This window comes from Micromonospora citrea, assembly GCF_049629545.1.
Taxonomy (GTDB): Bacteria; Actinomycetota; Actinomycetes; order Mycobacteriales; family Micromonosporaceae; genus Micromonospora; species Micromonospora citrea_A.
Genome location: NZ_JBNADX010000023.1, coordinates 57672 through 112146, shown reverse-complemented (window position 1 = coordinate 112146; position 54475 = coordinate 57672). Strand labels below are relative to the sequence as shown.

Here is a 54475-nt window from a genome sequence, read left to right as displayed (position 1 = left end):
TGGCCCGACTGCACAGGGCCGCGTGGATCGCGGTCCCCGTCGTGGCCCGCACCGTCTGCCCACCCGCGCCGCCGGTGGTCCCACCGTTCTGGGTCGCGAAGCCGGTGACGCCGCCGACCGCTGCCGATGCCTGCGGCGCCGCCAGGGCCACTACTGCGACCACGGCCCCGACGGCCGTCGTGGCAAGCGCCGCCTGGACTCCTCGTACGACTGGTCGTCTCATCTCGTCTCGCTTTCGTCTTGACTGCGGTGGTGGTGCTGCCGCGTACCGGTGTTCGGCGGACGTGGACGGTGCCGAGCTGTCGCCTGTCGCTGGGCAGGTCGTGGTACGAGGCGGCGGTGGTTGCTCTTCACGTGTGGATCGGGCCGGCGGTTCCGCTGCGGCCGTTCGACCTCGTCAGCCCGGCCGCGATGTCACCGTGACCGTGCTCCCGCCCGCTTGCGCGGGTCGGCTGCCGCCCACGGCGCGAAGTCGTCGGCTGGTGCAGGTGCCGCGAGGCATTCACACGTCGTGGTGGAGTGATCCGAGGCAGCCGAAGTCGCTGTGGATGCCCCGACGGTCGCCTCCGTCGGGACGTTCCACATCGAGCTGGAAAGCGCTTTCCACAGCGAGGATAGGGAGATGTCTATTGATGTGGCAAGGGGCTGTCCGGATTGCGGTACAAAGCTGCTCTGTGCCCCTCGCCGGCAGTAGCGGCGGCGCGGCAGGCGGTGGCGGCTCGCCACGTCATGTGAGCCGCGTGGCGGGAGGCCGGCTACAGCGTCGGGGCCGGTGATCCGGCGGACTGCTGTAGCCGCACCCGCCGCCGGTGTGGGGGAACCGGATCGGTGTGGAGGTGCCCCGGTCGCCCGCGCCGCAGGCCGAGCTCGCGGCTGCGGGAGCGTGATCGGGCGTTACGTCTTCTCCGGCGGAGTTTCCATTCGCCATACGACTATGCCTGCCGCTGGCCGACCTCTTCGACGCGCCCGACGTCAGCGTGGCGAGGGCGTGGGTGGCGGCGGGTCGATCGCCAGCCCCACCTCGGCGTACGGCCCGACGTTGCCCGAGCTGTCCCAGGCGCGTACCCGCACCAGGTATGTGCCGTAACCGCGGTACGGGACGTGCCCGCTCGTGCCGCCGACCCTGCTGATCAGCGTGCCATTGAGGTAGACCTCGTAGCCGACCAGGAACGTCTCGTCCGTCGCGGCGTCCCAGCGCACCGTCAGGTGGTCGTCAGAAAGGCCCCCGATCCGCAGGTTCGCCGGTGCGGTCGGCGGCGCCGAGTCCGGCAACTGCCCGAAGTGGATCGGCGCGAACGGGGAGATGTTACCGGCCGCGTCGACCGCGCGTACCCCGAATGTGGTGACCATCGGCGGCGGCGTCGGCATGCTGTAGCTCGTCGCCGTCGTGGTGGCGATCTGCGTGGTGCGGTGGAAGATCTGGTATTCCACCACGCCGATGTCGTCGGTCGACGGCTCCCAGGTCAGGGTGGTCATCGGGCCGGCGACGTAGCGGGCGTTGCCCGGGGTGGCGGGCGGGGTCACGTCGACCTGCGGCGGGCCGGAGCAGGGTGCGCCGTTGACCGTGCAGCCCTGTGGCTCGCCGGCGCCGTTCGCCACCCAGCCGAAGCTGGTCGAGGCGCCGGCGGCCAGCGTGCCGTTCCACGGCATGTTGGTGAAGACGAGTCGGCCGCCGTCGTGGGCCAGCTGGGCGTTCCAGTACGAGCCGAGCGTGGTGCCGGCCGGCAGGTCGAACGCGACCCGCCAGGAGGTCAGTGCGACGTCACTGTTGTTGCGCACGGTCATCGTGCCGACGTAGCCGCTGGACCATTCGCTCGTCTTGACGAAGGTCGCGGTCGCCGCGTGTGCGGGAGCGGGCAGGGCGACGATCGTTGCCAGGCCCAGGGCGACCGCGGTGGCGAGTCGGGCGGCCCGGCGCGGGAGAACGGCGCGGAGTCTCATGCCCTCGGATTGTAGAGACAATCATCGATCAATGGCATCGGTCGGGCGCAGGATGCGCGAGGGCCGGACGGGCGCGCCGATCACCAGGCGCAGGGCGCGTAGTCCTTGAGGAAGCAGCCGTACAGGTCCTCGCCCTGTTCGCCGCGGACGATCGGGTCGTACACCCGGGCCGCGCCGTCGACGAGGTCCAACGGCGCGTGGAAGCCCTCCTCCGCCAGCCGCATCTTCGTCGGGTGGGGCCGTTCGTCGGTGATCCAGCCGGTGTCGACGCTGGTCATCAGGATGCCGTCGGCCAGCATCTCCTGCGCGCTGGTGCGGGTCAGCATGTTCAGCGCCGCCTTGGCCATGTTGGTGTGCGGGTGCCCCGGCCCCTTGTAGCCGCGGGAGAACTGGCCCTCCATCGCCGAGACGTTCACCACGTACTTGCGACGGGCGCTCGCCGCGGCCATCGCCGGCCGCAGCCGGCTGACCAGGACGAACGGGGCCGTCACGTTGCACAGCTGCACTTCGAGCAGCTCGATCGGGTCCACCTCGTGCACCCGTTGCACCCAACTGTTGACCGGGTCGAGGTCCGGCACCAGGCCACCGGCGTCGATGGCGGTGGCCGCCGCGATCCGCTCCGGCGAGGCGGAGCCGCTGGTCAACGCCAGGGCGGTGAGCGCCTGTGGGGTGATCGCGGCCGACTGCGGCAGGGCGGCCGGCTCGCCCTCGCCGGCCGGCTTGGCGAACGTGATCATCTCTGGCAGGGGGCCGTCCGGCAGGGCCGCGGCCTCCGCGGCGACGAGCTGCGCGTACGCCCCGGGCGAGCGGCGGACGGTCTGCGCCGCGTTGTTGATCAGAATGTCCAGTGGCCCCTGTGCGCTGACCGAGTCGGCGAGGGCGATCACCTGGGCGGGGTCGCGCAGGTCGATCCCGACGATCCGCAGGCGGTGCAGCCAGTCCGCGCTGTCGGGCATCGCGGCGAAGCGGCGCACCGCGTCGTGCGGGAACCGCGTGGTCACCGTGGTGTGCGCGCCGTCGCGCAGCAGCCGCAGCGCGATGTACATGCCGATCTTCGCCCGGCCGCCGGTGAGCAACGCGCGCCGGCCGGTCAGGTCGGTGCGGGCGTCGCGGCGCTCCCGGTTGAGTGCGGCGCAGGGCGGGCACAGCTGGTGGTAGAAGGCGTCCACCTCGCGGTAGCGCTGCTTGCAGACGTAGCAGCCGCGCGGGTGGTGCAGGACGCCGGCCGTGGCGCCGACGGTGGGGGAGGCCAGCGGGATCCCCTGGGTCTCGTCGTCGATCCGCCCCGGAGCGCCGGTGGCGGTGGCGGCCGTCACCGCACGGTCGGCTGCCAGCAGGGCGTCGCGCCGCTCCTCGCGCCGCCGCTGCTTGATCACCTTGTAGAGCTTCGCGGTCGCCCGCTGCACCCGCACCACATCGGGGTGGTCGGACGGCAGGGCCTCCAGCGCCTCGAAGACGCTGAGGCAGGTCTCCAGCCGGCTCGGGTCGATACCGCTCTGGCCGCTTTGCGCAGTTGTGTCCGCCGTCATCCGTGCTGTCTCGTCCCGTTCCCTGTGCCGGATCTCCCCGGCCCGCCCCACGTCCGACCCGGAACTGTACGCACCGCACGGCCTCCGACGCATCCCGCACCTGTCCGCCGGCCCGACGGCCGTCGCGTCGACCCCACCCGGCGTACGCGACGTGCGCGTCGAGCCGCGACAGGAGCGCGTGGGGTGGGGTGGACCGGCAGCCGGCTCCGAAAGATATCGAAACTTCGGGGCGACCGAGTCCTCACGCCGTGGTCGACGGAGGGTGGTATCGGTCGTCGACCGGTGTGGGGCCGAGTCGTCGGATCAGCGGGGAGGGTGCGCGCCGAGTCAAGATCCTGTTACTGAAACATTTCCGAAAGTTGTTGACACCCGTCGACCTCCGGCCGATGCTTTCGGCATCGACAGGCTTCCACGACTGTCGATCCGGATCGCCTCATCGGGGTCCGGTTCTCCGGCCGTCGACCACCCGGCGACCGGCCCACCCCGCCGCGCGCAGCGACGTCGACGCAGGGGCGCCCGTCCCGGCCACCCACGGCCCCGTCACGTCGTATCGCGCTGCCCGACTCCCGTCCCGAGGAGGAAGCACGAACATGAACGACGCCCCCGCACCCCCGAAGGGCCGCCGACGTGGCCCCCTCAGACTGCTCGTCAGCGGCGCCTGTGCCGTCCTGCTGGTCGCCGCCACGATGCTGCTGCCCGGCGCCGCCCAGGCGGCCGTGACCTCGAACCAGACCGGCACCCACGACGGCTACTTCTACTCGTTCTGGACCGACAGCCCCGGGACGGTCTCCATGGACCTGGGCTCCGGCGGCAACTACGGCACCTCGTGGCGCAACACCGGCAACTTCGTCGCCGGCAAGGGCTGGAGCACCGGCGGTCGCCGCAGTGTGACCTACTCGGGCAGCTTCAACCCGTCCGGCAACGCGTACCTGACCCTCTACGGCTGGACGACGAGCCCGCTCGTGGAGTACTACATCGTCGACAACTGGGGCACCTACCGGCCCACCGGGACCTACAAGGGCACGGTCACCAGCGACGGCGGCACGTACGACATCTACGAGACGACCCGGTACAACGCCCCGTCCATCATCGGCACCGCGACGTTCAAGCAGTTCTGGAGCGTACGGCAGGCCAGGCGCACGGGCGGCACCATCACCAGCGGCAACCACTTCGACGCGTGGGCCCGCAACGGCATGAACATGGGCAGCCACAACTACATGATCATGGCGACCGAGGGATACCAGAGCAGCGGCAGCTCCAACATCACGCTCGGCGGCTCCTCCGGCGGCGGTGGCGGTGGCGGCGGAGGGGGTGGCGGCTGCACCGCGACGCTCTCCGCCGGCCAGCAGTGGAGCGACCGGTACAACCTCAACGTCTCCGTCTCCGGCGCCACCAACTGGACCGTGACGATGACCGTCCCGTCCCCCGCGAAGGTCCTCGCGACCTGGAACGTCAGCGCCAGCTACCCCAGCGCCCAGGTGCTGACCGCCAGACCCAACGGCAACGGCAACAACTGGGGCGTGACCATCCAGCACAACGGCAACTGGACCTGGCCCACGGTCTCCTGCAGCACGGGCTGACCCGCACCGGCTGCCATGGCGCGGCGCGCCGCGAACGGGCCCGGTCACCTCCGCGGTGACCGGGCCCGGTCGTGTCGGGCGAGGTCGAGGCGGTCCAGGTTCATGACCTTGACCCACGCCGCGATGAGGTCCCGGACGAACCTGCCCTGCCCGTCGCTGCTGGCGTAGACCTCCACGATGGCACGCAGCTGAGCGCAGGACCGTGATCTCCGGCGCGAAGGCTCCGGTTGGCCGGTGGGGCTGGTGCGGGTGCCATATCGTCGCCGTCATGAGCGCCGACGAGAAGCAGCGCCGCGTCTGGGACCGGCACGCCGCCGGCTACGACCGGCAGATGAACCTGCTCGAGCGCCGATTCCTGCGCGACACCCGGGCCTGGATCTGCCGCCAGGCCGCCGGCGACACCCTGGAGGTCGCGGTCGGCACCGGGCGGAACCTGCCGTACTACGCCGCCGACGTGCGCCTCACCGGGGTGGATCTGAGCCCCCGGATGCTGGAGATCGCCCGGCGCAAGGCCACCGAACTCGGCCGCGAGGCGGACCTTCGCCCGGGTACGGCACACCGCCTGGACTTCCCCGACGCCAGCTTCGACTCCGTCGTTTGCACGCTCTCGCTCTGCGCGATCCCCGACGACCAGCGGGCCGTCGCCGAGATGATCCGGGTGCTGCGCCCCGGCGGCCTGCTCCTGCTGGCCGACCACGTGGCCGGCGCCACCCGGCCGGTACGCGCCCTCCAGCGCCTGCTCGACCTGATCAGCGTCCCGGCCGCCGGCGAACACTTCCGGCGCCGCCCGATCACCCACGTGGCGGCGGCCGGTCTGCACATCGAGAAGCACGAGCGCTTCGCCCGGGGCGTGGTCGAGCGCCTCGCCGCCCGTAGACCCGCCTGACGACCGCGCCGACGGGTCGCCGCGTCGCCGGGGGAGTCCGGCTCAGCCGATGTCGGCGAGCGCCGTGGCGTCCGCCGGGCACGACCACACCGCCGTGCCGCCCGACAGGCGTGGCGTCGGCGGATGGGTGTGGCCCGGTCGGCAGCCGGGCCACACCGTGTCGCCCAACTCCAGCGCCTCCTCCTGCAGGAGGTCGGCGAGGGCGACGACCGCTTCCTCGACGGTCGTCACCATCGGCAGGGCGCCGACGGCGTACGGGTCGCCCCGGCCGGTGACGCGGTAGTCGACGAGGATGCTGTCCAGCGTGTCCAGCCGCACGCCGACCGGCTCGACCGCGGCGCCTCGCGACCCGAAGTCGGCCGAGATCCGCCGCAGGGCCGCCTCGTAGTGGTCGAGGGAGTGGAGCACCTCGTCGTCGCTGGTCATCCGATCCATTGTGCTTCGGCCCGACCGGGGTCTGCCGCCCGCCGGTCGCCTCCTGGGTGACCGGGGGCACCGGCCCGTGCCGGGCAGGGCCGCCGGACGACGACGGGAGGGTACCGCCCGGCGGGGACCTGTGATCCGGCGGCCGGGGACTGGTGATTTTGCCGATGCGCGATCGACGGTCGCCGCCGAACACTGACGCACATCGATACCACTCCACGCAGCAGGGAGTACCCGACGTGCGATCACCCACCACCACCCGCCCCCGCTCCGCCGTCCGTACCGTGGCCAGGCTGACCATGGCGGCCGTCCTGGCCGCCGGTGGCGTCCTGGCGACCTCGTCCGGCGTCCAGGCGGCGGACAACCCGTACGAGCGCGGCCCCGCCCCGACCAGCGCCATCCTGGAGGCCAGCCGCGGCCCCTTCGCCACCGCCTCGCAGAGCGTCTCGTCGTGGAGCGTCAGCGGCTTCGGCGGCGGCGTCATCTACTACCCGACCAGCACCAGTGAGGGCACCTTCGGCGCCATCGCCATCTCGCCGGGCTACACCGCCGCCTGGTCCAGCATCAGCTGGCTCGGCCCACGGATCGCCTCGCACGGGTTCGTGGTCATCGGCATCGAGACCAACACCCGTCTCGACCAGCCGGACAGCCGGGGGCGGCAGCTGCTCGCCGCGCTCGACTACCTGGTCGAGCGGAGTTCGGTCCGTGGCCGGATCGACGGCACCCGGCTCGCCGTCGCCGGTCACTCGATGGGTGGTGGCGGCAGCCTGGAGGCCGCCGCCGCTCGGCCGTCGTTGCAGGCCGCCGTGCCGCTCGCGCCGTGGAACCTGGACAAGACGTGGTCCGAGGTGCGGGTGCCGACGCTGATCATCGGCGGGGAGAGCGACAGCATCGCCCCGGTCTCCTCGCACTCGGAGCCGTTCTACAGCAGCATCCCGGCCTCGTCGGAGAAGGCGTACCTGGAGCTCAACGGCGCGAGCCACTTCTTCCCGCAGACGGTGAACACGCCGACGGCCAAGCAGATGGTGGCCTGGCTGAAGCGCTTCGTCGACAACGACACCCGCTACGAGCAGTTCCTCTGCCCGGGGCCGAGCGGCCTCGCCATCGAGGAGTACCGCAACACCTGCCCGAGCTACTGATCGCGACCGGGGCGGTCGCCACGTGCGGCCGCCCCGACCCGCGTCCACCGGCGGCACGACGACCCGGCCGGGCTTCCGTTGCGCGGCGGGCTCGCCATATGATGCACTGACAGTGCAAATTCATTGAGGAGGCGCGGGTGCCCGACCACACCGCCGACGGACTGCGCGACCTCGTCGCCGCGTTCCTGTCCCACCACGACCCCGGCGGTGAGCGCACCGGCTTCCTGCGCGCCCGGTTCGACGCCGGTCTGGCCTGGATCAACTTTCCGGTCGGACTCGGCGGGCTGGACGCGCCACGGCACCTTCAGTCGGTGGTCGACGAGGCCTTCGCCCGGGCCGCCGCGCCGGACAACCGGCCCCGGCGCAACAGCATCGGCCTCGGCATGGCGGCGCCGACCCTGCTCCGGCACGGCACCCCGGCGCAGCGGCAGCGGTTCCTGCGACCGCTGTGGACCGGCGAGGAGATCTGGTGCCAGCTGTTCAGCGAACCGGACGCCGGCTCCGACCTCGCCGGCCTGAGCACCCGCGCCGTGCGCGACGGCGACGACTGGGTGGTCACCGGGCAGAAGGTCTGGACGTCCATGGCGCACCGCGCGCGGTGGGCGATCCTGCTCGCCCGCACCGCCCCGGACGCCCCGAAGCACCGGGGCATCACCTACTTCGTCTGCGACATGACCGCCCCCGGCGTCGAGGTGCGACCGCTGCGCCAGCTCACCGGGGAGGCGGAGTTCAACGAGGTCTTCCTCACCGAGGTCCGGCTGCCGGACACCCTGCGCGTGGGCGCCGTCGACGACGGGTGGCGGGTCGCCCGCACCACCTTGATGAACGAACGGGTCGCGATCGGCGGGCGGCCGCTGCCCCGTGAGGGCGGCATGATCGGCGTGCTGGCCCGCGTCTGGCGCGAGCACCCCGAGCTGCGTACCGCCGGGCTGCACACCGAGGTCCTGCGGGCGTGGGTGGGCGCCGAGGCTGCCCGGCTGACCGCGCTGCGCCTGCGCCAGCAGCTCGCCGCCGGTGAACCGGGACCGGAGGGATCCGCGGTGAAGCTCTCCTTCGCCGACCTGGCCCAGCGGATCAGCGGGCTCGAGGTGGAACTGCTGGGGGAGCAGGGGCTGCGCCACGACGACTGGACGATGCGCCGGCCGGAGGAGCCCGACCTGCTCGGCCGCACCGCCACCTATCGCTACCTGCGCGCCCGGGGCAACTCGATCGAGGGCGGCACCTCCGAGATCCTGCGCACCGTCATCGCCGAGCGGGTGCTGGGCCTGCCGGCCGAGCCCCGGGCGGACCGATGACCAACCTGCTCTACGACGACGCGGAGGAGGCGCTGCGGGCCAGCGTACGGGCGCTGCTCACGGCCCACGCCCCGGTCAGCCGTACGCTCGCCCGCCTCGACGGCGACGAGCCGTACGACACGGGCCTGTGGGTGCGGCTGGCCGGCCGGCTCGGCGCGGCCGGTCTGGCGGTGCCCGAGGAGCACGGCGGCGCGGGCGCCGGCTTCCGCGAGGTGGCCGTGGTGCTGGAGGAGCTGGGCCGGGCGGTCGCGCCGGTGCCCTACCTCGGCAGCGCCGGGGTGGCGACCCGGGCCCTGCTGCGCTGCGGCGACACCGAGCTGCTCGGTCAGCTCGCCGCCGGGCGGCGTGCCGCCGCGCTGGCGGTCTCCGTCGCCGCCGGCCCCGACGCGCCGCCGCACGCGTTCGCGGTGGCCGACGGTCCGGTGCTCTGCGGCGCGGTGACCGGCGTCGCCGACGCCCTCCCGGTCGAGGTGCTGCTCGTCCCCGCCGACGACGGGCTGTACGCGGTCGACGTGGACGACCCGGGCGTGCGGATGACGCCGGTGGTGTCGCTCGACGGCACCCGGCCGCTGGCCGACATCGTGCTCACCCGCGCAGCGGGGCGGCGGATCGCCGCCGGGCGGGCGGCCACCGCGGCGGTGGCCGACGCGTTGGTAGCCGGTGCGGCGCTGCTCGCCTCCGAGCAGGTCGGGGTGGCCCAGTGGTGTCTGGACACGACGGTCGAGCACGTCCGGCTGCGGCGCCAGTTCGGCCGGCCGATCGGCTCGTTCCAGGCGGTCAAGCACCGGCTGGCCGACGTCTGGGTGGAGATCTCCGAGGCCCGCGCGGTGGCCCGCCACGCGGCCGACCGCCTCGCCGTCGACCACCCGGAGACGGCTCTGGCGGCGTCGCTGGCCCAGGCCCACTGCGCGGCGGTCGCGGTGCGCGCCGCCGAGGTCTGCGTGCAGCTGCACGGCGGCATCGGCTTCACCTGGGAGCACCCCGCGCACCTGTACCTGAAGCGGGCCAAGAGCGGTGCGGTCGCGTTCGGCACCGCCGAGCGCCACCGCGGCGTCCTGGCCCGGTTGGCCGACCTGCCCGGGCCGCCGCCGGGCCCGTGACGACGAGGCATCGAAGGTATTGACCGCGCACCACGAAAACGTACACTGGCAGTGCAAATAATGATCGTCAGGGCGAGGGACGGGTGATGGAGCAAGGACTCGCACTGCACCACATCGGGGTGCGCTTCGGCGGCCTCACCGCCCTCGACGACGTGTCGCTCCGGGTGCCCCCCGGCGCCGTGGTGGGCGTGATCGGCCCCAACGGGGCCGGCAAGACGACCCTGTTCAACGTCATCTGCGGCTTCGTCGCGCCCGACTCGGGTTCGCTGAGCCTCGACGGCGCGCCGCTGCGCCCGCGACCGCACCGGCTGAACCGGCTCGGCGTCGCCCGCACCCTGCAGGGCACCGGGCTCTTCGCCGGGCTCACCGTGGCGGAGAACGTCATGGCCGGGGCGACCTGCACCGCCCGGGCCGGCTTCCTCTCCGCCCTGTTCGCCCTGCCCGGCAGCGACCGGGACGAGCGGCGGCTGCGCCGGCACGCCCTCGACATCCTCGACGAGCTGGGCATCGCCGGGCACGCCGACGCCGCGCCCGGCACCCTGCCCTTCGCCGTACGCCAACGCGTCGCCCTGGCCCGCGCGCTCGCCGCCCGCCCCCGGCTGCTCCTGCTCGACGAACCCGCCGGCGGCCTGGGCGCCGGCGACATCGCCGAGCTGGCCGACCTGATCCGGCACCTGCCCCGACACGACACCCATCCCTGCGCGGTGCTGCTGGTGGAACACCACATGGACCTCGTCATGTCGGTCTGCGACGAGATCGTGGTGCTCGACTTCGGACGTGTCATCGCCACCGGCGCCCCCGACGAGATCCGCGACGACCCGGCGGTCGCCGACGCCTACCTCGGCGCCGCCGTCGACGAGGAGACCGCCGCATGACCGGCGACCTGCTCACCGTCCGCGGGCTCGTGGCCGGCTACGGGGCGGGCCCGGTGCTGCACGAGGTCGACCTGACCGTCGCGCGCGGCACCATCGCCGCGGTCGTCGGCGCCAACGGCGCCGGCAAGACCACCCTGCTGCGCGCCCTGTCCGGCACGCTGCGCCCCGCCGCCGGGCGGATCGTCCTCGACGGTGCGGACCTGCGCGGCACCCCGGTGGAGCAACTCGTCCGACGCGGCGTGGCCCACGTGCCCGAAGGTCGCGGCGTGATCGGCGAGCTGACCGTGGACGAGAACCTGCGCCTCGGCGGGCTCTGGCGTCGCGACCGAGCCGACGCCCGCCGGGCCCTCGACGAGGTCTACCAGCTCTTCGAGCCGCTCGTACGGCGGCGACGACACCACGGCCACCAGCTCTCCGGCGGTGAACGGCAGATGCTCGCCCTCGGCCGGGCGCTCGTCGGCCGCCCCCGGCTGCTGCTGCTCGACGAGCCCTCGCTCGGCCTCGCCCCACGGGTCGTCGCCCAGACCATGGCCCTGCTGCGCCACCTGCGCGACAGCACCGGCCTGACCGTCCTGCTCGTCGAGCAGAACGTCCGCAGCGCGCTCTCCGTCGCCGACCAGGGTGTGGTGATGTCCCTCGGCCGGGTCGTGCACACCGCCCCCGCCGCCCGACTGCGTGACGACGCCGACCTGCGCCACGCCTACCTCGGTTTCTGACCACCCCGTCCCCCGGAGGGAGGACTGTTGGACCGCTTCCTCTTCCTCACCCTCGACGGCCTGTCGAGAGGTGCGGTCTACGCCGCGTTCGCGCTGTCCCTGGTACTCATCTGGCGGGCCGCCCGCATCGTCAACTTCGCCCAGGGCGCGATGGCCGTCGCCGCCGTCTACGTGGCCTACAGCGTGTCCACGTCCACCGGCTCCTACTGGCTCGGGTTCCTCGCCGCGATCGCCGCCGGACTGCTCCTCGGCACGGTCGTCGACCTGGCCGTCATGCGCTTCGTCGACCATCGCTCCCCGCTCAACCCGGTGATCGTCGCGCTGGGCCTGGTGCTGCTGATCCAGGCCGTCCTGGGCATGATCTACGGCAACGAGTTCCGCCCCGCCGAGCCGCCCTTCTCCCGCTCCGCCCTCACCGTCGGCGGCCTCGCCGTCGGCTCACCGTACGACCTGTTCGTCGTCGCCACCGTCGCCGCGGTGGTCGTCGCGCTCGCCTGGACCTTCACCCGCACCGCGATCGGCCTGCGGATGCGGGCCTCGGCCTTCGCCCCCGAGGTGTCCCGGCTGCTCGGGGTCAAGGTCGGCGGCATGCTCACCCTCGGCTGGGCGCTCGCCTCCGGAGTCGGCGCCCTGGCCGGCATGCTGATCATCCCCACCGAACTCGGCCTGCACCCGCACGCGATGGACCTGGTCTTCGTCTCGGCGTTCACCGCCGCCGTCGTCGGCGGGCTCGACAGCCCACCCGGGGCCGTCGTCGGCGGGCTGCTGGTCGGGCTGCTGCTCTCCTACGTCAGCGGCTACGCCGGCAGCGACCTCACCCCCCTCGCGGTGCTCGCGCTGCTGCTGGCGGTGCTGCTCATCCGCCCCGCCGGCCTGTTCGCCCCGGTCACCGCGAGGCAGGTGTGAGCGCCACCCGGGCGGCGGCCCCACCGGCCGGCCGGGTCGCCACCGACACCCTCGGGCGCGACGAGCGCGGCGGCTCGACCCTGCTGCGCCACCTCGCCCTCACCGCCGCCGCCGCGATCCTGCTGGTGGCCGTCAGCTACGGACTGGAGCCGTTCCGCACCTTCCAGCTCGCCACCGTGGCCGCCTACCTGTGCGCCACCGCCGGGCTGACCATCCTCACCGGCCTCAACGGTCAGCTATCGCTGGGACACGGCGCGCTGATGGCGACCGGTGCGTACACCCTCGCCTTCTGCCAGAACGCGTTCGTCGACCGGTCGGTCGTCGCGGGTTGGACGCTCGCGGTCTCCCTGCTGGCGGCGGTGCTGGTGACCGTCGTGCTCGGCGCCGTCATCGGGGTGGCCGCGGCCCGGCTGCGCGGCCCGTACCTCGCCGGCGTGACGCTGGCCGTCGCGATCGTCGTGCCGGCGCTGACCGTCACCTTCGACGGGGTCTTCAACGGTGAACAGGGCCTGAGCGTCCCTGTCGAGCCGCCCCCGGCGGCCCTGGGGCCGTACTTCCCCTACGAGCGGTGGCAGCTCTGGGTCACCGGGGCGGCCACCCTGCTCGCCCTGCTGCTGCTCGGCAACCTCGTACGCAGCCGCTTCGGCCGGACCTTCCGGGCGGTACGCGACGACGAGGTGGCCGCCCGCCTCGCCGGCATCCACGTCGCCCGTACCCAGGTGCTCGCCTTCGTGGTCAGCGCCGGCGCCGCCGGTCTGGGCGGCGCGCTGCTCGCGGTGCTCGCACAGAGCGCGTCGCCCGGCGCGTTCTCCCTGACACTGTCGCTCTTCCTGGTCATGGCCGTCGTCATCGGCGGGCTCGGCAGCCTCGCCGGCGCGGTGTGGGGCGCCGTGCTGCTGGTCGCCCTGCCCGACCTGACGCACACCCTGACCGACTCGCTCACCCTCCCGCCCGCGGTGGCGCAACGGATGGAGGGCAACCTCCCGCTGGCGCTGTTCGGCATCGCGTTGGTCGTCGTCATGATCGCCGCGCCCGGCGGTGTGCAGGGCCTGCTGTCGCGGCCCGGTCGGATCCTGCGCGCCCGTTGGCGCACCCGGCGTTCCTGAAACTGCTCCCACCCGGTGGCCGGGCCACCGGCCGCCGCTCCACCCCCACCACAGAACCGGACCGAGAAAGGTCGGTGTCCCCATGTCACGCCTCGTACGACGCGGTCTCGCGATCGCCACCTCCATCACCCTGCTCGTCACCGCCGCCGGTTGCAGCGGAGGATCCGACGCCGGCTCCGGCGCCCGGGTCCCCGGCGTCACGGACAGCGAGATCGTCGTCGGCACCCACATGCCGCTGACCGGACCGGCCTCGGCCGGCTACTCCAAGATCGCCCCGGCGACGAAGGCGTACTTCGACTACGTCAACGCCAACGGCGGGGTGCACGGCCGGAAGATCAGCTACAAGATCATGGACGACGGGTACAACCCGGCGAACACCCAGCAGGTGGTCCGGCAACTGGTCCTGCAGGACAAGGTCTTCGCCATCCTCAACGGGCTCGGCACGCCCACCCACAGCGGCGTGCTCGACTTCCTCAAGAGCAACCGGGTGCCCGACCTCTTCGTCGCCTCCGGCAGCCGCAGCTGGGACCAGCCCGAGGCGTACCCGGGCACCTTCGGCTTCAACCCGGACTACACCGTCGAGGGCAAGATCCTGGCCAACCACGTGAAGACCGAGCTGCCCGGCCGGAAGGTCTGCTTCCTCGGCCAGGACGACGACTTCGGCCGCGACAGCCTGGCCGGGGTGGAGAAGGTGCTCGGCGCGGGCGGGGTCGCCGCCCGCCAGACGTACGTCACCAGCAACACCAACGTGGCGCCGCAGATCGGCGCGTTCAAGGCCGCCGGATGCCAGGTCGTCATCCTCGCCACCGTGCCCGGCTTCACCGCGCTGTCCATCGGCACCGCCGCCAGGCTGGGCTTCCGGCCGCAGTGGGTGGTCTCCAACGTCGGCGCCGACCACCCGACCCTGGCCAAGCAGCTCGGCGCCGCCGCCCCGCTGCTCGACGGCATGATCGGCGCCAACTACCTGCCCATGCAGAACGACACGGCGAACCCGTGGACCCAGCTCTTCGCCAAGGTCAACAAGGAGCACAACGGGGACGCCCCGTTCGACGGCAACGTCGTGTACGGCATGGCGGTCGGCTACCTCTTCGTCCAGGTGCTGCAGGCCGCCGGCAAGGACCTCACCCGCGAGAAGGTCCTCGACGCGGTCAGCAGGGGCGGCTACCAGGGTCCCGGCCTGGCGCCCCTGCGCTACTCCAGCACCGACCACTCCGGGTACGGCGGGCAGCGCCTGACCAGGGTCACCGGGGGAGTGCAGAGCTACTTCGGGCCGACCTTCGAGACCGACGAGGCCGACGGTCCGGTGCGGGAGTACCCGGTGGTGCCGGCGGCCCCGCCCGCCAACGGCGTGCCCACCGCCTCCTGACCGGCCACCCACCGTCGATCCGCCGGACGCGGGCACGGCACCTCATGCCGTGCCCGCGTCCGCCGGTGCGCCCGGCGCGGGCAGCACGTGCCGGCCCCGCTCGACTGTGATCTCCATTGCCTCCCGGCCGAGCGGGAATCAGATCGCCGCGTCCGAATTTGCAGTGGGACGTGACCTCCACACCGTTGCCCGCCCGGCTGCTCCGGAAACCGGACCCGATCCGATGACCGCCACCGTCGACGCCCCGACGGCCGCCGTCGCGCCGGGGGACCTGATGAGCCCCCGGCAACGCCTGCGCCTCGTCCTCGTGCTCGGATCGCTGATCGCGGTCGGTCCGCTCACCATCGACATGTACCTGCCCGCGCTCCCGGCGATCGTCGCCGACTTCCAGACCACCTCGGCGGCCGTGCAGCTGACCCTCACCGGAACGCTGGCGGGCCTCGCCGTCGGGCAGCTGCTGATCGGCCCGCTCTCCGACGCCGTCGGCCGACGTACGCCGCTGATCGCCGGCATCACGCTGCACGTCGTGGCGTCCCTGCTCTGCGCGGTCGCGCCGAACGTCGCGGTGCTCGGTGGCCTGCGGGTGGTGCAGGGCCTCGGCATCGCCGCGGCCTCGGTGGTCGCGATGGCCGTGGTCCGCGACCTGTTCAGCGGCGCGGCCTTCGCCACGCTGCTGTCCCGGCTGCTGCTGGTGATGGGCGCGGCCCCCATCCTCGCGCCGACCCTCGGTGGCGCGCTGCTGCGCTGGACGGACTGGCGCGGCGTGTTCGTGGCCCTGGCCGCCTTCGGCGTGCTGCTCGTCGTGGTCGCCGCGCTCGGCCTGCCCGAGACGCTGCCACCCGCCCGACGCCGGCGCGGCGGCGTCGTCGCGACGCTGACCGTGTACGGCTCGCTGCTGCGCGACCGCACGTTCGTCGGACTGGTCCTGGTCGCCGGGCTGGCCATGGCCGCGTTGTTCGCCTACGTGGCCGGCTCGTCGTTCGTGCTGCAGGAGCAGTACGGGCTCGACGAGCAGCAGTTCGGGTTCGCCTTCGGGGCGGGCGCGGTCGGGTTGATCGCCGCGACCCAGTTCAACGTACGGCTGCTGCGCCGGTACCCGCCGCAGCGGATCCTCGTCGCCGCCCTGACCGTGGGGACCGCGGCCGGGCTGGCGCTGCTCGCCTTCGCCGCGACCGGTCTCGGCGGGCTGCCGAGCCTGCTGGTCTCGCTCTGGGTGGTGCTCGCCGCGACCGGTCTCGCGATGCCCAACGCGCCGGCCCTGGCCCTGTCCCGGCACGGGGAGGCTGCCGGCACGGCCTCCGCGCTGCTCGGCGCGGTGCAGTTCGGCGTCGGCGCGCTGGCCGCGCCCCTCGTGGGTGTGCTGGGCACCGGCGCGGTCGCCATGGCGCTCGTCGTCTCCGGTGGCATGGTGGCGTCGACGGCGGTCCTGCTCGTCATCGTGCGGCCGGGCCGGCTCGCCGGCCTCGAGCCGGACGTGGTGGTCGTGGCGGCGCACTGAGGATCATGGCCGGCCGCGCTCGACAGTCGGGAATCCGGACGCCGAATGTCGGTGCGGGCCGCTAGTGTGCCTGCGGGCCCCGCCGGCGCACGCAGATTCCGCGCCGTGACAGGGGCGGAGCCCGGCCGGCGGGGGTCGGCCGGCACGGGGATTCAGGAGATTTCGTGACACAGCAATCCATCGCGACGTCCGACAAGCTCGACGGCGCGGTTCTCAAGGTGGCAGGGGTCGTCGTGCTCGGCGCGATCATGTCGATCCTCGACGTGACGGTCGTCAGCGTCGCCCTGCCGACGTTCCAGCGGGAGTTCGACGCGACCTACGCCGAGGTCGCCTGGACGATGACCGCCTACACCCTCGCGCTGGCCACGGTGATCCCGCTCAGCGGCTGGGCCGCCGACCGGTTCGGCACCAAGCGGCTCTACATGGTCGCGCTGGCCCTGTTCACGATCGGGTCCGGGATGTGCGCCACCGCCGACACGATCGGGCAGTTGATCGGCTTCCGGGTGCTGCAGGGCCTCGGCGGCGGCATGCTCATGCCGCTGGGCATGACGATCATGACCCGGGCGGCGGGGCCGCACCGGATCGGCCGGCTGATGGCCGTCCTCGGGATCCCGATGCTGCTCGGGCCCATCGGCGGGCCGATCCTCGGCGGCTGGCTGATCGACACGGCGAGTTGGCACTGGATCTTCCTGATCAACCTGCCGATCGGCGCCGTCGGTCTCGTCTACGCCGCCTGGGCGCTGCCGAAGGACGCCCCCGAGCCGTCCGAGTCGTTCGACTTCCTCGGCATGCTGATGCTCTCGCCGGGGCTCGCCCTCTTCCTCTACGGCATCTCCACGCTGCCGGAGACCGGCACCGTCACCGACGCCGAGGTGTGGGTGCCGATGCTGATCGGCGCCGCGCTCGTGATCGGGTTCGTGCTGTACTCCTTCAAGCCCCGGCACCCACTGCTCGACCTGCGGCTGTTCGCCAACCGCAACCTCACCGTGGCGACGGTGACCCTGTTCGTCTTCATCATCGCCTTCATGGGCGCCGGCCTGCTGTTCCCGAGCTACTTCCTGCAGATCCACGGCGAGTCCACGCTGACCGCCGGCCTGCTGATGGCCCCGCAGGGCATCGGCGCGATGGTGACCATGCCGATTGCCGGAATGCTGGCCGACCGGGTCCCGGTCGGTCGGACGGTGCCGTTCGCGCTGGCGCTCATCGCCGTCGGATTCTTCTCCTTCACCCAGGTCGACGCGAACACGTCCTACTGGTTGCTCTGCGGATCGCTGTTCGTCATGGGTCTGGGCATGGGCGGCACCATGATGCCGGTCATGACCTCGGCGCTGAAGACCCTGCAGTCGCACGACGTGGCCCGGGGATCCACCCTGGTCAACATCATCCAGCAGATCGGCGGGTCCGTCGGGGCCGCGGTGATGTCGGTGATCCTGACCAACGAGCTGAACGGCTCCCGGCCGATCCCCGGCGCGACCGACCCCAGCGGCAACCCGGTGACCGAGGCCGGCCTGGCCATCGCCGTCCAGCAGCAGCCGGAGCTGCTCCAGCAGTTCCCGGTCGAGCCGTCGCTGATCGAGCGCGGTCTCGACTTCGCCGCCGACTCGTTCGCCACCACCTTCTGGGTCGGGTTCGTGCTGGTGCTGGCCACGTTCATCCCGGCCGCGTTCCTGCCCCGCCGCCGCGAGCCGTCGCACCTGCTCGACGACCAGCCGGAGAAGGCGGCCGTTCCCGTCGCCCTGCACTGAGGCACCGGTCGGGTCGCCGGGCAACTCCCGGCGACCCGACCGGTCGGCGGGTCGGGCCGGCCCTGAGCGCACGACTCGTCGTGCTGGCCCGGCTCGGGCTCGCACGGTGGGATCCCGACTCCCGTCACCTGCTGGCGGCATAGCCGTCCTGCCAGACCCGGCAGCCCCGCTCCACCCCTGCTGCCGTCGACCACAGCGCGCCCGACGGGACGGCGCAAGCCGTGAAGGGATGGCGGGATGCGGTTCACCGTGACTGCGCCGGGGCGGGAACGGCTTCGAGGCGTGGGAGGTGACGGGCGCGCTGGCAGGACTGGTCACCTACCTGGTGGCCGGCGCCCTCATCGCCTGCACGCACACCGAGGTGGGGGCGGAGTTCGAGGGGCGAGGGGTCGGCTCGCCATCGAGCCTGAGACTCAGCCGACGCCGACGCCGACGCCGACGCCGACGCCGACGCCGACGCCGACGCCGACGCCGACGCCGACGCCGACGCCGACGCCGACGCGGAGCACCCACCCGGCGTGTCACCAACCCGGTGAACCTTCTTGGTCACCGCACTAGACTTGCTGCCATGGCTACCGGCAGACCCCGGCTCACCGCGCAGACGGTCGAGGTGCTGCGTCTGCTTCTCACCGACCCGGCTGTGCCGCGGTACGGCCGGGACATCGCCCGGGAGACGGGCCTGAAGACGGGGACGCTGCACCCGATCCTGGCACGGTTGGAGCTGGCGGGATGGGTCGAGAGTTTCTGGGAGGACCCGGCCGAACACGAGGACCAGGGGCGGCCCCGGCGCCGGTACTACCGGCTCACGGGAGATGGTCTGAAGGCTGCTCAAGGGGCTGTTGTCGACGTCGTCGAAGCCCGGCACGCGAGCCCTGCGCAGCCGGTGCCGTTGCGGCCTCAGCCCGGCTACCAGGGGTAGACGATGGCACGGCGGACGGGCTCGGGCAACTTCCCCACCGACCGGACCACGGCCATGATTAAAATGACTACTGTCGATGGAAAGGTCCAGTCGCTACAGGATCTCCGTCAAGAGATGGGGTACGGAGCAACGCCTGGTAGCCGGCTGGCTCCTGTGTCCTCGTTCGCCGTCGAGCGATGGGCCGAGCGCGGCCTCGCTGGTGCTGTGGCCCTGCTGCCGGCCCGGGCGCGGAACCGGTATGTGGAGGAGTGGCGGGACGTGATGCACGAGGTCCTCCGCGAACCCGATGTGACCTGGCGGCTGGCGGTCACCGAGATCGCCCAATGTGTACGGGCGGCAGTAGTGCTGGCTGTGCTGCTACGTGTCCGACGTGGACGTACTCACTGATTGCCAGCCGCTAGGTTGAGCGTCGCATTCACGACTCTAGCTAGGTAGACGAGGGCTTCTCTACCTAGCTAGAGTCTAGTCATCCGGTCCGCACGTAGGCCAAGGACGGGGGCGCGCGTTCGTGCCGGCGTAGGTACGTCCCATCAATCAATCTCCGGGGAAGGAGATCCACTCCGATGAAAAAACTGACGGTGGCCCTGCAAGCGCTCGCGCTTGCCGGCGGACTGACGCTGGCGATTGCTGCGCCCGCACAAGCCACGCCCTCGAACTGCCAGGGCTCGTACACCATCTATGGCTTCAACACTTGGGCAGTCCGCTGCTTCCAAGGGACGGGCAAATACCAGGCCAAGGCCCGCTGCTACTCCAGCGCCACCAAGTACCGCACGGTGTACGGAGCGGTGAGGCAGCCTAGCGACGGTCAGTTCTCGGTCGCCTCTTGCAGCGGCAGCGAGGACATCGCCAGCGGGACTTGGGTGTTCGTCTAACTGAAGAGGCGGCATTCAACCGCTGGCACACAAACGGCGGGGCACTCCCATCACGAGAACCCCGCCGTTCGTGTCCGGGAAACGCATCGCGTCGTGAGTTCGTCACGGAACTCCGGCTGGTGCTCGGGCGATGCGGGCCGGCCCGCACTGTCGCGTTACCGGCTGCGAGGGGTGAAGTCGTCGGAGTCGACGACGGCGACGGGCACGGAGGCCCGGCCGCCGAGGGTCACCGGCGGCGCTGTGTGCCGAGCGGAACGACTGGAACGACACCTACGTGGCCGTCTACGGGGGCTCAACCGTTGCACCCTGCGCCGCACCGACACCGTGGTGCCGATCTGCCCGTTCATCAGCGAATGGCTCGGCAGGCACCCGGAGTACGACAACATCGTCGCCCGGTCGACACGCAAGGTGAAGTAGCTCGGCGGCGCACAGGCCGGACCGGGTCGGGCCGGCCTGTGCGCACTCACCCGGCCGCCGCTGCGGACGACGCGCCGGGCACCGTCAGCGGCAGCGCCACACGACGGCCTGGATGGTGCCCGTCGCGTCGTCCGACTGCCCGCCGACGGTGCGCCCGTCGTCGCTGACCGTCGTCGCGATGGTGGACACGCCGGTGGGCTCGCCGTCGGCCAGCGCCGGCAGCACCACCGTGGCGGTGTCGGTGGCGAGCACCGCCCGGTTCCGGGTGTCCGTGCCGATCTGCCAGCCCTGCGCGTTCACCTCGTTCGGGTAGGCCTGCAGGTCGTCGAAGACCCGCACCTCGCCGGTGCGGACGTTCCACCGCACCGCCGCCATCCGCCCGCTCCTCGCCGCCTTGCCGGGGCCCGTCGAACTCGACGGGTCGGCCTGCAACCCGCTCGCGGCGCCGTCGAGGGTGTCGGTCAGGCCGGTCGCCCAGCCGTTGCGGATGCTGACGGCCCGGGCGCCCGCGGCCTGCCCACCGTCGACGCGGGGTACCGGAAGCTCGCGGTGGGTGCCGTCGGGGAACCAGACGTACGGTCGGCGCCCGTCGACGGTGCCGACCACCGTGCCGTCCTCGTCGATGTCGCGGGCCTCCGCCTCCGACGCGCCGGCGGGCAGCGGCAGCCGGAACGGCTTCGCGGTCGCCGACGGCCAGACCAGCACCGCCCGGCGGGTGTCGTCGTCACCGACGATCGCTCCGGCGTCGTTGATCGCGTACGCCGACCCGCGCCGCACGCCCGGCAACGGCGACACCTTGCCGCCCCGGTAGACGTACGGGACCGGGCCGGTGTCGGCCTCGCCGCCCCCGACGTAGCTCCAGCCGACCGCGGTGCCCGTCGAGTTGACGTCCTGCAGCGACTCCTCAAGGTCGCCGGGGAGCATCACCTTCCGCGCCGTGCCGTCGTGCCAGATGACCGCCTGGTAACCGCCGCCGCGCGGATACGAACGCCCGACGATGTACCGGCCGGTGGGGTCGGCGCCGGACACCAGGGCCATCGGCGCGTCGTCCGGCGCGGGCAGGCGGTGCAGCGTGCAGCCGGTGGGCGGGGTCGCCGTCGGTGCGCTCCAGCCGGGGGTGCCGGGAATCGTGTACGGCGGCTTCGGCGGGGCGGGGGCAGTGGTGCGCGGCGCACCGGTCGCCGCGGTGGGCGAGGGGTCGCCCCCGGCCAGCCCGCCCGCGACCGAGGCGCCGGCGACGGCGAGCGCGGTCACCGACGCCGCACCCGCGTACCCGGCGCTGCGGCGGGCCCGGCGCCGGCGCCCGGCGGTGATCGCCTGCGCCACGTCCACCGTGGACGGCGTCCGCGGCTCGTCGTCGAGGGCGCGCAGCAGATCGATTTCGGATGGCATTGTTCTGCTCCTCACTTCGTGGCGGAGAAACCGGCGAGCTCCCGCTCACCGAGCAGGCGCCGCAGCGTGGCCAGCCCGCGTGAGGTCTGGCTCTTGACCGTGCCGGAGGAGCAGCCCAGCACCCCGGCGACCTCGTCGACCGGCAGGTCGTAGTAGAACCGCAGCACCAGCACGGCCTGCTGCCGGCGGGGCACCCGGCTCAGCGCCGCCCGGACGACCTGGCGGTCCTCGACGCCGCCGTCCTCGAACGGCGGTGGCTCGGGTGCCTCGCGGAACAGCCGCACCCGCGCCCACGCCAGCCGCCGCTCGTTGATGTACGTGCGCACCAGCATGGTCCGGACGTACGCGTCGAGCCGATCGGCGGTCCGCGCGTGCCGCCACTTCACGTACAGCGTGGTGATGGTCTGCTGGACCAGGTCGTCGGCGCGGTGCTCGTCGCCGGCCAGGAGGTACGCCAGCCGTCGCAGCGCGGGGATCCGCGCCGTGACGTAGTCGACGTACTCCTGCTCCGAAGCATCCCGCATCGCCCCGTCCCTCCGTTGGGTCATCACCCCTCAGACGGGCGCGGCCGACCACCCGGTTGTCCGGTTCCGCGCAATGATTCGGCGGGCGTCCGGGTCAGCTGAGCCGTTCGACGACCATCGCCATGCCCTGGCCGCCACCGACGCACATCGTCTCCAGCCCGATCTGCCGGTCGTGCCAGCGCAGCGAGTTGATCAGGGTGGTGGTGATCCGTGCGCCGGTCATCCCGAACGGGTGGCCGACCGCGATCGCGCCGCCGTTGACGTTGAGCCGGTCCCGGTCGACGCCCAGCTCGTCCGCGCTGGACACCACCTGCGCGGCGAACGCCTCGTTGATCTCGACCAGGTCGACGTCGGCGATGGACATGCCGGCCCGGCGCAACGCCTGCCGGGACGCCTCGACCGGCCCGAGCCCCATGATCTCGGGGGAGAGCGCCGACAGGCCGGTGGAGACGATCCGGGCCAGCGGGGTCACCCCCAGCTCCCGGGCCCGGACGTCGGACATCACGACGAGGGCGGCGGCGCCGTCGTTGAGCGGGCAGCTGTTGCCGGCGGTGACCGTGCCGTCGGGCCGGAACACCGGCTTGAGGGCCGCGACCGCGTCGAGGGTGGTGCCGGGGCGCGGTCCGTCGTCGGCGGCGACCACCGCCCCGCCGGGCACGGTGACCGGGGTGATCTCGCGGGCCCAGAAGCCGTCGGCGATCGCCTTCTCGGCCAGGTTCTGCGACCGTACGGCGAACTCGTCCTGCCGCTGCCGGGACACGCCGCGCAGCTGGGCCACGTTCTCGGCGGTCTGGCCCATGCTGATGTAGACGTCCGGCAGGTGACCGTCGTGGCGCGGGTCGTGCCAGTGCGGCGCCCCGCCGGCGGCCCGGGACGCGGTGCGGGCCGTCGCGCCGGTGAACGCGGCGTTGGTGCTGCCGGGATGCCCGTCGCTGCGGCCGTTGCCGTACCGGGAGACGCACTCGACCCCGGCGGAGATGAAGACGTGCCCCTCGCCGGCGCGGATGGCGTGCATCGCCATCCGGGTGGTCTGCAGCGAGGACGAGCAGTACCGGTTGACGGTGGTGCCGGGGAGCTGGTCGAGGTCGAGCAGGGTGGCGACCACCCGCGCGAGGTTGTGGCCCTGTTCGCCGGCCGGTTGCCCGCAGCCGAGCATCAGGTCGTCGATCTCGCCGGGGTCGAGCATCGGCACCTGCGCCAGCGCGGCCCGCACGATCGTGGCGGCCAGGTCGTCGGCGCGCAGCTCGCGCAGTGATCCCTTGTTCGCGCGGCCGATCGGTGACCGCGCGGCGGCGACGATGACGGCTTCTGGCATGGCGGCGTCCTCCCGGGAGCACGACAATATATATGCACCGACAGTGCGGTTAGCTGCCTTCGATGTCAACGCGTGGCGAGGGTGGTTGTTCTCACCGCCGTTGACGGGGGCGAGAGTCGCTCCCTAATATCTGCATCGTGAATGCAAATATAGGTCGACTGTCGGGTCGGGTCGCGATCGTCACCGGCGCCAGCCGTGGGATCGGCCTGGCGGTCGCCCGGCGGTTGGTCGCCGACGGGGCCCGGGTGGGTGTCACCGGACGGCGCCCGGAGGCGCTGGCCGAGGCGGTCGCGGCACTGGGCGGGCCGGCGCACGCCGTGGGCGTGCCCGGCCGGGCCGACGACGCCGCGCACCGCGCCGAGGCGGTGCACCGCGTCGCGGAGGCGTTCGGGCCGGTCGACATTCTGGTCAACAACGTGGGCACCAACCCCGTGCACGGGCCGCTGGTCGAACTCGACCTGGCGGCGGCCCGCAAGATCCTGGACGTCAACCTGCTCGGCACCCTCGGTTGGGTGCAGGAGGTCTGCGCCGCCGGCATGGCGGACCGCGGCGGCTGCGTCGTCAACGTCTCCTCGATCGCCGGGCTCACCCCGTCGCGCGGCATCGCCTTCTACGGCGTGAGCAAGGCCGCCGTCAACCACCTCACCGCCTGCCTGGCGGTCGAACTCGGCCCGACGGTACGCGTCAACGCGGTCGCCCCCGCGGTGGTGAGGACCCGCTTCGCGGCGGCCCTATACGCCGACCGCGAGGACGAGGTCGCCGCCGCGTACCCGCTCGGACGACTCGGGCAGCCGCAGGACGTCGCGGGCGCGGTCGCCTTCCTCGCCTGCGCCGACGCGGCCTGGCTCACCGGGCAGACGATCGTGCTCGACGGCGGGGTCACCCTCACCGGCCGGCGGACCGGGTGACCGCCCGTGGCCTGACGATCGCGGGGGCGGGCGTCGTGGTGACCGGGGCGGGATCCGGCATCGGGGCGGCGCTGGCCACCCGGTTCGCCGCGCAGGGAGTGTCGCCGCTGGTCGCACTGGAGAGGACTCGGAGACCCTGATGGACTTCCGCTACGACGAGACGACCGAACGGCTGCGCGAGCGCCTGCTGCGCTTCATGACCGAGTGCGTCCACCCGGCCGAACCGGTCTTCGAACGGCAGGCCGAGGAGCGCGAGGATCCGTGGGCCGTCCCGCCGGTCGTCGCGGAGCTGCAGGCCGAGGCGCGCCGACGCGGGCTGTGGAACCTCTTCCTCCCCGGCGAGCACGGCGCCGGGCTGAGCAACCTGCAGTACGCGCCGCTGGCCGAGATCACCGGGCGGTCACCGGGGCTCGCCCCGGTCGCGCTCAACTGCGCCGCGCCGGACACCGGCAACATGGAGCTGCTGGCCCTGTTCGGCACGGCCGAGCAGCGCGAACGCTGGCTCACCCCGCTGTTGCAGGCCCGGATCCGCTCGGCGTTCGCGATGACCGAGCCGGCGGTCGCCTCGTCGGACGCCACCAACATCGCCACCCGCATCGCGCGCGACGGCGACGAGTACGTCGTCGACGGCCGCAAGTGGTTCGTCACTGGCGCGATGGACCCGCGCTGCGAGGTCTTCATCGTCATGGGTCGCACGGATCCGACCCCGCCCCGACACCGGCAGCAGAGCCAGCTCCTCGTCCCCCGGGACACGCCAGGGGTCACGGTCCGCCGCGGCCTGCGGACCTTCGGGTACGACGACAGCGACCACGGCGGGCACGCCGAGATCGACTTCGTCGACGTGCGGGTGCCGGTGGGCAACCTGATCGGGGAGGAGGGCTCGGGGTTCGCCATCTCGCAGGCCCGGCTCGGGCCCGGTCGGGTGCACCACTGCATGCGCCTGGTCGGCATGGCCGAGCGGGCCGTCGAGCTGATGTGTCGCCGCATCGGCGACCGGCATGCCTTCGGCGGGCCGCTGGCCGCGCAGGGCGTGATCCGCGACTGGATCGCCGAGGCCCGGGTACGCCTGGAGCAGGCCCGGCTGCTGGTGCTCAAGACGGCCTGGTTGATGGACACCGTCGGCAACCAGCAGGCGCACAGCGAGATCCAGGCCATCAAGATCGTGGTGCCGGAGACGGCGCAGTGGATCATCGACCGGGCCATCCAGGCCTACGGCGCGGCGGGAGTCAGTCAGGACACCCCGCTCGCCCGGCTCTGGGCCCGGGCCCGCGCCCTGCGGCTGGCCGACGGCCCGGACGAGGTGCACCGGCAGTCGCTGGCCCGCCGGGAGCTGCGCCGCCATCAGCTCCGCGCGACGTCGCCCGTCTAGACTCTGCGTGACCGGACGGTGGTGAGGGAGGCGGCGCGGATGGGCAGGGTCGAGGCGCCGGGCCGGGTCGACGGACGGACCGCTCGGGCCGAACGTACCCGGGCGGCGATCGTCGAGGCGCACCTCGCGCTCATCTCCGAAGGTGACCTGCGACCGACCGGCGAACGCATCGCCGAGCGGGCCGGGGTCTCCCTGCGCACCCTCTGGACCAACTTCAAGGACATGGAGACGCTGTTCGAAGCGAGCGGCGAGGAGCTGCTGCGTCAGCAGGACGCCGCGTACCGGCCGATCTCACCCGTGCTGCCGCTGGCCAAGCGGGTCGACGCGTACTGCCGGCAGCGGGCCCGGCTCCTGCAGCTCATCGCGCCGTCCGCCCGGGCCGCGCAGATGCGCGAGCCGGTGTCCGCGCAGTTGCACCGCAACCGGCTCAAGCACATCGCCCGGGTCCGCGACGAGGTCGAGCAGCTCTTCGCCGCCGAGCTGGAACAGGCCGGGCCGGGCCGGGAGCAGCTGGTGAACGCCCTGGTGGCCGCGAGCATGTGGCCGGCCTGGTCGATGCTGCGCGACGGGCTCGGGCTGGGCGTCGACGCGGCCCGGGCGGTGATGGCCCGTACGGTGGCCGCGCTGCTGGCCGACCCGGCGGCGCGCTGAGCTTTCCGCTCGGCGAGGGCCCGACGAAGGCCGTGTGCGCTGTGGAGAACCAGCTGCCTCTTTCCAACTGGTTACCAATGGGTAAAACTACCTGCATGGTTACTGCATCGTCAGTGCAAATAACCGTGTTGCGGGGGCGGGACGACGAGTGCCGGGAGATCCGACGCCTGCTCGACGGCCCGACCGGCGGGGGAGCGCTGCTGTTCCAGGGTGAGCCGGGCTCGGGTCGTACCGCGCTGGTGACCTACGCGCACCGGCACGCCGCGCACCGTGCCGTCCTCGCCGGGACCGGGCTCGCCGACGAGGCCGCCCTGCCGTACGCGGGGCTGCAACGACTCCTCGACCCGGTGCTCGACCGGGCCGCGGCGCTGCCCGAGCAGCAGCAGAGCGTGCTGCGGCGGGCGCTGACCGGCGAGGGCTGCCCCGCCTGCCACCGGCTGGCCCTGTCGATGGCCGTGCTCGGCCTGCTCGCCGTCACCGCGCGCGAGCGTCCCCTGCTCTGCACCATGGACGACGTCGACCAGGGTGACCGGCCGACCGCCGAGGTGCTGGCCTTCGTGGCCCGCCGGCTGCGCGACCTGCCGGTCGCCGTCGTGCTCACCACCGGCGCCGACACCACGGCCGGCGGGATACCCAGCCACCGGCTCCGTCCCCTCGACGAGGCCGACAGCCACGCCGTTCTCACCGACCGGCTGCCGGGCCGGCCATCGGCGTCGGTCGCCACGGCGCTCACCGCGCTCGGCGGAGGGAATCCGCAGGCCCTGGTCGACCTCGCCGGCGTGCTCACCCCCGGTCAGTGGCGGGGGGAGGAGCCGCTGCCCGCGACACCACCGCCCGACGGCGGGCTCGGCCGTGCCTACCGCGCCCGCCTGGACCGGTTGCCGCCGGACACCCGACGGGTGCTGCTGCTCGCCGCGCTCGACGAGGACGGGGATCCGGCCACCCTGACCCGGGCCGCGCAAGCCGCCGGGACGACGGTGGACGCCCTCGCGCCGGCCGAGGCTGTCGGCCTGGTACGCATCGGCCCGCACGGCGTCACCTTCCCGCAGCCGCTGGCCAGGTCCATGGTCGAGGCCACCGCGCCCCTCGCGCAGCGGCGCGCGGCGCACCTCCTGCTCGCCGACATGTGCGCCGGCGGCGGGCGGCGGCTGCGCCGGGCCATGCACCTCGCCGCCGTCGCGGCCGGCCCGGATCCGCTGCTGGCGGCGGAGCTGGAGGAGGCGGCAGCCGGTGGCGAGGGTGGCTGGGCCACCGCCTCGGCGGCGCTGCGCCGGGCCGCTGACCTCGAGCCGGCCCACGCCGCCGCCCGCCTGGTGACCGCCGCCCGCTACGCCTGGTCCGCCGGCCGTCCCGACGAGGCCCGGCACCTGCTGGACGCGCTGCCCCCCGCCGATCCGGCCGTGGCCGGCCGGGCCGACCTGCTGCGCGGCGAGCTGGAACTGCGTTGCGGCGCACCACCGACGGCGTTGACCACCCTGCTGGCCGGCGCGGAGGCGGTGGCCGGCACGGACCGCGCGGCGGCCCTCGGCGCGCTGGCCCGGGCCGGCGAGGCGGTCTGCTTCTCCGGTGACCAGTACCGCTACGCCGACGTGGCGCGCCGGGCAGGCGAGCTGCGCCGCCCGGACGACCCGCCCGCGACGGAACTGACCGGCGCGCTGGTCGCCGGGGTGGCCGCGACGCTGCGCGCCGACCACGAGCGGGCCGGCCCCGCGCTGCGTCGGGCCGTCGTGCTGGTTGACCGGTTGGCCGCGGCGGAGCTCACCCCGACCGCGCTGTGCGGCGCGGCGGTGGCCGGCCTGCTGGTGGCCGTCGACAGCGCGGCGCACCGGCTCGCCGACCGTGCCGTCGCGCTCGCCCGCGCCCGCGGTGAGCTGTCGGTGCTGCCGCGGGCGCTGGACCTGCGGGCGGTCGCCGAGTACTGGCTGGGCCGGCACGAGGCGGCCACGGACAGCTCCCGGGAAGGGCTGCGGGTCGCCCGCGCCACCGGTCAGACCAACTGCGTCGCGGTCCACCTGGGCATGCTGGCCGTGCTGGCCGCCGTGCGGGCCGACCGGGAAACCTGTCTGCGCCGGATCTCCGAGATCGGCGAGGCGACTGCGCCGGGCAGCCGTCCGCATGCGCTTGCGCAGTGGGCGCTGGGCGTGCTCGACCTGGTCGACGGCCGGCACGCCGACGCGGCGGCCCGGCTGGCGTCGCTGGCCCGCCCCGGCACCGGACGCGGCCAGGTCCTCGTCCAGGTGATGGCCACGCCGTACCTGGTGGAGGCCGCCGCCCACCTGGCCCACCACCCGGCGGCGAGCGCCGCGCTCGCGGTCTTCGACCGGTGGGCCAGCAGCACGGCGAGCCCGTCCCGCCGGGCCCTGTCCGCCCGGTGCCACGCCCTGCTCGCCCCCCGGGGCAGCGACGCGGCCGAGCAGGGCTTCCGCACCGCGTTACGGCTGCACCCGGCCGACGCCGGCACGTTCGAGCGGGCCCGCACCGAACTGCTCTTCGGCCTGGAGCTGCGCCGCAGCCGGCGACCGCGCGACGCCCGTGCCCACCTGCACCGGGCCCGGGAGGCGTTCACTTTGCTGGGGGCGGGCGCCTGGGCCGAACAGGCCACCGCGGAGCTGCGGGCGGCGGGGGAGTCGGTCGGCCCGCCGGAGCGGGCGGCGGCGCACCTGCTGACCGGTCAGCAACTGCGGATCGCGCAGCTGGTCGCGGAGGGTGCCACCAACCGGGAGGTCGCCGCCCGGATGTTCCTGTCCACCAGGACGGTCGACCACCACCTGCGCAACATCTTCCACCGGCTCGGCGTGCGCTCCCGCATCGAACTGGCCCGCGTGCTCTCCTAGTACTCCAGCCGGGAATGGCGATCATGGCTCGGTGAGGAGCGTAGTGGCTGTTCATGGCATGGGCTGGGTGACGGCGCCGGCCGCGTATTCAGAGAAGATCTCGTCGAGGACGCGTAGGGCGCTCGCGGCCGACTCATCGGCATCGCCCAAGGTGTAGGCGCACGTGACGAGCGCCTTCCAGAGTGCCCAGCCCCGCCCGCGCGCCCATGTCGCATCATCGACGGACAGTCGCTCCCGGAACGCCTGCCGGCCGTTGGTGCTCAGCAATGTCCAAGCGATCGCCAGGTCGCAGGCGGGATCGCCGACGCCGCATGTCCCGAAGTCGATGACAGCTGCCAACTTCCCGTCGTTGAGCAGGAGATTCCCCTGTGCGATGTCACCGTGGAACCAGCACTCCACGCCGTCCCAGCGTGCGTCCAGTGCGCTCTGCCAGATCTCGCGGGCCAGGTTGATGTCGACGTGGCCGCCGAGTGCCGTGAGCGCACGCCGGGCTTCCCGGTCGTAGGTGCGCAGCGTGCCGCCCCGGTACCAGTTGTGCTGTCCGGGGCGGGGACCGTCAGTGGTGTCGACGCTCTGCAAGGCCGCCAGGAACTCGGCCAGGTCGAGCGCGAATCGGCCGGGGTCGGCGATACGGTCCGCGCTCGCGGGCTCGCCGTCGAGCCATCGGTAGATCGACCACGGGTAGGGGTAGCCCGCGCCGGGTTCGCCTTTCGCCAGCGGGGTGGGGATGGGCAGCGGGAGTTCGGGGGCGAGCGCCGGAAGCCATCTGTGTTCCTTGTCGACCGCCGCGGCGTACTCGGATGCGCTGGGCAGACGCACCAACTTCTGGGAGCCGAGGTGGAAGGTCCAGTTGTCCCAGCCACCGTTGGCGACGGGCTGCACCGGGAGGTCGGCCCACTGGGGGAACTGGTCGGCGACGAGCCGATGTACCTGTTCCGCGTCGATGGCGATGCGTTGGGGAACGGGACCGAGATGCGGTGTGCTGCTCACTGAGACATCCTCGTCCGACATGGAAAAGTGAAGTGCCGGACCCGATGTGGCTACTGGGCGTGAGTCAACGTCCTCGGCCCGGCCAGGGACTCCGACACACGCCTACGGCAGCAGGACCACGGTTCGGGCGCCCTCGCCCCGGGCCATCCGGTCGAACGCCGCCGGGGCGTCGTCCAGCCCGACCCGGTCGGTGATCAGGGGTGCCAGGTCGAGGGTGCCGTCGAGCACGGCCCGGGCGAGTTCGGGCACGTCACGGTCCGGGTCGGAGGAGCCGTAGACCGAGGAGCGCAGCGTCCGGGCCGAGTGGAAGATGTCCAGCGCGCTCAGCCCGACGACGTCGTCCTTGGCGCCCATGCCCACCACGGTCACCTGACCGCCCCGGCGGGTGGCCCGCCACGCCGTACGGATGGTGGCGCTGCGCTCGACACACTCCACGGCGTGGTCGACGCCCCGGCCGCCGGTGCGCGCCCGCACCGCCCGGTTCAGGCTGTCATCGGCGAGCAGGAAGTCGGTGGCGCCGGCGGCGGCGGCCAGGTCGGCCTTGGCCGGCGACACGTCGACGGCGAGCACCGGAGCGGCCCCGGCCGCCCGGGCGGCGGCGACCACGGACAGGCCGACCCCGCCGAGGCCGATCACGGCCACCGACTCGCCGGCGGTCACCCGGGCGGTACGGCGTACCGCGCCGACGCCGGTGAGCACGGCGCAGCCGAGCAGCGCGGCGGCGGCGAAGGGCAGTTCGGCGGGGACGCCGATGACCGCCCGCTGCGGCACCACCACCTGTTCGGCGAGGGCGCCGAGGCCGAGCGTGACGTGCAGCGGCGCACCGTCGCGGGTCCGACCCCGGGCCACCGCGGGCGACCCGGCGTTCTCGCAGAGCCACGGCTCGCCGTGCCCGCAGTACCAGCACCGCCGGCACGGCGGCGCCCAGTTCAGCACCACGTGCTCGCCGGGGCGTACCCGGTCGACGCCGTCGCCGACCTCGCTCACCACACCCGCCGCCTCGTGGCCGAGCACCAGCGGGTACGGCGGCGCCAGGGTGCCGTTGACCATGGACAGGTCGGAGTGGCAGACCCCGGCGGCGCGGATGTCCACCCGGACCTCGCCGGGGCCCGGGGCGGGCAGCTCGACGTCCTCCACCCGCAGCGGGTCGGCGACGGCACGGGCCACCAGGGCCCTCATCGCTGGATGGCCTTGGTCTGGAGGAACTCGTCGAGCCCGTAGCTGCCCAGCTCCCGGCCGAGGCCGGACTGCTTGTAGCCGCCGAACGGGGCGAGCGGGTTGAACGGGGCGCCGTTGATGTCGACGGCGCCGGTGCGCATCCGCCGGGCCACCGCGAGGGCGCGGTCGGTGTCGGCGGACCAGACCGCGCCGGCCAGCCCGTACCGGGAGTTGTTGGCGACCGCGACGGCGTGCTCGTCGTCGTCGACCGGGATGACGGCGAGCACCGGGCCGAAGACCTCCTCCTGGGCCAGGGCGCTGTCCGGGTCGACGTCGGCGATGACCGTGGGCGCGACGAAGAAGCCCCGGTCCGGCACCGGGGCGTCCGGGCCACCGGCGACCAGCCGGCCGCCGTCGGCGAGACCCCGGGCGACATGTTCGCGGACCCGCTCGCGCTGCGCCGCCGAGACGAGGGGACCGAGCCGGGTCGCCGGGTCGAACGGGTCACCGAGCCGGTATCCGGCGGCGGCCTGCGCGGCGAGCGCGAGGGCCTCCTCGTAGCGGGCCCGGTGCACCAGCATCCGGGTCCAGGCGGTGCAGGTCTGCCCGGAGTTGAGGAAGGCGTTGCCGACGCCCACCTTCACCGCCGTGGCCAGGTCGGCGTCGTCGAGGATCACGTTGGCCGACTTGCCGCCGAGTTCCAGCGCCACCCGGGCTATCCGGTCGGCGGCCAGGTGCGATATCTGCCGGCCGGTGGCGGTGGACCCGGTGAACGAGACCATGTCGACGTCCGGGTGGGCGGCGATGGCCGCGCCGACCTGCGGGCCGGTGCCGGTGACGAGGTTGACCACCCCGGGCGGGAACCCGGCCTCGTCGATCGCGTCGAAGAGCAGGTACGCCACCAGCGGCGTCAGCTCGCTGGGTTTGAGCACCACCGGGCAGCCGGCGGCGAGCGCCGGGGCCAGCTTGGCCACCACCTGGTGCAGCGGGTAGTTCCACGGGGTGATCGCGCCGACGACGCCGACCGGCTCCCGGACCACCAGCGAGTTGCCCACGGTGTGTTCGGCCGGTGCTCGCCCGGCCAGGTCGACGTAGCCGCGCAGCACGGTCAGCGGCAGGCCGGCCTGGACCCGGGTGGCCACCTTGAGCGGGGTGCCCAGCTCCAGGGCCACGGTGCGGGCGATCTCGTCGGACCGGGCGGCCAGCGCGGTGTGCAGCCGGTGCAGGGCCTGCGCCCGGTCGGCCGGCGCGGCGCCCGCCCAGCCGTCGAACGCGGCGCGGGCGGCGGCGACCGCACGGTCGACGTCCGCCGCCGAGCCGGCCGGTACGCTCGCGACGACCTCCTCGGTCGCCGGGTTCTGCACCTCGACGGTGTCCGCGCCGGTCGCGGTGACCCAGCGTCCGTCGAGGTAGAAGTCGGTCCGTGCGAGTTCCATCGCGCCCCTCACGTCGCCCCGAAACTAGCAGTGCAAGTTTTACTCTAGTCGGCAGCGGCGTCGGGCGGGAGGGGTGGCAGCGGTCCGACGGTGCGCTCGTAGGTGCGCGACAGTCCCTCGATGAGCGCGTCGAGGCCGAGGGTGAAGGCGCCCTCGTCGACCCGTTGCTGGTGCTCGGCGAGGCGGTGGGCCTGGGTCAGGTGCGGGTACTGCTCGGCGTACAGTCCCGGGTCCTCGACGAACCCGCGGGCGAACGAGCCCAGCGCCGATCCCGCGACGAAGTACCGCATGAGCGCGCCGATGTGGGTGGCCCGGGCCGGCGGCCAGCCGGCGTCGACCAGTCCACCGTAGACGGCGTCGGCCATGGCCAGCGCCGCCGGACGCCGCCCGGGGCCCTGGGCCAGGTACGGCACGATGTGCGGGTGCGCGGCCAGCGCCGCCCGGTACGAGTGTCCCCACCGGCGCAGCGCCTCGCGCCAGTCGACGGCGCCGAAGAACGACACGTCGACCTGTGCGGTGATGCTGTCGGCGACCGCGTCGAGGATCTCGTCCTTGGTGGCGAAGTGGTTGTACAGCGACGGCCCGCGTACGCCCAGTTCGGCGGCGAGTCGGCGGGTGGAGAACCCCTCCAGGCCGTCGGCGTCGATCAGCGCGGCGGCCGTCTCGACGATGAGCTGCCGGTTGAGCAGCGCCTGCCGCGGCCGGGGCATCGGTGCCTCCCTCACTCGGTGATCCGCAGCGAACTCTGCCACACCGGGGTCTGGACGGATTAAAACTTGCACCGCTAGTTTAAGGGTCATGGATCTCCAGTTGTCCCCGGAGCAGGCGGCGGTGCGCCACCTCGCCGCCGACTTCGTCGACCGCGAGGTGACGCCGTACGCGCGGGACTGGGACCGGCGCGAGGCCGTCGACCCCGACATCGTCGGCAAGCTCGGCGACCTCGGCTTCCTCGGGCTCACCGTCGCCGAGGAGCACGGCGGCTCCGGCGGGGACCACCTCTCCTACTGCCTGGTCCTGGAGGAGTTGGGCCGGGGCGACTCGGCGGTACGCGGCATCGTCTCGGTCTCCCTCGGCCTGGTCGCCAAGGCGATCGCCGCGCACGGCACCGACGAGCAGCGCGCACGGTGGCTGCCCCGGCTCTGCTCCGGCGCGGCCCTCGGCTGCTTCGCGCTGACCGAGCCCGACAGCGGCTCCGACGCCGCCGCGCTGCGCACCCGCGCGGAGCGGGCCGGCGGCGACTGGCTGCTCACCGGCACCAAGATGTTCATCACCAACGGCACCACCGCCGACGTCGCCCTCGTCCTCGCCCGCACCGGCGGCGAGGGACACCGGGGGATCACCGCCTTCCTGGTGCCCACCGACAGCCCCGGCCTGACCCGCACGGAGCTGCACGGCAAGCTGGGCCTGCGCGGGCAGGCCACCGCCGAGCTGCGCCTCGACGGCGTACGGGTGCCCGATTCGGCGCGCCTGGGCCAGGAGGGCGCGGGCTTCCGGCTGGCGCTGGCCACCCTCGCCAAGGGCCGGATGTCGGTGGCCGCCGGCTGCGTCGGCATCGCCCAGGGCTGCCTGGACGCCGCCGTCGCCTACGCCGGCCAGCGCACCCAGTTCGGCAAGCCCGTCGCCGCCCACCAGCTCGTGCAGCAACTGCTCGCCTCGATCGCGGTCGACACCGCCGCCGCCCGGCTGTTGGTGTGGCGGGTCGCCGACCTCATCGACCGCGGTGAGCCCTTCGCCACCGAGGCGTCGATGGCCAAGCTGTTCGCCAGCGAGGCCGCCGTCCGCGCGGCCAACGACGCCCTGCAGGTCTTCGGCGGGTACGGCTACCTGGACGAGTACCCGGTAGCCAAGTACCTGCGCGACGCCCGCGTGGCCACCCTCTACGAGGGCACCAGCCAGATCCAGCACCTGCTCATCGGACGCGCCCTCACCGGCGTCAACGCCTTCTAGACCCCTGGGGGAACCATGACCAGATTCGCCGACCGGATCGCCGTTGTCACCGGAGGGGCGCAGGGCATCGGCGGGGCCACCGCCCACCGCCTCGCCGCCGAGGGCGCTGCGGTCGCCGTGGTGGACCTCGACGCCGACCGCAGCCAGGCCGTCGCGGACGAGATCGTCGCCGCCGGCGGCCGGGCGCTCGGCATCGGATGCGACGTCACCGACGCCGACGCGGTGGCCGCGATGAGCGCCCGGGTCCTCCAGACGTACGGGGCGGTGCACGTGCTGGTCAACAACGCCGGCATCACCCGCGACAACCTGCTGTTCAAGATGCCGCTCTCCGACTGGGAGGCGGTGCTGACCACCAACCTGACCAGCATGTTCCTCTGCTGCCAGGCGGTGCAGGAGCACATGGTCGCCGCCCGGTACGGCCGGATCGTCAACCTCAGCAGCCGCTCCGCGCTCGGCAACCGGGGCCAGGTCAACTACGCGGCGGCCAAGGCCGGCGTGCAGGGGCTGACCGCCACGCTCGCCGTCGAGCTGGGCCCGTTCGGCGTCACCGTGAACGCGGTCGCCCCCGGCTACGTCGCCACCGCCATGACCGCCGCCACCGCGCAGCGGGTCGGCAGCAGCCCCGAGGAACACCAGCGGATGGTCGCCGAGCACACCCCGCTGCGACGGGTCGCCCAGCCGACCGAGATCGCCTCGGTGATCGCCTTCCTGGCCAGCGACGACGCGTCGTACGTCACCGGCCAGACCCTGTACGTCAACGGCGGCGCGCGCTGACCCGCGCCCCGGCGCAAGAGGACCCGGAGGGAAGACATGGACTTCGCACTGTCCGACGAGGAACGGGCCATCCGTGACACGGCCCGCGACTTCATCACCAGGGAGGTGATGCCGCTGGAACAGGAGGTGCTGCGCCGTGAACGCGCCCACCGGCCCGGCCTGGAGCGATCCGAGCTGCGCGAGCTGCAACTCAGGGCCAAGAAGTTCGGCTTCTGGGGCCTGGCCACCCCCGAGGAGTACGGCGGCATGGACCTGCCCGCCGTCATGCAGTCGCTGATCTGGACCGAGATCGGCCGGACGTTCGTGCCGTTCCGCTTCGGCGGCGAGGCCGACAACATCCTGTTCCACGCCACCGACGAGCAGAAGCGCGAGTTCCTGATCCCCACCATCGAGGGGGAGCGGATCTCCTGCTTCGCGATCACCGAGCCCGGCGCCGGCTCCGACGCCGCGAACATCAAGCTCGCCGCGCGCCGCGACGGCGACGACTGGGTGCTCAACGGCGAGAAGACCTTCATCACCAACGGCGACGACGCGGACTTCGCCATCGTGGTGGCCGTGACCGACCGGGACAAGGGCGCCCGCAACGGCGGGGCGACCGCCTTCCTCGTCGACCGGGCGATGGGCTGGCGCTCGGAGTTCATCCCGACCATGGGCGAGGGCGGCCCGGCGTCGCTGATCTTCGAGGACGTGCGGGTGCCGCACCGCAACATCCTCGGCGAGATCGGCCAGGGCTTCGCCCTGGGCATGCAGTGGATCGGCAAGGGCCGCTACACCATCCCGTCGCACGCGGTCGGCATCGCCGAACGGGCCCTGCGGATGGCGATCGAGCACGCCAACACCCGGGAGACCTTCGGCGCGAAGATCGGCACCAACCAGGCCATCCAGTGGATGATCGCCGACTCGGAGACCGAGCTGGAGGCCGCCCGCTGGCTCATCCTGCGGGCCGCCTGGACCGTCGATGCGGGCATGGACCCGCGCCACGCGTCCTCGATGGCCAAGCTGTACGGCGCCGGCATGGTCAACCGGGTCGTCGACCGGGTGCTGCAGATCCACGGCGGCATGGGCTACACCCGGGAACTGCCCATCGAACGCTGGTACCGGCAGGTCCGGCTCTACCGCATCTTCGAGGGCACCGACGAGATGCAGCGCCTGATCATCGCGCGGGACCTGCTGCGCGGCTACACCCGGTTGGGAGGTCACCTCGGATGAGGACCTTCGCCTCCACCGACGAGCTGGCCGCCACGGTCGGCGAGACCCTGGGCCCCGGACCCTGGGAACGCATCGGGCAGGACCGCGTCCAGCTCTTCGCCGACGCCACCGGCGACCACCAGTGGATCCACCTCGACGCCGCGCGGGCCGCGACCGGCCCCTTCGGCGGCACCATCGCCCACGGCTACCTCACCCTGTCCCTGCTGCCGGCCCTGGCCGGTCGCCTCTACCGGGTCGAGGGCGTGCGGATGGGGATCAACTACGGGCTCAACCGGGTGCGGTTCCCGGCCCCGCTGCGCGTCGGCGCGGCCGTGCGGGCCACCGTCACCATCGCCGACGTGTCGCCCGTCCCCGGTGGGGTGCAGCTCGTCACCGCGGTCACGGTGGACAGCGATGCCGGCGGCAAGCCCGTCTGCGTCGCCGAGACGGTGAGCCGGCTGCTGACCGGGGAGCCGGCCCGGTGACCGCGCTGTCGGTGGCCATGATCCTGGCCGAGTCCGCCCGCCGGCACCCGGACACCGTCGCCGTCGTGGACGGCGACATCCGGGTGACGTACGCCGAACTGTGGCTGGAGGCCCGCTGCCACGCCGCCGGGCTGCGCGCGCTCGGGGTACGCCCCGGCGACCGGGTCGCCCTGCTCGCCCCCAACGTGGTGGACTTCCCCCGGGTGTACTACGGCGCCCTCGCCGCCGGGGCGGTGCTCGTGCCCGTACACCTGCTGCTGACCCCCGACGAGGCCGCGCACGTGCTGCGCGACAGCGGCGCCGCACTGCTCGTCTGCCACACCTCCCAGCTGGAGATGGGCGCCCGGGCCGCGGCGCTGGCGGGGGTGCCGGTCGTGACGGTCGGCCCGGCGGCCGAGGCGCCCCGGCTGGAGGACGGCGGGTCCACCGTCCCGCTGCCGTCGTACGTGACCCGGGCGGCCGAGGACCCGGCGGTGATCCTCTACACCAGCGGCACCACCGGCACCCCGAAGGGCGCCGTGCTCACCCACCTCAACCTCGTGCTGAACGCCACCGTCAACGTCTTCGACGCCAACGACGCGCGCAGCACCGACGTGGTGCTCGGCTGCCTCCCGCTGTTCCACAGCTTCGGCCAGACCGTGGCGATGAACGGCACCTTCCGCATCGGCGCGACGCTGGTGCTGCTCAGCCGGTTCACCGGCCCGGCGGCGATCGACCTCATGCTGCGCGAGGGGGTGAACGTCTTCCACGGCGTGCCGACCATGTACGTCGCGCTGCTCGACGCGAGCCGCGGCCGGGACACCCTGCCCGCGCTGCGGCTGTGCGTCTCCGGCGGGGCGTCGCTGCCGGTTGCCGTGCTCGACCGGTTCCACACCACCTTCCGCACGACGGTCTACGAGGGCTACGGCCTCTCCGAGACCTCGCCCACCGCCACCACCAACCAGCCGCACTTCGGCACCCGGCCCGGCACCATCGGGCATCCGGTGTGGGGTGTCGAGGTGGAGATCGCCCGGGCCGACCTGGACGACCGGATCGAGCTGCTGCCCACCGGCGAGCTCGGCGAGATCGTCATCCGCGGCCACAACGTCTTCGCCGGCTACCTCGGCCGGCCGCAGGACACCGCCGAGGCCGTGGTCGACGGCTGGTTCCGCAGCGGTGACCTGGGACGCAAGGACGCCGACGGGTTCATCACCATCGTCGACCGCAAGAAGGACATCATCATCCGCGGTGGCTTCAACGTGTACCCCCGGGAGGTCGAGGAGGCGCTGGTCCGGCACCCGTCGGTGGGCCAGGTGGCGGTGATCGGCCTGCCCGACGCACGGCACGGAGAGGAGATCTGCGCGGTGGTGGTGCCGGACCCGGCGGCGTCGACGCCACCGAGCGAGCAGGAGCTGATCGACTGGTCCCGTACGCACCTGGGCCGGCACAAGTACCCGCGCCAGATCCGCTACGTCGACGCGCTGCCGCTCGGGCCCAGCATGAAGGTGCTCAAGCGGGAGCTGCGGCGCTCGCTGTCGACGCCCGGCGCGGACTGAGCCCGCGCCGCACGCCGTCCGCACCGGTTGTGCCGGCGTCGTACGCTGCCGCGATGAGCACGCCGTCCCGCATCCTGGTCTACGCGGTGTACGGCGCGGGCAAGTCCACCCTCGCCGCGCGGCTGGCCGAGCGCCTCGGGCTGCCCTGGCACCCGGTCGACGACCTGCTCTGGCAGTCCGGCTGGGTCGAGGTGCCCGTCGCGCAGCAACGCAGCCGGATCGAGGCGATCTGCCGAGGTGAGCGGTGGATCCTCGACGGGGCGTACCACGGCTGGCGGGACGTGCCGCTGGCCCGCGCCGACCTGGTCGTCGGCCTGGACTACCCGCGCTGGCGCTCCTTCTGGCGCCTGCTGCGCCGTACCCTGCGGCGGCTGGTGACGGGGGAGGAGATCTGCAACGGCAACCGGGAGTCGCTGGGCAGCGTGCTGTCCCGGGACTCCATCCTGCTGTGGCACGCCTGCGCGTTCGGCCGGGCCCGGCGGCGGATGCGGGCCTGGCAGGCCGATCCGTCCGGGCCGCCGGTGCTGCTGTTCCGTCGTCCGGCGGAGCTGGAACGCTGGCTGGCCGAGCTGCCCCGCCGTTGACCGCCCGTCGACGCCGTCACGGTGTCAGCTGCTTCTCGAACCAGTGGTGCGCGTAGCGCTCGGTGTTGTACGGCGCGATCTCGCGGTAGCCGGCCGTGCGGTACATCGCGATCGCCTCGGTCAGGCGGCGGTTGGTGTCCAGCCGGACCGTCGTCCAGCCCCGCTCGGCGGCGTGCCGTTCGAGTTCGCCGAGGATCCGCCGGCCGACGCCGAGCCCGCGTACCGCGTCCGCCACCCAGACGCGCTTGATCTCGGCGGGCGCGTCGCGGTGGAGCTTGACCGCGCCGCAGCCGACGGGCTCGCAGTGGAGGGTGGCGAGCAGGAACACGCCGGCGGGTGGGACGAGATCGTCGTCGTGGACCGGGCTGCTCAAGGCCGGGTCGAACCCGTCGTCGAACCGGCGGGCGACGTCCCGGGCGTAGGCCCGGATGCACGCCCGTGCCCTCCGGTCACCCGGCGGGCACACCTCGATCACCACCATCGAGGCCATGAGCAGTCGTTCGACCTCGGCCATCGCCGCGACGAGCCGTTCGCGGCGCTGCGCGGTGAGCGGTGCGAGGATCGACCGGGCGAACTCGTCGGAGCGCTGGTCGAGTGCGGCCCACTCGGCCCGCCCGGCGGCGGTGAGCACCGCGTCCCGCACCCGCCCGTCCCCTCCGACCCCATCGGCCGGCCGGACCACGACCAGGCCGTCACCCTCCAGGGCGCGCAGCAGCCGACTGAGATGCCCGGAGTCCAGCCCCAGCCGGGTTCGCAACGCCGCGACCTCGGCGCCGTCGGGGCCGATCTCCCACAGCAGCCGCGCCTGGGCCAGCGGGCGGCCACGGGCCATGTACTCGTCGTCGAGCGCCCCCACCCGTTGGGTGACCGTCCGGTTGAACCGCCGTACCGCGGCGGTGAGTTCCGAGTCCATATCTCTGACTTTAGTCAGGCATTCACCGCTGCCGCTGACCTGTCGGCCCGACGGCGTGGCGGCCGAGCCGACCCGGGTGGAGACGCCCACCCGTTGCGGCAAGCCGGCGTCGACCGGCCGGTTGCCGGCGTCTGTCATGATCGGGCGGTGACGACCGGCGAGCCGAGCACGCGCCGCACGCGTCGCCGTGTCGCCCGGGTGGTCCTGATCGCGGGCGTCGTCGCGGCCCTCGTCGCCGTTGCCGTGATCGTCGTGCCGCTGCTGCTCCCGCCGGGCCCACGCCCGCCGTTCCAGCTCCCCGTCGCCTGCGGCGAGACGTGGCGGCTGGGCACCTACCCCGGCCACGACGACTACGACGTCGACCTGTTCCCCACCGTGGGCGAGGCGTGGGGACGACCGGTGCTCGCCTCGTACGCCGGCGAGGTCACCGTGGCGGGGATCAACGGGTCGCTGGGGGCCCGCACCCCGGACGACCCTGACGGCCCACGGGGTCGTGGCGGCGGGTACTGGGTGAAGATCGACCACGGCGGCAGATGGGAGACGCAGTACCTGCACCTGCTCGAACCACCACTGGTCCGGGTCGGTCAGCGGGTGGCCCAGGGTGAGCAGATCGGCCGGGTCGGCAGCACCGGAAACTCCGGCGCGCCGCACCTGCACTACGAGCAGCGCCGGGGCTGGCAGAAGGTGGAGACCTACTTCGACGGCGCGCCGTCGGGCATCACCCATGACGACCGCGAGTACACGGTGAAACTCACCAGCAACAACTGCGCGCCGCGCTGACCCGCGTCGACATGCCGAGGGGCTGTCCTCCGGCAACGGGAGGACAGCCCCTCGGCGGATGACCGGGCGGGTCAGGAGATGGTCGCGGGGAACCGCTCCCACACCCGGTGCCCGGCCATCAACTGCTTCACCGCGCTGAAGGCGTCGACGGCGGAGCCGGCCGCGACGACCCCGGGGCTGTCGGTCACCCCCGCCTGCCGCAGCACGGCGACACCGCCACCCCACGCGCCGATCGCCTTGGCGTGCCGCCAGCACTCCTCGACCAGGAGCAGCACACGCGGATCGACGCTCGCCGAGTCCGCCGCGTCCGCCTTGGCGTCCCGCGCGCCGATCGCGTCGGGCGCCGGCGCCGGGGCCCCGGCCAGCAGGAGCGCGTCGAACTCCACCGACCGGCCGGTGGCGAAGGTGCGCTGCACCGGCATGTCCCCCACCGTGCCGCCGTGCGCGGCCACCAGCAGCGGCACCATGCCGGCGCCGAAGACCGCCCGGCGCGCCTCGCCGACGCCGTCGAGGTCGCTGTCGGCGTCGACCACGATCCCCACCACCCGGCCGTCGGTCGGCCACTGCTTGCCGACCTGCGACAGCGCGGGGCTGGGCGTGACGTCGGCCGGCGGCACGGTCGGCTCCGGCGCGGGCAGGCCCAGGCCGGCGGCGACCTGCGCGCACAGCACCGGGTCGATGTCGGCCAGACAGCGCAGCTGCCGTTCCTTGATCGCCTGGTGGTAGCACTTGCCGAGCTCGAAGGTGTAGGCGCGCACGATGTGCTCCTTCTCCACCGGCGACATGCTCAGCCAGAACAGCCGGGCCTGGCTGAAGTGGTCGTCGAACGAGACCGGGTTCGCGCGGACCTTGGGCGCCTGCGTCACCGTCACCGGCACGTCGACGAACGCCTGCTCGTCGTCGCCCGCCGGGAACGGATTGCCGCCGTCGAGCGAGTTCGGCCGGTACGGCGCGACCCCCGCGTGCACGGCCTGCTGGTGGAAGCCGTCGCGCAGCATGTCGTTGACCGCCGCGTGCGGCCGGTTGATCGGGATCTGCGAGAAGTTCGGCCCGCCCAGCCGGGTGAGCTGCGTGTCGACGTACGAGAACAGCCGGCCCTGCAACAGCGGGTCGTTGGTGACGTCGATGCCCGGCGGGAGGTGGCCGAGGTGGAAGGCCACCTGCTCGGTCTCGGCGAAGAAGTTCGTCGGCGTCCGGTTGAGCACCAGCTTCCCGACCGGCTGCACCGGCGCCAGCTCCTCCGGCACGATCTTCGTCGGGTCCAGCAGGTCGATCCCGGCGAAGGTCTCCTCGGGCGTGTCGGGGAAGACCTGGATGCCCAGTTCCCACTCCGGGTACGCGCCGGCCTCGATCGCGTCGTACAGGTCCCGCCGGTGGAAGTCCGGGTCGATGCCGCCGAGCAGCTGCGCCTCCTCCCAGGTCAGGGAGTGCACACCCAGTTTCGGCTTCCAGTGGAACTTGACCAGCACCGTCGCCCCGGCCTCGTCGACCAGGCGGAAGGTGTGGACGCCGAAGCCCTCCATCGTCCGGTACGAGCGGGGGATGCCCCGGTCGGACATGTTCCAGATCGTGTGGTGCTGCGCCTCGGTGTGCAGCGAGACGAAGTCCCAGAAGGTGTCGTGCGCGCTCTGCGCCTGGGGGATCTCCCGGTCCGGGTGCGGCTTGCCGGCGTGGATGATGTCCGGGAACTTGATGGCGTCCTGGATGAAGAAGACCGGCATGTTGTTGGCGACCAGGTCGAAGGTGCCCTCGTCGGTGTAGAACTTCGTCGCGAAGCCACGGGTGTCGCGGACCGTGTCGGCCGAGCCGCGCGAGCCGAGAACGGTGGAGAAGCGGACGAAGACCTCCGTCTCCCGGCCCTTCTTCAGGAAGCCGGCCCGGGTGACCCCCTCGGCGGTGCCGTAGCTGGTGAACAGGCCGTGTGCGCCGGCGCCGCGGGCGTGCACCACCCGCTCGGGGATGCGCTCGTGGTCGAAGTGCGTGATCTTCTCGCGGAAGTGGTGATCCTGCAACAGGATCGGCCCGCGCGGTCCGGCCTTGAGCGAATGGTCGGTGTCGCGCAGGCGCGCCCCCTGCGACGTGGTGAGGTAGGCGCCCTGCTGGCCGTTCGCGGTCGTCGGCGCGCCGGTCTCCGCGCCGGTCGGCGTACGGGTCTGCGGAGCTGCCTGCTCCGGCTTCGGCGGCAGTGGATCGTGCGGCGTGGTCGGTTCCTCGACGGTCGGCGGGGCGCTGCCGGGCGCGCCGGGGATGTCCGGGGTCAGGACGTCGGCCATCTTCTGCGCGGCGGTCTCCACCGCGTTCTTGACCACCTTGGCGGGCTTGCGGGATTCCACTGGCCGAGTACCTCCGTGAAGCGGCTACGAGCGGGCATTTGGGGCACTACCCCCGGCCGGTTCACCAAAACGCGCCGCCGTCCTCCGGTGACCAGAGCGCTCACGCGTCACTCCCGCCCTCCTCGCCGTGGCGATCCCCGGGCAGGCTCGGCACGGCCGATGCGCGCCCCCGGCCGCGCCTGTCGCCCCACGGCCGGTCCTGTCCGCCGTGGGGCAGGATGAGAGGGTGGACATCGAGCCGGTCGACGCCGCGCCCACGCAGGCGTTCGGGCGAGCGATGCTGCGGCAGCGCTGGGAGGACCTCACCTTCCTGCACTGGGCGGTCGCACCGGAACTCGTCGCGCCGCTGCTTCCCGCCGGCACCCGCCCGGACACCCTCGACGGGCGCACGTACGTCGGTCTGATCGGCTTCCGCATGGTCGGGCTGGGCCTCGGCCGTGGGCCGGCAGTGCCGTACCTCGGTACCTTCTGGGAGACCAACGTCCGGCTCTACTCCGTCGACGGCGCCGGCCGGCGCGCGGTGGTGTTCCGCTCCCTCGACGCGTCCCGACTGGTCCCGGTGCTGGTCGCCCGCGCCACCCTGCGACTGCCGTACCTGTGGTCGGCGATGCGGCTGGACCGCGACGGTGACCGCTTCACCTACCGGTGCCGCCGCCGCTGGCCCGGCCCGGCCGGCGCGACGAGCCGGATGGTGGTCCGGGTGGGTGGGCCGATCACCGAGCCGACCCCGCTGGAGCACTTCGTCACCGCCCGCTGGGGCCTGCACACCCGGGCCCACGGACGCACGCTGCACCTGCCGAACTGGCACCCGCGCTGGCCCTTGCACCGGGCCGAACTGCTGCACCTGGACGACGAGCTGATCGGCGCGGCCGGGCTGCCGGCGCCGGCCGGACCACCGGCCAGCGTGCTGTACTCGCCGGGCGTCCCGGTCCGGTTCGGCCCACCGGTCGCCCTGCGCCGACCGGCCTGACCGGGGCCGGGCGGCTCGGCACGCGATGATCCGAGCCGGTCCCGGGCCACCCGTCCGCACGCTCGCGCCGAGCCCCGACCGTCGTGCGATGCCGGCCCCCGGACCGGTCGCCGGGGCGTCCGGACCGCTCGTGCGACCGCGGTGGTGGTCCTTCCGGCCGGCAGCCAGCGCCCACCTGGCGATTTCCCCGCCCCGTCCGCCATGCCGCATCTGCGCCCCGCACTGGTACGGTCGCCAGGTGATGGTCGAGGAACACTGGTGGAACGGGGACCCCACGCCCCGTGGGCGCCGGGATGTCTACATCCGCACGGATGGGCGTCGCTGGGAGGTTCAGGCGCAGATCGGCGGCGCGCAGGGCCGCTCCGAGGTGCTGGAGTGCTCCACCCGGAGCTCGGCCAGCATCCTCGCCGACGCCTGGCGCGCCGGGGCCCCGGGCTGGCGCGAACTGCGGCGCTCGGCGTAGCCGCGGCCGGGCCACCGACCGGCGATCCCGCCCTGCGGGCGGTGCCGGGCGGTGCGTCCGGGCTCGGATCGATTGCCACCCGACGTCACCCCTGCGCGGCGATCGACGCCGCCGGGACGACGCCGGGGGCACTCACGACCGGGCCGGCCAGCCCTCCACGACCGTCGCCACGTCCAGCAGGTCCCGCTCCGGGTCCGGGGCAGGTCGCGGCACCGACGTCGGGGTACGACCGAACCGGGGCGCCGGCGCGGGCTGCACCTGGCCGCCGACGGTGACGAAGGTGTCCCGGGCGGCGTTGTGCGGGTGCCGGTGCGCCTCGGTGGGCGCGAGCACCGGCGCGACACACGCGTCGAGGCCGGCGAAGACCTCGGTCCACTCGTCCCGGGTGCGCTCGGCGAACCGCTCGGTGAACCGGCGGCGCAGCTGCGGCCAGCCGCTGGGGTCGTACTGGGCGGGCAGGTCCTCGTCGGCCAGGTCCAGCCCGGCCAGCAGCGCGGCGTAGAACGCCGGCTCCAACGCGCCCACCGCCATGAACCCGTCGTCGGCGGTGCGGTACGTGTCGTAGAACGGCGCGCCGCCGTCGAGCAGATTGCTGCCGCGCGGCGCGGGCCACAGCCCGGCGTCGAGCATGCCGTGCAGGAACGAGGTGAGCAGCGCCGACCCGTCCACCATCGCGGCGTCGACGACCTGGCCGACGCCGGAGCGTTCCCGCTCCAGCAGTGCCGCCAGCACCCCGACGGCGAGCAGCATCCCGCCACCGGCGAAGTCACCGATCAGGTTCAGCGGCGCGTGCGGGCGCTCCCCGGCCCGGCCCAGCGGCTCCAGCGCCCCGGCCACCGCGATGTAGTCGATGTCGTGCCCGGCCCGCAGGGCCAACGGGCCGTCCTGGCCCCAGCCGGTCATCCGGGCGTACACCAGCCGGGGGTTGCGCTCCCGGCAGGTCCGCGGCCCGATGCCGAGCCGCTCGGCCACCCCCGGCCGGTACGCCTCGACCAGCACGTCGGCGCGGTCCACCAGGCGCAGCAGGTCCGCCACCCCGGCCGGGGACTTCAGATCCAGCGCGACGACCCGGCGGCCGCGCTGCAACGGCCCGCCCGGCGGAGCGGCCAGCCGCCCCGCGCCGGGCCCACCCGGCCGGTCGACCCGGACCACGTCCGCGCCGAGGTCGGCCAGCACCATGCACCCGAACGGCGCCGGCGCGAGACCGGCCAGCTCGATCACCCGTACCCCGGCGAGCGGGCCGATCCGTGCGTCCGCCGCGCCGTCGTCGGGCACGTCGGGGCTCACGCGGCGCCCACTGGCTGGCCGTCGCGGGCCGGCGACCCGGCCGCCAGCCGCTCGGCGAGGTCGGCGGGGGGCGTGAACCGGTCGCCGTAGCGGGCGGCGAGTTCGGCAGCCCGGGCGGCGAAACCGGCCGGCCCGCCGGCGTACTGGCGCACGTAGCGGACCACCCCGCCGGTCCAGGCCGGGAAGCCGATGCCGAGGATCGAGCCGATGTTGGCGTCGGTCTCGGTACGCAGCACCCCCTCGTCGAAGCAGCGCAGCGCGTCGAGCGCCTCGGCGAAGAGCATCCGCTCCTGCAGGTCGTGCAGCGGCACCGCCCGCCCGGCGTCGGTGGCCAGGTCGGCCAGGCCGCTGAACAGCCGGCCCCGGGAGCCGTCGGCGTAGTCGTAGAAGCCCCGCCCGCCGGCCCGGCCGCGCCGGTCGTGGGTGTCGACCATGGAGTCGACGAGCCGGTGCGACGGCAGGGCCACGAAGCCCTCCCCGGCGGCCTCGAACTGCCGCCGGATGCGCTGGATGAGGGTCAGGCTGACCTCGTCGGCCAGGGCGAGCGGCCCGGTCGGGTACCCGGCCTGCAACGCGGCCTGCTCGACCGACGCCGCCGGTACCCCCTCGGCCACCATGCCGACCGCCTCGTCGATGAACCTGCCGATCACCCGGCTGGTGAAGAAGCCCCGCCCGTCGTTGACCACGATCGGAGTCTTGCCGATCCGCCGGCCCAGGTCGAACGCCCGCGCCAGCGCGACGTCGCCGGTCCGCTCGCCGACCACGATCTCCAGCAGCGGCATCTTGTCCACCGGGGAGAAGAAGTGCATGCCGATGAAGTCCGCCGGTCGCGCCACCTGAGCGGCCAGGCCGGTGATCGGCAGGGTGGAGGTGTTGGAGGCGAGCAACGCGTCGGCCGCCACCACCGGCGTGACCTCGGCGAAGACGGCCTGCTTGAGCGCCGGGTCCTCGAAGACCGCCTCGATCACCGCGTCGCAGCCGGCGAGGGCGTCGAGGCCGGCGGTGGTGGTGATCCGGTCCAGCACGGCCTGCGCGTCGGCCTCGCCGAGCCGGCCCCGACGCACCGCCTTGGCGAGCAGTTTCCCGGCGTGTTCGCGGGCCCTGCCGGCGGCCTCCTCGGAGACGTCGCGGACCACCACCTCGAGCCCGGCCTTCGCGCAGACGTACGCGATGCCGGCGCCCATCATGCCGGCGCCGAGCACCGCCACCTTGCGCACCGGCGCGGCGTCCACCCCGGACGGCCGGGCCGCGCCGCCGTTGACCGCCCGCAGGTCGACGTGGAACGCCCCGATCATGTTCTTGGCGATCTGCCCGGTGAGCAGGGTGATCAGGTGCCGGGTCTCCACCGTCAGCGCGGTCTCCAGGTCGACCTGCGCCCCCTCGACGGCGGTGGCCAGGATCGCCTCGGGCGCCGGCAGCCGGGCCCCCTTGAGCTGCTTGCGCAGGTTCGCCGGGTACGCGGGCAGCTGCGCCGCCAACCCCCGGCTGGCCGGCGTGCCGCCGGGCATCCGGTAGTCCGGGCGGTCCCACGGCTGGGCCGGGTGCGGGTTCGCCGCGATCCACTCGCGGGCCCTGGCCAGCATCTCCTCGCGGTCGGCGACCACCTCGTCGACGAGCCCGGCGGCGAGCGCGTCGGCCGGGCGCATCCGCCGGCCGGTGAGCAGCACCGTGGTCAGCGCGGCGGCCAGGCCGAGCAGCCGCACCGTACGGGTCACGCCGCCCGCGCCGGGCAGCAGCCCCAGCGTCACCTCGGGCAGCCCGATCCGGGACCCGGGCGCGTCCAGCGCGATGCGGCGGTGGCAGGCCAGCGCGATCTCCAGGCCGCCACCGAGCGCGGCGCCGTTGATCGCCGCGACGACGGGGCGGCCCAGGGTCTCCAGCCGGCGCAGGTCGCGCTTGATCGTGCCGAGCAGCTCGGCCAGCGCGGGCGCGTCGGCCCGGGTGGCCCGGCCCATCTCGTCCAGGTCACCGCCGGCGAAGAAGGTCTGCTTGGCGCTGGTGACGATGACCCCGGTCAGGTCGTCGCGTTCGGCCTCCAGCCGGTCCAGCACGGCGCTCATCGAGGCGGCGTACGCCCGGTTCATGGTGTTCGCGGACTGGTCCGGGTCGTCGAGGGTGAGGGTGACGATGCCGTCGGCGCCGCGGTCGTACCGGATGGTGTCGGTCATGGTGGTCCTCCCGGTTCAGCAGCGCTCGATGACGGTGGCGACGCCCATGCCGCCGCCGATGCACAGGGTCACCACGGCCCGGCGCAGGTCGCGGCGTTCGAGTTCGTCCAGGGCGGTGCCGAGCAGCATCGCGCCGGTGGCGCCCAGCGGATGCCCCATGGCGATCGCCCCGCCGTTGACGTTGACCGTGTCCGGGTCCAGTCCCAGGTCACGGACGTACTTGAGCACCACCGCGGCGAACGCCTCGTTGATCTCGAACAGGTCGATGTCGGCCACGCCCAGCCCGGCGACGTCGAGGGCCTTGCGGGTGGCCGGGATCGGCCCGGTCAGCATCAGCGTCGGGTCGGCCCCGCTGACCGCGGTCGCCACGATCCGCGCCCGCGGGGTCAGCCCCAGCTCCCGACCGACCGTGTCGGAGCCGATCAGCACCAGGGCCGCGCCGTCCACGATGCCCGACGAGTTGCCCGCGTGGTGCACGTGCTCGATCGCCTCCAGCCAGTGGAACCGCTGCAACGCGACCGCGTCGAAACCGCCCATCTCGCCGACGGTGGCGAACGACGGCGACAGCTTCGCCAACGCCTCCCGGGTGGTGTCCGGCCTCAGGTGCTCGTCGACGGTGAGGATGTCCAGCCCGTTGGCGTCGCGGACCGGCACCACCGAGCGGGCGAAGTGCCCGCCGGCCCACGCCTCGGCGGCCCGCTCCTGCGAGCGCAGCGCGTACGAGTCGACGTCGTCGCGGGTGAAGCCCTCCAGGGTGGCGATCAGGTCGGCGCTGATGCCCTGCGGCACGAACGACGTGGCCAGGGCGGTCTCCGGGTCCATCGCCCAGGCGGCCCCGTCGGCGCCCATCGGCACCCGGGACATCGACTCGACGCCACCGGCGAGCAGCAGGTGCTCCCACCCGGAGCGGATCCGGGCGGCGGCCAGGTTGACCGCCTCCAACCCCGAGGCGCAGAACCGGTTGAGCTGCACCCCGCCGACGTGGTCGGGCAGCCCGGCCAGCAGCGCCGCCGCGCGGGCCAGGTCGCCACCCTGCTCGCCGATCGGGGTGACGATGCCCAGCAGCAGGTCCTCCAGCCGCTGCGGGTCCAACCCGGGATGCCGTTCGCGCAGCGCGTCGATCAGCCCGACGACCAGGGTGATCGGCTTGACGCCGTGCAGGGCGCCGGTGTCGCGTCCGCGCCCGCGCGGGGTGCGCACGGCGTCGTAGACGTAGGCCTCGCCGTCAGAGGGCACGGGCGATCAGCTCCTTCATGATCTCGTTGGTGCCGCCGTAGATCTTCTGCACCCGCGCGTCGGCGTACATCCGGGCGATCGGGTACTCGGTGGTGTAGCCGTAGCCGCCGAACAGTTGCAGGCACCGGTCGACGACCTCGCACTGCCCCTCGGTGAGCCAGGACTTCGCCATCGCCGCGGTGGCCACGTCCAGCTCGCCCCGGTCGTGCCGGGCGATGCAGTCGTCGAGGAAGACCCGGGCGACCCGGGTCCGGGTGACACACTCGGCCAGCACCATCCGGGTGTTCTGGTGCCCGATCAGCGGCTTGCCGAAGGCGGTGCGCTCCTTGACGTACGCGGTGGTCAGCTCGACGGCGCGCTGCATCGCGGCGACCGCGCCGACGCCGATGACCAGCCGTTCCTGGGGCAGCGCCTGCATCATCTGGAAGAAGCCGAGCCCCTCGGCGCCGCCGAGCAGGTTCGCCGCCGGCACCCGCAGGTCGTCGAAGAACAGCTCGGCGGTGTCGTTGCCGTGCAGCCCGATCTTCGACAGCAGCCGGCCCCGGCGGAAGCCGGCCGGTCCGCCGCCGACCTCGCAGACCAACAGGGAGATGCCGGCGGCGCGCTGCTCGAGGTCGGTCTTGACGGCCACGATGATCAGGTCGGCGAGCCCGCCGTTGCTGATGAACGTCTTCGCCCCGGTGACCAGGTAGTCGTCGCCGTCGCGGACCGCCCGGGTCCGCATCGCCTGCAGGTCGGACCCGCCGTCGGGCTCGGTCATCGCGATCGCGCCGACCAGTTCGCCGCTGCACAGTCCGGGCAGCCAGCGCCGTTTCTGCTCCTCGCTGCCGTAGGCGACCAGGTAGCCGGTGACGATGCCACTGTGCACGGCCAGCCCGAGGGTGCTCTCGCCGCAGTGCGCCTGCTCGTGCAGCAGCACCGCCTCGTGGGTGAACCCGCCGCCCCCGCCGCCGTACTCCTCGGGTACGGAGAGCCCGAGCAGGCCCAGCTCGCCGGCACGCCGGTAGTGCTCGCGGTCCGGGTGGCCCTGCGCCAGCAGCCGCTCGGTGTGCGGCAGCACCTCCTTGGTGAAGAAGTCGCGGGCCAGTTCGGCGAGGTCGTCGTGCTCGGGCTCCCGCCACGGCGAGGTGTAGGTGTCGAGTCCAGGCGTCGGCATGGGTACACCCTCACCGCTTGTTGGCGGCGTGTCAACAAGTCTCGATCAGCAACCGCGCGCAGGTCGCCGGAGCGTCGGCGAACGGCAGGTGCCCGCAGCCGGGCAACGCGACGTGCCGGGCCGCCGGCAGCGCCGCCCGGGCCCGCCGGGCCTGACTCCGGTACGGCAGGACGAGGTCACGGGTGCCCCAGGCGATCGTCACCGGGATCGCGGCCAACGCGCCCGGCCCACGGTGCCGGCCCGGCCGCCCACCGTCCGGCTGCGCCGGGTGCAGTTGCCAGTCGCCGAACGCCGACCGGGCCGCCGCGAAACCGGGGGCGCCGGCCAGCGCCGCCGCCGACGACACGCACTCGGCCGGCGTCAACCGTCCCGGATGGCCGTAGAACACCCCGCACAGCGCCACCCGGCCGACCCGGTGGGCGAACGCCCGGGGCAGCGCCGGTCCCAGCGCCGTCCCGGCGGTGCGCGCGCCGCCGACCACGAGCTGGCACCAGCGCCGTCCGAGCGGACCCCAGAACCCGATCGGCGAGAACGCGGCGGCCGCCCGCGCCGCGCCCCGCCGGCCCAGCTCCAGCGCGACGCCGCCGCCGAGGGAGTTGCCGGCCACCGCGTACCCCGACACGCCGAGGGCGTCGAGGAAGGCGGCCACCCGGTCGGCGAGGTGGTCCACCGAACCGGGCCGCACGCCGGGGCCGGGGTCGGGCCACGGCGGGGACGCGCCGAAGCCGGGCAGGTCCACCGCGATGACGTCCCGGTGCCGGGCCAGCTCGTCGAGGACCGGCTGCCACACCTGCCAGCGGCTGCCGATGCCGTGGATCAGCACCAGCGGCGGGCCGGCGCCGCGCCGGGAGTGGGCCAGCCGGGTCGGGTCGGGGGAGCGCACCCGTCCACCCTGGCACCGTCACGAGGTCGGCGGAAGACCCTTGTTGACACAGTGACAACAGTGGTGCCACCGTACGCCATGACGTACGACTACGACGTCCTGATCATCGGCTCCGGGTTCGGCGGGAGCGTCAGCGCGCTGCGGCTGACCGAGAAGGGCTACCGGGTCGGCGTCCTGGAGGCCGGCCGCCGGTTCGCCGACACCGAGTTCCCGACCACCTCCTGGCGACTGCGGCGCTACCTCTACGCCCCCGCGCTCGGCTGCTACGGAATCCTGCGGCTGAGCCTGCTGCGCGACGTGCTGGTGATGTCCGGCGCCGGGGTGGGCGGCGGCTCCCTCGGCTACGCCAACACCCTCTACGAGCCGCCACTGGCGTTCTTCGCCGACCCCCAGTGGGCCGACGTCACCGACTGGGCGGCGGAACTCGCCCCCTGCTACGACCAGGCGAAACGGATGCTCGGGGTGACCGTGAACCCGGTCGAGACCGCCGCCGACCGGGCGCTGCGGGCGGTCGCCGACGACCTCGGCGTCGGGCACACGTACCGGCGTACCCCGGTCGGGGTGCTCTTCGGCGACGCGCCCGGCGCGGCCGTCGCGGACCCCTTCTTCGGCGGCGCGGGGCCCGCCCGGCGGACCTGCACGCTCTGCGGCTCCTGCCTGACCGGCTGCCGGCAGGGCGCCAAGAACACCCTGGTCAAGAACTACCTCTACCTGGCGGAGGCGGCCGGGGCGGTGGTGCACCCGTTGACCACCGTGACGGCGGTGCGCCCGCTGCCCGACGGCGGCTACGCCGTCGACACCCGGCGCACCGGCGGCACCCTGCGCCGGCGCCGGTTCACCGCCGGTCAGGTGATCCTCGCGGCCGGCGCGCTGGGCACCCAGCGGCTGCTGCACCGGATGCGCGACCGGGGGCTGCTGCCGGCGATCTCGCCGCGGCTCGGCGAACTGAGCCGGACCAACTCCGAGTCGATCCTCGGCGCGCGCACCCGCCGCCGCGACACCGACCTCAGCCACGGCGTCGCGATCGGCTCGTCGATCCATCCCGACCCGGTGACCCACGTCGAGCCGGTCCGCTACGGGCCGGGCAGCAACCTGCTCGGGCTGCTGGCCACCGTGCTGGTCGACGACACCGGCGGGCGGCCCCGCTGGGCCGCCGGCCTGCGCGAGCTGGCCCGCCGCTGGCGCGACCTGCGCCTGCTCGCCTGGCCCGGCCGCTGGTCGGAGCAGACCGTCGTGCTGCTGGCGATGCAGCCGCTGGACAACTCGATCACCCTCTACACCCGGCGGGGGCCGCTCGGCCGTCGTCGCCTGACCAGCCGGCAGGGCGTCGGCGAGCCGAACCCGGCCTGGGTGCCGGCCGCCCACGAGGTGGCCCGCCGGGTCGCCGACAAGATCGACGGGGTGCCGCTGGGCGCGCTCACCGAACTGGTCGGCCGCCCGGTCACCGGGCACTTCATCGGCGGCTGCCCGATCGGGCCGGACCCGTCGCACGGGGTCGTCGACCCTTACCACCGGCTGTACGGGCACCCGGGGCTGCACGTGATCGACGGCTCGGCGGTCGCCGCGAACCTCGGCGTCAACCCGTCGCTGACCATCACCGCCCTCGCCGAGCGGGCGGTGGCGATGTGGCCCAACGCCGGGCAGCCCGACCCACGACCGGCGCTCGGGCAGGGGTACCGGCGGGTGGACCCGGTGGCGCCCCGGCACCCCGCCGTGCCGGCGACGGCCCCGGCCGCGCTGCGGCTGACCTAGGCCGCGCCCGTGAGCTGCCGATAGGGTCGGCGGGTGAGCGTTGAGACCGAACCCCGACGCCGGCGGCTGGAGCCCGACGCCCGCCGTGGGCAGATCCTCGCCTGCGCGGTCCGGCTCTTCGGCGCGCGCCCGTACGCGGACGTGTCGACCACGGACATCGCCCGCGAGGCCGGCGTGGCCCGGGGGCTGATCAACCACTACTTCGGCACCAAGAAGAACCTGTACCTCGAGGTCATCCGGGTGATGGTGACCGTCCCCGAGGTGGCCGTGCAGCGGCTGCCCGCCGGTGACCTGCGCACCCGGGTCGACGCCAGCGTCGCCTGGTTCCTCGACGTGGTCTCCCGGCACAGCACCTCATGGCTGGCGGCGGTCACCGCCGGCGGGATGGGCCACGACGCCGACGTCGCCCGGGTGCTCAGCGAGGCCGAGGAGGTCGCGGCGGACAGCGTGCTCGTCGCGGTCGGGCTGGCCGACGTCACCAGCCACCGTGAGGAGCTGCGCGGAATGATCCGCGCCTACGGCGGGCTGGCCACCTCGACCGCCCGGGAGTGGCTCCAGCGCGGCGCGCTGACCCGGGAGCAGGTGCACCTGCTGCTCGCCACCACCCTGCTGGCGATCGTGGAGCAGGTCGTGCCCGCCGTGGTCGCCGGCCCGGGGCGGTCACCGGACACCCGGCCGGCGGGCGTGCGGCGCGGCGGCGGGCGGTCAGCCGACGGCGTCGCGTAGCCGGGCCAGCGACTGTTCCTGGGCGCTGCGCAGCTCCCGCTCCAGCGGCCCGGCGACGGCGGCCACGGCGGTGCCCCGCACCTGCTGGCAGAGTCGCACCCGCGAGCCGCTCGGCGTCGGCTCGACCTCGTAGCTGCTGTGCAGCGTGATCCCCATCGGCCCGCTGCCGGTCATGGCGAGCAGGGCGTTCTCGGCGATCTCGGCCACCGTCCAGGTCACCTCGGCGGGCATGCCCATCACCCGCACCTTCTGGGTGAAGGTCGTGCCGTCGGTGAAGGCGGCCGGCTCGGCGCCCTGGTAGCCCAGGTGGGTGGTCTGCCAGCGGCCCAGCTCGGCCGGCCCGGCGAGCACCGGCCAGACCCGCTCGGGGGAGGCGGGCAGCTCCACGGTGGAGATCACGGTCGT

General features: G+C 73.6%; 48 protein-coding genes and 1 pseudogene (1 of these 49 running past the window's edge). 29 read left to right on the top strand and 20 right to left on the bottom strand.

Annotation, left to right across the window (positions count from 1 at the left end; all coding sequences use genetic code 11):
• The 3 genes and pseudogenes from ACPFP2_RS22895 to ACPFP2_RS22885 form a co-directional block, all read right to left on the bottom strand.
• A pseudogene (locus tag ACPFP2_RS22895) lies at nt 1-223 on the bottom strand (pectate lyase); the annotation flags it as partial.
• A gap of 749 nt (nt 224-972) precedes the next feature.
• Entirely contained in the window at nt 973-1941 is a 969-nt protein-coding gene (locus tag ACPFP2_RS22890; protein WP_424091241.1) for a cellulose binding domain-containing protein, read from the bottom strand.
• 80 nt (nt 1942-2021) lie between these two features.
• A complete protein-coding gene (locus ACPFP2_RS22885) occupies nt 2022-3470 on the bottom strand; it encodes an SDR family NAD(P)-dependent oxidoreductase (RefSeq protein ID WP_424091239.1) in 1449 nt (482 codons plus the stop codon).
• A gap of 590 nt (nt 3471-4060) precedes the next feature.
• Here ACPFP2_RS22885 and ACPFP2_RS22880 point away from each other — a divergent pair.
• Entirely contained in the window at nt 4061-5050 is a 990-nt protein-coding gene (locus ACPFP2_RS22880; protein ID WP_424091236.1) for a glycoside hydrolase family 11 protein, read from the top strand.
• 44 nt (nt 5051-5094) lie between these two features.
• Here the strand turns inward: ACPFP2_RS22880 and ACPFP2_RS22875 are convergent, their stop codons facing one another.
• A complete protein-coding gene (locus ACPFP2_RS22875) occupies nt 5095-5226 on the bottom strand; it encodes a hypothetical protein (protein ID WP_424091234.1) in 132 nt (43 codons plus the stop codon).
• A gap of 92 nt (nt 5227-5318) precedes the next feature.
• Between ACPFP2_RS22875 and ACPFP2_RS22870 the strand changes: the two genes are divergently transcribed.
• On the top strand, nt 5319-5936 hold the full coding sequence (locus tag ACPFP2_RS22870; protein ID WP_424091232.1) for a class I SAM-dependent methyltransferase: 618 nt from the start codon (nt 5319-5321) through the stop codon (nt 5934-5936).
• A gap of 42 nt (nt 5937-5978) precedes the next feature.
• Here the strand turns inward: ACPFP2_RS22870 and ACPFP2_RS22865 are convergent, their stop codons facing one another.
• On the bottom strand, nt 5979-6362 hold the full coding sequence (locus ACPFP2_RS22865; protein ID WP_424091231.1) for a hypothetical protein: 384 nt from the start codon (nt 6360-6362) through the stop codon (nt 5979-5981).
• Between the two features lie 296 nt (nt 6363-6658).
• Between ACPFP2_RS22865 and ACPFP2_RS22860 the strand changes: the two genes are divergently transcribed.
• From ACPFP2_RS22860 to ACPFP2_RS22805, 12 genes are all read left to right on the top strand, one after another.
• A complete protein-coding gene (locus ACPFP2_RS22860) occupies nt 6659-7498 on the top strand; it encodes an alpha/beta hydrolase family protein (RefSeq protein WP_424091249.1) in 840 nt (279 codons plus the stop codon).
• Nucleotides 7499-7635: 137 nt separating this feature from the next.
• On the top strand, nt 7636-8793 hold the full coding sequence (locus ACPFP2_RS22855; protein ID WP_424091229.1) for an acyl-CoA dehydrogenase family protein: 1158 nt from the start codon (nt 7636-7638) through the stop codon (nt 8791-8793).
• Nucleotides 8790-9893, top strand: a complete 1104-nt coding sequence (locus ACPFP2_RS22850) for an acyl-CoA dehydrogenase family protein (RefSeq protein WP_424091227.1) — start codon at nt 8790-8792, stop codon at nt 9891-9893. The genes ACPFP2_RS22855 and ACPFP2_RS22850 overlap by 4 nt, the downstream gene beginning before the upstream one ends.
• An 86-nt stretch (nt 9894-9979) precedes the next feature.
• On the top strand, nt 9980-10768 hold the full coding sequence (locus tag ACPFP2_RS22845) for an ABC transporter ATP-binding protein (protein WP_424091225.1): 789 nt from the start codon (nt 9980-9982) through the stop codon (nt 10766-10768).
• A complete protein-coding gene (locus tag ACPFP2_RS22840) occupies nt 10765-11484 on the top strand; it encodes an ABC transporter ATP-binding protein (protein ID WP_424091223.1) in 720 nt (239 codons plus the stop codon). The genes ACPFP2_RS22845 and ACPFP2_RS22840 overlap by 4 nt, the downstream gene beginning before the upstream one ends.
• 27 nt (nt 11485-11511) lie before the next feature.
• Nucleotides 11512-12390, top strand: coding sequence for a branched-chain amino acid ABC transporter permease (locus ACPFP2_RS22835; protein ID WP_424091221.1), 879 nt, complete (start codon nt 11512-11514; stop codon nt 12388-12390).
• The gene (locus tag ACPFP2_RS22830) at nt 12387-13496 is read left to right on the top strand and encodes a branched-chain amino acid ABC transporter permease (RefSeq protein WP_424091219.1); all 1110 of its coding nucleotides are present in this window, start codon (nt 12387-12389) and stop codon (nt 13494-13496) included. Before ACPFP2_RS22835 ends, ACPFP2_RS22830 begins: the two co-directional genes overlap by 4 nt.
• Before the next feature lie 82 nt (nt 13497-13578).
• Entirely contained in the window at nt 13579-14862 is a 1284-nt protein-coding gene (locus ACPFP2_RS22825; protein WP_424091217.1) for an ABC transporter substrate-binding protein, read from the top strand.
• A gap of 274 nt (nt 14863-15136) precedes the next feature.
• The gene (locus ACPFP2_RS22820; RefSeq protein WP_424091247.1) at nt 15137-16360 is read left to right on the top strand and encodes a multidrug effflux MFS transporter; all 1224 of its coding nucleotides are present in this window, start codon (nt 15137-15139) and stop codon (nt 16358-16360) included.
• A 164-nt stretch (nt 16361-16524) separates the two neighbouring features.
• Nucleotides 16525-18105: a DHA2 family efflux MFS transporter permease subunit gene (locus tag ACPFP2_RS22815; RefSeq protein WP_424091215.1), complete on the top strand. Its 1581-nt coding sequence runs from the start codon at nt 16525-16527 to the stop codon at nt 18103-18105.
• Between the two features lie 568 nt (nt 18106-18673).
• Nucleotides 18674-19024, top strand: a complete 351-nt coding sequence (locus ACPFP2_RS22810; protein ID WP_424091214.1) for a PadR family transcriptional regulator — start codon at nt 18674-18676, stop codon at nt 19022-19024.
• A 563-nt stretch (nt 19025-19587) separates the two neighbouring features.
• Nucleotides 19588-19896: a hypothetical protein gene (locus ACPFP2_RS22805; RefSeq protein WP_424091213.1), complete on the top strand. Its 309-nt coding sequence runs from the start codon at nt 19588-19590 to the stop codon at nt 19894-19896.
• Nucleotides 19897-20397: 501 nt separating this feature from the next.
• On the opposite strand, the gene ACPFP2_RS22800 is transcribed toward ACPFP2_RS22805, so the two are convergent.
• The 3 genes from ACPFP2_RS22800 to ACPFP2_RS22790 all read right to left on the bottom strand — a co-directional run bounded on the left by ACPFP2_RS22800 (nt 20398) and on the right by ACPFP2_RS22790 (nt 23544).
• Nucleotides 20398-21705, bottom strand: coding sequence for a hypothetical protein (locus ACPFP2_RS22800; protein ID WP_424091212.1), 1308 nt, complete (start codon nt 21703-21705; stop codon nt 20398-20400).
• Between the two features lie 11 nt (nt 21706-21716).
• The gene (locus ACPFP2_RS22795; protein WP_424091211.1) at nt 21717-22229 is read right to left on the bottom strand and encodes a SigE family RNA polymerase sigma factor; all 513 of its coding nucleotides are present in this window, start codon (nt 22227-22229) and stop codon (nt 21717-21719) included.
• A gap of 94 nt (nt 22230-22323) precedes the next feature.
• Nucleotides 22324-23544 carry an acetyl-CoA C-acetyltransferase gene (locus ACPFP2_RS22790; protein ID WP_424091210.1) on the bottom strand — a complete coding sequence of 407 codons (1221 nt, stop codon included), beginning with the start codon at nt 23542-23544 and terminating at the stop codon, nt 22324-22326.
• Between the two features lie 137 nt (nt 23545-23681).
• Between ACPFP2_RS22790 and ACPFP2_RS22785 the strand changes: the two genes are divergently transcribed.
• From ACPFP2_RS22785 to ACPFP2_RS22770, 4 genes are all read left to right on the top strand, one after another.
• Nucleotides 23682-24452 (top strand): SDR family oxidoreductase, encoded by a 771-nt coding sequence (locus ACPFP2_RS22785; protein ID WP_424091209.1) that lies wholly within the window; start codon nt 23682-23684, stop codon nt 24450-24452.
• A 139-nt stretch (nt 24453-24591) separates the two neighbouring features.
• Complete coding sequence (locus tag ACPFP2_RS22780) at nt 24592-25821, top strand: acyl-CoA dehydrogenase family protein (RefSeq protein WP_424091208.1); 1230 nt, start codon at nt 24592-24594, stop codon at nt 25819-25821.
• A 39-nt stretch (nt 25822-25860) separates the two neighbouring features.
• A complete protein-coding gene (locus ACPFP2_RS22775) occupies nt 25861-26472 on the top strand; it encodes a TetR/AcrR family transcriptional regulator (RefSeq protein WP_424091207.1) in 612 nt (203 codons plus the stop codon).
• 125 nt (nt 26473-26597) lie between these two features.
• Entirely contained in the window at nt 26598-29306 is a 2709-nt protein-coding gene (locus ACPFP2_RS22770; RefSeq protein WP_424091206.1) for a LuxR C-terminal-related transcriptional regulator, read from the top strand.
• Nucleotides 29307-29357: 51 nt separating this feature from the next.
• On the opposite strand, the gene ACPFP2_RS22765 is transcribed toward ACPFP2_RS22770, so the two are convergent.
• The 4 genes from ACPFP2_RS22765 to ACPFP2_RS22750 all read right to left on the bottom strand — a co-directional run bounded on the left by ACPFP2_RS22765 (nt 29358) and on the right by ACPFP2_RS22750 (nt 33600).
• Nucleotides 29358-30296 carry an aminoglycoside phosphotransferase family protein gene (locus ACPFP2_RS22765; RefSeq protein ID WP_424091205.1) on the bottom strand — a complete coding sequence of 313 codons (939 nt, stop codon included), beginning with the start codon at nt 30294-30296 and terminating at the stop codon, nt 29358-29360.
• Between the two features lie 102 nt (nt 30297-30398).
• A complete protein-coding gene (locus ACPFP2_RS22760) occupies nt 30399-31475 on the bottom strand; it encodes an alcohol dehydrogenase catalytic domain-containing protein (RefSeq protein WP_424091204.1) in 1077 nt (358 codons plus the stop codon).
• Complete coding sequence (locus ACPFP2_RS22755; RefSeq protein WP_424091203.1) at nt 31472-32890, bottom strand: aldehyde dehydrogenase family protein; 1419 nt, start codon at nt 32888-32890, stop codon at nt 31472-31474. Before ACPFP2_RS22755 ends, ACPFP2_RS22760 begins: the two co-directional genes overlap by 4 nt.
• Nucleotides 32891-32934: 44 nt before the next feature.
• Nucleotides 32935-33600: a TetR/AcrR family transcriptional regulator gene (locus ACPFP2_RS22750; protein WP_424091202.1), complete on the bottom strand. Its 666-nt coding sequence runs from the start codon at nt 33598-33600 to the stop codon at nt 32935-32937.
• A gap of 88 nt (nt 33601-33688) precedes the next feature.
• Between ACPFP2_RS22750 and ACPFP2_RS22745 the strand changes: the two genes are divergently transcribed.
• Genes ACPFP2_RS22745 through ACPFP2_RS22720 form a run of 6 tightly spaced genes read left to right on the top strand, consistent with a single transcriptional unit; the run spans nt 33689 to nt 39403 of the window.
• A complete protein-coding gene (locus ACPFP2_RS22745) occupies nt 33689-34837 on the top strand; it encodes an acyl-CoA dehydrogenase family protein (protein ID WP_424091201.1) in 1149 nt (382 codons plus the stop codon).
• Between the two features lie 15 nt (nt 34838-34852).
• Nucleotides 34853-35611, top strand: a complete 759-nt coding sequence (gene fabG / locus ACPFP2_RS22740) for a 3-oxoacyl-ACP reductase FabG (RefSeq protein ID WP_424091200.1) — start codon at nt 34853-34855, stop codon at nt 35609-35611.
• 36 nt (nt 35612-35647) lie between these two features.
• The gene (locus ACPFP2_RS22735; protein WP_424091199.1) at nt 35648-36820 is read left to right on the top strand and encodes an acyl-CoA dehydrogenase family protein; all 1173 of its coding nucleotides are present in this window, start codon (nt 35648-35650) and stop codon (nt 36818-36820) included.
• The gene (locus ACPFP2_RS22730) at nt 36817-37284 is read left to right on the top strand and encodes a MaoC family dehydratase (RefSeq protein ID WP_424091198.1); all 468 of its coding nucleotides are present in this window, start codon (nt 36817-36819) and stop codon (nt 37282-37284) included. Before ACPFP2_RS22735 ends, ACPFP2_RS22730 begins: the two co-directional genes overlap by 4 nt.
• The gene (locus ACPFP2_RS22725) at nt 37281-38819 is read left to right on the top strand and encodes a long-chain-fatty-acid--CoA ligase (protein WP_424091197.1); all 1539 of its coding nucleotides are present in this window, start codon (nt 37281-37283) and stop codon (nt 38817-38819) included. Before ACPFP2_RS22730 ends, ACPFP2_RS22725 begins: the two co-directional genes overlap by 4 nt.
• 53 nt (nt 38820-38872) lie before the next feature.
• Complete coding sequence (locus tag ACPFP2_RS22720; RefSeq protein ID WP_424091196.1) at nt 38873-39403, top strand: adenylate kinase; 531 nt, start codon at nt 38873-38875, stop codon at nt 39401-39403.
• Between the two features lie 16 nt (nt 39404-39419).
• Here the strand turns inward: ACPFP2_RS22720 and ACPFP2_RS22715 are convergent, their stop codons facing one another.
• Entirely contained in the window at nt 39420-40316 is an 897-nt protein-coding gene (locus tag ACPFP2_RS22715; RefSeq protein ID WP_424091195.1) for a bifunctional helix-turn-helix transcriptional regulator/GNAT family N-acetyltransferase, read from the bottom strand.
• 147 nt (nt 40317-40463) lie between these two features.
• Between ACPFP2_RS22715 and ACPFP2_RS22710 the strand changes: the two genes are divergently transcribed.
• On the top strand, nt 40464-41096 hold the full coding sequence (locus tag ACPFP2_RS22710; RefSeq protein ID WP_424091194.1) for a M23 family metallopeptidase: 633 nt from the start codon (nt 40464-40466) through the stop codon (nt 41094-41096).
• Between the two features lie 71 nt (nt 41097-41167).
• Here the strand turns inward: ACPFP2_RS22710 and ACPFP2_RS22705 are convergent, their stop codons facing one another.
• On the bottom strand, nt 41168-43429 hold the full coding sequence (locus tag ACPFP2_RS22705; RefSeq protein ID WP_424091193.1) for a catalase: 2262 nt from the start codon (nt 43427-43429) through the stop codon (nt 41168-41170).
• A gap of 226 nt (nt 43430-43655) precedes the next feature.
• Between ACPFP2_RS22705 and ACPFP2_RS22700 the strand changes: the two genes are divergently transcribed.
• Together ACPFP2_RS22700 and ACPFP2_RS22695 are read left to right on the top strand one after the other, a co-directional pair.
• Nucleotides 43656-44399, top strand: a complete 744-nt coding sequence (locus ACPFP2_RS22700) for a YqjF family protein (protein WP_424091192.1) — start codon at nt 43656-43658, stop codon at nt 44397-44399.
• A gap of 241 nt (nt 44400-44640) precedes the next feature.
• Nucleotides 44641-44862 (top strand): hypothetical protein, encoded by a 222-nt coding sequence (locus ACPFP2_RS22695; protein ID WP_424091245.1) that lies wholly within the window; start codon nt 44641-44643, stop codon nt 44860-44862.
• Nucleotides 44863-44994: 132 nt separating this feature from the next.
• Here the strand turns inward: ACPFP2_RS22695 and ACPFP2_RS22690 are convergent, their stop codons facing one another.
• The 5 genes from ACPFP2_RS22690 to ACPFP2_RS22670 are packed head-to-tail and all read right to left on the bottom strand — an operon-like array spanning nt 44995 to nt 51592.
• Nucleotides 44995-46149, bottom strand: a complete 1155-nt coding sequence (locus tag ACPFP2_RS22690) for a CaiB/BaiF CoA transferase family protein (RefSeq protein ID WP_424091191.1) — start codon at nt 46147-46149, stop codon at nt 44995-44997.
• Entirely contained in the window at nt 46146-48317 is a 2172-nt protein-coding gene (locus tag ACPFP2_RS22685) for a 3-hydroxyacyl-CoA dehydrogenase NAD-binding domain-containing protein (protein ID WP_424091190.1), read from the bottom strand. The genes ACPFP2_RS22690 and ACPFP2_RS22685 overlap by 4 nt, the downstream gene beginning before the upstream one ends.
• A gap of 15 nt (nt 48318-48332) precedes the next feature.
• Nucleotides 48333-49553, bottom strand: coding sequence for an acetyl-CoA C-acetyltransferase (locus ACPFP2_RS22680; RefSeq protein WP_424091189.1), 1221 nt, complete (start codon nt 49551-49553; stop codon nt 48333-48335).
• Entirely contained in the window at nt 49543-50709 is a 1167-nt protein-coding gene (locus ACPFP2_RS22675) for an acyl-CoA dehydrogenase family protein (RefSeq protein WP_424091188.1), read from the bottom strand. The genes ACPFP2_RS22680 and ACPFP2_RS22675 overlap by 11 nt, the downstream gene beginning before the upstream one ends.
• Before the next feature lie 31 nt (nt 50710-50740).
• The gene (locus ACPFP2_RS22670) at nt 50741-51592 is read right to left on the bottom strand and encodes an alpha/beta fold hydrolase (RefSeq protein WP_424091187.1); all 852 of its coding nucleotides are present in this window, start codon (nt 51590-51592) and stop codon (nt 50741-50743) included.
• A 78-nt stretch (nt 51593-51670) separates the two neighbouring features.
• Here ACPFP2_RS22670 and ACPFP2_RS22665 point away from each other — a divergent pair, with 78 nt between their 5' ends.
• Together ACPFP2_RS22665 and ACPFP2_RS22660 are read left to right on the top strand one after the other, a co-directional pair.
• Nucleotides 51671-53344 carry a GMC oxidoreductase gene (locus ACPFP2_RS22665; RefSeq protein WP_424091243.1) on the top strand — a complete coding sequence of 558 codons (1674 nt, stop codon included), beginning with the start codon at nt 51671-51673 and terminating at the stop codon, nt 53342-53344.
• Nucleotides 53345-53377: 33 nt separating this feature from the next.
• Nucleotides 53378-54070, top strand: a complete 693-nt coding sequence (locus tag ACPFP2_RS22660) for a TetR/AcrR family transcriptional regulator (protein ID WP_424091186.1) — start codon at nt 53378-53380, stop codon at nt 54068-54070.
• On the opposite strand, the gene ACPFP2_RS22655 is transcribed toward ACPFP2_RS22660, so the two are convergent.
• Nucleotides 54050-54475, bottom strand: partial view of a type II toxin-antitoxin system Rv0910 family toxin gene (locus ACPFP2_RS22655; RefSeq protein WP_424091185.1) — the 3' portion only. The gene runs 3 nt beyond the window's last position; only the last 426 of its 429 coding nucleotides appear in the window; its start codon lies off the right edge, out of view; it ends in the stop codon at nt 54050-54052. The two genes, ACPFP2_RS22660 and ACPFP2_RS22655, sit on opposite strands and share 21 nt — an antisense overlap.

What these genes read in the sequence shown, in the direction of transcription:
- ACPFP2_RS22715 (WP_424091195.1), bottom strand. Translation starts at nt 40,316, where the DNA reads ATGGACTCGGAACTCACCGCCGCGGTACGGCGGTTCAACCGGACGGTC.
- ACPFP2_RS22780 (WP_424091208.1), top strand. Translation starts at nt 24,592, where the DNA reads ATGGACTTCCGCTACGACGAGACGACCGAACGGCTGCGCGAGCGCCTG.
- ACPFP2_RS22805 (WP_424091213.1), top strand. Translation starts at nt 19,588, where the DNA reads ATGAAAAAACTGACGGTGGCCCTGCAAGCGCTCGCGCTTGCCGGCGGA.
- ACPFP2_RS22695 (WP_424091245.1), top strand. Translation starts at nt 44,641, where the DNA reads ATGGTCGAGGAACACTGGTGGAACGGGGACCCCACGCCCCGTGGGCGC.
- ACPFP2_RS22850 (WP_424091227.1), top strand. Translation starts at nt 8,790, where the DNA reads ATGACCAACCTGCTCTACGACGACGCGGAGGAGGCGCTGCGGGCCAGC.
- ACPFP2_RS22675 (WP_424091188.1), bottom strand. Translation starts at nt 50,709, where the DNA reads ATGCCGACGCCTGGACTCGACACCTACACCTCGCCGTGGCGGGAGCCC.
- ACPFP2_RS22845 (WP_424091225.1), top strand. Translation starts at nt 9,980, where the DNA reads ATGGAGCAAGGACTCGCACTGCACCACATCGGGGTGCGCTTCGGCGGC.
- ACPFP2_RS22790 (WP_424091210.1), bottom strand. Translation starts at nt 23,544, where the DNA reads ATGCCAGAAGCCGTCATCGTCGCCGCCGCGCGGTCACCGATCGGCCGC.
- ACPFP2_RS22840 (WP_424091223.1), top strand. Translation starts at nt 10,765, where the DNA reads ATGACCGGCGACCTGCTCACCGTCCGCGGGCTCGTGGCCGGCTACGGG.
- ACPFP2_RS22745 (WP_424091201.1), top strand. Translation starts at nt 33,689, where the DNA reads ATGGATCTCCAGTTGTCCCCGGAGCAGGCGGCGGTGCGCCACCTCGCC.
- ACPFP2_RS22750 (WP_424091202.1), bottom strand. Translation starts at nt 33,600, where the DNA reads ATGCCCCGGCCGCGGCAGGCGCTGCTCAACCGGCAGCTCATCGTCGAG.
- ACPFP2_RS22720 (WP_424091196.1), top strand. Translation starts at nt 38,873, where the DNA reads ATGAGCACGCCGTCCCGCATCCTGGTCTACGCGGTGTACGGCGCGGGC.
- ACPFP2_RS22885 (WP_424091239.1), bottom strand. Translation starts at nt 3,470, where the DNA reads ATGACGGCGGACACAACTGCGCAAAGCGGCCAGAGCGGTATCGACCCG.
- ACPFP2_RS22865 (WP_424091231.1), bottom strand. Translation starts at nt 6,362, where the DNA reads ATGACCAGCGACGACGAGGTGCTCCACTCCCTCGACCACTACGAGGCG.
- ACPFP2_RS22810 (WP_424091214.1), top strand. Translation starts at nt 18,674, where the DNA reads ATGGCTACCGGCAGACCCCGGCTCACCGCGCAGACGGTCGAGGTGCTG.
- ACPFP2_RS22730 (WP_424091198.1), top strand. Translation starts at nt 36,817, where the DNA reads ATGAGGACCTTCGCCTCCACCGACGAGCTGGCCGCCACGGTCGGCGAG.
- ACPFP2_RS22775 (WP_424091207.1), top strand. Translation starts at nt 25,861, where the DNA reads ATGGGCAGGGTCGAGGCGCCGGGCCGGGTCGACGGACGGACCGCTCGG.
- ACPFP2_RS22665 (WP_424091243.1), top strand. Translation starts at nt 51,671, where the DNA reads ATGACGTACGACTACGACGTCCTGATCATCGGCTCCGGGTTCGGCGGG.
- ACPFP2_RS22890 (WP_424091241.1), bottom strand. Translation starts at nt 1,941, where the DNA reads ATGAGACTCCGCGCCGTTCTCCCGCGCCGGGCCGCCCGACTCGCCACC.
- ACPFP2_RS22880 (WP_424091236.1), top strand. Translation starts at nt 4,061, where the DNA reads ATGAACGACGCCCCCGCACCCCCGAAGGGCCGCCGACGTGGCCCCCTC.
- fabG (WP_424091200.1), top strand. Translation starts at nt 34,853, where the DNA reads ATGACCAGATTCGCCGACCGGATCGCCGTTGTCACCGGAGGGGCGCAG.
- ACPFP2_RS22760 (WP_424091204.1), bottom strand. Translation starts at nt 31,475, where the DNA reads ATGAGGGCCCTGGTGGCCCGTGCCGTCGCCGACCCGCTGCGGGTGGAG.
- ACPFP2_RS22825 (WP_424091217.1), top strand. Translation starts at nt 13,579, where the DNA reads ATGTCACGCCTCGTACGACGCGGTCTCGCGATCGCCACCTCCATCACC.
- ACPFP2_RS22820 (WP_424091247.1), top strand. Translation starts at nt 15,137, where the DNA reads ATGAGCCCCCGGCAACGCCTGCGCCTCGTCCTCGTGCTCGGATCGCTG.
- ACPFP2_RS22860 (WP_424091249.1), top strand. Translation starts at nt 6,659, where the DNA reads ATGGCGGCCGTCCTGGCCGCCGGTGGCGTCCTGGCGACCTCGTCCGGC.
- ACPFP2_RS22800 (WP_424091212.1), bottom strand. Translation starts at nt 21,705, where the DNA reads ATGCCATCCGAAATCGATCTGCTGCGCGCCCTCGACGACGAGCCGCGG.
- ACPFP2_RS22685 (WP_424091190.1), bottom strand. Translation starts at nt 48,317, where the DNA reads ATGACCGACACCATCCGGTACGACCGCGGCGCCGACGGCATCGTCACC.
- ACPFP2_RS22735 (WP_424091199.1), top strand. Translation starts at nt 35,648, where the DNA reads ATGGACTTCGCACTGTCCGACGAGGAACGGGCCATCCGTGACACGGCC.
- ACPFP2_RS22795 (WP_424091211.1), bottom strand. Translation starts at nt 22,229, where the DNA reads ATGCGGGATGCTTCGGAGCAGGAGTACGTCGACTACGTCACGGCGCGG.
- ACPFP2_RS22870 (WP_424091232.1), top strand. Translation starts at nt 5,319, where the DNA reads ATGAGCGCCGACGAGAAGCAGCGCCGCGTCTGGGACCGGCACGCCGCC.
- ACPFP2_RS22755 (WP_424091203.1), bottom strand. Translation starts at nt 32,890, where the DNA reads ATGGAACTCGCACGGACCGACTTCTACCTCGACGGACGCTGGGTCACC.